General features: G+C 65.3%; 41 protein-coding genes (2 of these 41 only partly in view). 16 read left to right on the top strand and 25 right to left on the bottom strand.

What is annotated here, in order from left to right; translation table 11 throughout:
• From ABDC78_RS14890 to ABDC78_RS14865, 6 genes are all read right to left on the bottom strand, one after another.
• A protein-coding gene (locus ABDC78_RS14890) for an urease accessory UreF family protein (protein WP_178357261.1) crosses the window boundary here: on the bottom strand, positions 1-600 show its 5' portion. The gene continues 45 nt to the left of window position 1, outside the view; 600 of the gene's 645 nt are visible here — the first part of the coding sequence; it begins with the start codon at positions 598-600; the stop codon falls past the left edge of the window.
• Positions 600-2,321, bottom strand: coding sequence for an urease subunit alpha (locus ABDC78_RS14885; protein ID WP_178357262.1), 1,722 nt, complete (start codon positions 2,319-2,321; stop codon positions 600-602). Before ABDC78_RS14885 ends, ABDC78_RS14890 begins: the two co-directional genes overlap by 1 nt.
• A complete protein-coding gene (locus ABDC78_RS14880) occupies positions 2,321-2,635 on the bottom strand; it encodes an urease subunit beta (RefSeq protein ID WP_178357263.1) in 315 nt (104 codons plus the stop codon). Before ABDC78_RS14880 ends, ABDC78_RS14885 begins: the two co-directional genes overlap by 1 nt.
• A gap of 31 nt (positions 2,636-2,666) precedes the next feature.
• Positions 2,667-2,969: an urease subunit gamma gene (locus ABDC78_RS14875; protein ID WP_178357264.1), complete on the bottom strand. Its 303-nt coding sequence runs from the start codon at positions 2,967-2,969 to the stop codon at positions 2,667-2,669.
• 53 nt (positions 2,970-3,022) lie between these two features.
• Positions 3,023-3,430 (bottom strand): PaaI family thioesterase, encoded by a 408-nt coding sequence (locus ABDC78_RS14870; RefSeq protein ID WP_178357265.1) that lies wholly within the window; start codon positions 3,428-3,430, stop codon positions 3,023-3,025.
• Between the two features lie 198 nt (positions 3,431-3,628).
• Positions 3,629-4,408 (bottom strand): iron reductase, encoded by a 780-nt coding sequence (locus ABDC78_RS14865; protein ID WP_178357266.1) that lies wholly within the window; start codon positions 4,406-4,408, stop codon positions 3,629-3,631.
• 229 nt (positions 4,409-4,637) lie between these two features.
• Here ABDC78_RS14865 and ABDC78_RS14860 point away from each other — a divergent pair, with 229 nt between their 5' ends.
• The 4 genes from ABDC78_RS14860 to ABDC78_RS14845 all read left to right on the top strand — a co-directional run bounded on the left by ABDC78_RS14860 (position 4,638) and on the right by ABDC78_RS14845 (position 9,029).
• Entirely contained in the window at positions 4,638-5,054 is a 417-nt protein-coding gene (locus ABDC78_RS14860; protein WP_178357267.1) for a BlaI/MecI/CopY family transcriptional regulator, read from the top strand.
• A 14-nt stretch (positions 5,055-5,068) separates the two neighbouring features.
• Complete coding sequence (locus ABDC78_RS14855) at positions 5,069-6,034, top strand: M56 family metallopeptidase (RefSeq protein WP_178357268.1); 966 nt, start codon at positions 5,069-5,071, stop codon at positions 6,032-6,034.
• A gap of 72 nt (positions 6,035-6,106) precedes the next feature.
• Positions 6,107-7,561, top strand: coding sequence for an NADP-dependent phosphogluconate dehydrogenase (gndA, locus tag ABDC78_RS14850; RefSeq protein WP_178357269.1), 1,455 nt, complete (start codon positions 6,107-6,109; stop codon positions 7,559-7,561).
• 31 nt (positions 7,562-7,592) lie between these two features.
• Positions 7,593-9,029, top strand: coding sequence for a GuaB1 family IMP dehydrogenase-related protein (locus tag ABDC78_RS14845; protein WP_178357270.1), 1,437 nt, complete (start codon positions 7,593-7,595; stop codon positions 9,027-9,029).
• Here the strand turns inward: ABDC78_RS14845 and ABDC78_RS14840 are convergent.
• From ABDC78_RS14840 to ABDC78_RS14830, 3 genes are read right to left on the bottom strand one after another with little or no spacing between them, the layout of a single operon-like run.
• Complete coding sequence (locus ABDC78_RS14840) at positions 8,982-10,088, bottom strand: ABC transporter ATP-binding protein (protein WP_347133095.1); 1,107 nt, start codon at positions 10,086-10,088, stop codon at positions 8,982-8,984. The two genes, ABDC78_RS14845 and ABDC78_RS14840, sit on opposite strands and share 48 nt — an antisense overlap.
• Positions 10,081-11,628: an ABC transporter permease subunit gene (locus ABDC78_RS14835; RefSeq protein ID WP_178357271.1), complete on the bottom strand. Its 1,548-nt coding sequence runs from the start codon at positions 11,626-11,628 to the stop codon at positions 10,081-10,083. The genes ABDC78_RS14840 and ABDC78_RS14835 overlap by 8 nt, the downstream gene beginning before the upstream one ends.
• A gap of 7 nt (positions 11,629-11,635) precedes the next feature.
• The gene (locus ABDC78_RS14830) at positions 11,636-12,703 is read right to left on the bottom strand and encodes an iron ABC transporter substrate-binding protein (RefSeq protein WP_178357272.1); all 1,068 of its coding nucleotides are present in this window, start codon (positions 12,701-12,703) and stop codon (positions 11,636-11,638) included.
• Between the two features lie 394 nt (positions 12,704-13,097).
• On the opposite strand from ABDC78_RS14830, the gene ABDC78_RS14825 reads away from it, so the two are divergent.
• The 6 genes from ABDC78_RS14825 to ABDC78_RS14800 all read left to right on the top strand — a co-directional run bounded on the left by ABDC78_RS14825 (position 13,098) and on the right by ABDC78_RS14800 (position 22,327).
• Positions 13,098-14,459 (top strand): hemolysin family protein, encoded by a 1,362-nt coding sequence (locus ABDC78_RS14825; RefSeq protein WP_178357273.1) that lies wholly within the window; start codon positions 13,098-13,100, stop codon positions 14,457-14,459.
• Complete coding sequence (locus ABDC78_RS14820; protein ID WP_178357274.1) at positions 14,459-15,520, top strand: hemolysin family protein; 1,062 nt, start codon at positions 14,459-14,461, stop codon at positions 15,518-15,520. Before ABDC78_RS14825 ends, ABDC78_RS14820 begins: the two co-directional genes overlap by 1 nt.
• The gene (locus tag ABDC78_RS14815) at positions 15,513-16,424 is read left to right on the top strand and encodes a 3-methyladenine DNA glycosylase (protein ID WP_178357275.1); all 912 of its coding nucleotides are present in this window, start codon (positions 15,513-15,515) and stop codon (positions 16,422-16,424) included. The genes ABDC78_RS14820 and ABDC78_RS14815 overlap by 8 nt, the downstream gene beginning before the upstream one ends.
• An 86-nt stretch (positions 16,425-16,510) precedes the next feature.
• A complete protein-coding gene (locus ABDC78_RS14810) occupies positions 16,511-18,721 on the top strand; it encodes a malate synthase G (RefSeq protein WP_178357276.1) in 2,211 nt (736 codons plus the stop codon).
• Positions 18,722-18,768: 47 nt separating this feature from the next.
• On the top strand, positions 18,769-20,853 hold the full coding sequence (locus ABDC78_RS14805; protein ID WP_178357277.1) for a substrate-binding domain-containing protein: 2,085 nt from the start codon (positions 18,769-18,771) through the stop codon (positions 20,851-20,853).
• Positions 20,854-21,136: 283 nt separating this feature from the next.
• Positions 21,137-22,327: an alkane 1-monooxygenase gene (locus ABDC78_RS14800; protein ID WP_178357278.1), complete on the top strand. Its 1,191-nt coding sequence runs from the start codon at positions 21,137-21,139 to the stop codon at positions 22,325-22,327.
• Here the strand turns inward: ABDC78_RS14800 and ABDC78_RS14795 are convergent.
• Entirely contained in the window at positions 22,307-23,119 is an 813-nt protein-coding gene (locus ABDC78_RS14795) for an SDR family oxidoreductase (RefSeq protein ID WP_256735864.1), read from the bottom strand. The genes ABDC78_RS14800 and ABDC78_RS14795 overlap by 21 nt on opposite strands.
• An 840-nt stretch (positions 23,120-23,959) precedes the next feature.
• Here ABDC78_RS14795 and ABDC78_RS14790 point away from each other — a divergent pair.
• The 4 genes from ABDC78_RS14790 (at position 23,960) to ABDC78_RS14775 (ending at position 28,566) form a co-directional block, all read left to right on the top strand.
• Positions 23,960-25,312 (top strand): PE-PPE domain-containing protein, encoded by a 1,353-nt coding sequence (locus ABDC78_RS14790; protein ID WP_347133094.1) that lies wholly within the window; start codon positions 23,960-23,962, stop codon positions 25,310-25,312.
• Positions 25,313-25,473: 161 nt separating this feature from the next.
• On the top strand, positions 25,474-26,955 hold the full coding sequence (locus ABDC78_RS14785) for an NAD(P)/FAD-dependent oxidoreductase (protein WP_178357280.1): 1,482 nt from the start codon (positions 25,474-25,476) through the stop codon (positions 26,953-26,955).
• A 57-nt stretch (positions 26,956-27,012) separates the two neighbouring features.
• On the top strand, positions 27,013-27,678 hold the full coding sequence (locus tag ABDC78_RS14780) for a cutinase family protein (protein WP_178357281.1): 666 nt from the start codon (positions 27,013-27,015) through the stop codon (positions 27,676-27,678).
• 99 nt (positions 27,679-27,777) lie between these two features.
• On the top strand, positions 27,778-28,566 hold the full coding sequence (locus tag ABDC78_RS14775) for an SDR family NAD(P)-dependent oxidoreductase (RefSeq protein WP_178357282.1): 789 nt from the start codon (positions 27,778-27,780) through the stop codon (positions 28,564-28,566).
• Positions 28,567-28,683: 117 nt separating this feature from the next.
• Here ABDC78_RS14775 and ABDC78_RS14770 read toward each other — a convergent pair whose 3' ends face one another.
• From ABDC78_RS14770 to ABDC78_RS14760, 3 genes are all read right to left on the bottom strand, one after another.
• Positions 28,684-31,107 carry a PE-PPE domain-containing protein gene (locus tag ABDC78_RS14770; protein ID WP_178357283.1) on the bottom strand — a complete coding sequence of 808 codons (2,424 nt, stop codon included), beginning with the start codon at positions 31,105-31,107 and terminating at the stop codon, positions 28,684-28,686.
• 475 nt (positions 31,108-31,582) lie between these two features.
• A complete protein-coding gene (locus ABDC78_RS14765) occupies positions 31,583-32,422 on the bottom strand; it encodes an SDR family oxidoreductase (protein ID WP_178357284.1) in 840 nt (279 codons plus the stop codon).
• Between the two features lie 115 nt (positions 32,423-32,537).
• Positions 32,538-33,911 carry a PE-PPE domain-containing protein gene (locus ABDC78_RS14760; protein ID WP_178357285.1) on the bottom strand — a complete coding sequence of 458 codons (1,374 nt, stop codon included), beginning with the start codon at positions 33,909-33,911 and terminating at the stop codon, positions 32,538-32,540.
• A gap of 1,170 nt (positions 33,912-35,081) precedes the next feature.
• On the opposite strand from ABDC78_RS14760, the gene ABDC78_RS14755 reads away from it, so the two are divergent.
• Positions 35,082-36,320 carry a PE-PPE domain-containing protein gene (locus ABDC78_RS14755; protein ID WP_178357286.1) on the top strand — a complete coding sequence of 413 codons (1,239 nt, stop codon included), beginning with the start codon at positions 35,082-35,084 and terminating at the stop codon, positions 36,318-36,320.
• Between the two features lie 97 nt (positions 36,321-36,417).
• On the opposite strand, the gene ABDC78_RS14750 is transcribed toward ABDC78_RS14755, so the two are convergent.
• The 5 genes from ABDC78_RS14750 to ABDC78_RS14730 all read right to left on the bottom strand — a co-directional run bounded on the left by ABDC78_RS14750 (position 36,418) and on the right by ABDC78_RS14730 (position 41,581).
• Entirely contained in the window at positions 36,418-37,788 is a 1,371-nt protein-coding gene (locus ABDC78_RS14750) for a cytochrome P450 (RefSeq protein ID WP_178357287.1), read from the bottom strand.
• A 56-nt stretch (positions 37,789-37,844) separates the two neighbouring features.
• Positions 37,845-39,329, bottom strand: a complete 1,485-nt coding sequence (locus ABDC78_RS14745; RefSeq protein ID WP_178357288.1) for an NAD(P)/FAD-dependent oxidoreductase — start codon at positions 39,327-39,329, stop codon at positions 37,845-37,847.
• A 346-nt stretch (positions 39,330-39,675) separates the two neighbouring features.
• A complete protein-coding gene (locus ABDC78_RS14740) occupies positions 39,676-40,386 on the bottom strand; it encodes a nitroreductase family protein (RefSeq protein ID WP_178357289.1) in 711 nt (236 codons plus the stop codon).
• A 2-nt stretch (positions 40,387-40,388) separates the two neighbouring features.
• The gene (locus ABDC78_RS14735) at positions 40,389-40,880 is read right to left on the bottom strand and encodes a DUF2505 domain-containing protein (RefSeq protein ID WP_347133471.1); all 492 of its coding nucleotides are present in this window, start codon (positions 40,878-40,880) and stop codon (positions 40,389-40,391) included.
• Positions 40,881-40,900: 20 nt separating this feature from the next.
• The gene (locus ABDC78_RS14730) at positions 40,901-41,581 is read right to left on the bottom strand and encodes a flavodoxin family protein (protein WP_178357291.1); all 681 of its coding nucleotides are present in this window, start codon (positions 41,579-41,581) and stop codon (positions 40,901-40,903) included.
• A 104-nt stretch (positions 41,582-41,685) separates the two neighbouring features.
• Between ABDC78_RS14730 and ABDC78_RS14725 the strand changes: the two genes are divergently transcribed.
• Positions 41,686-42,513 (top strand): class I SAM-dependent methyltransferase, encoded by an 828-nt coding sequence (locus tag ABDC78_RS14725; protein ID WP_178357292.1) that lies wholly within the window; start codon positions 41,686-41,688, stop codon positions 42,511-42,513.
• Between the two features lie 4 nt (positions 42,514-42,517).
• Here ABDC78_RS14725 and ABDC78_RS14720 read toward each other — a convergent pair whose 3' ends face one another.
• The 7 genes from ABDC78_RS14720 to ABDC78_RS14690 all read right to left on the bottom strand — a co-directional run.
• Positions 42,518-43,774 carry a phthiocerol/phthiodiolone dimycocerosyl transferase gene (locus tag ABDC78_RS14720; RefSeq protein WP_178357293.1) on the bottom strand — a complete coding sequence of 419 codons (1,257 nt, stop codon included), beginning with the start codon at positions 43,772-43,774 and terminating at the stop codon, positions 42,518-42,520.
• Positions 43,775-43,803: 29 nt separating this feature from the next.
• Positions 43,804-44,493: an ABC transporter permease gene (locus tag ABDC78_RS14715; RefSeq protein ID WP_347133470.1), complete on the bottom strand. Its 690-nt coding sequence runs from the start codon at positions 44,491-44,493 to the stop codon at positions 43,804-43,806.
• A 155-nt stretch (positions 44,494-44,648) separates the two neighbouring features.
• Complete coding sequence (locus ABDC78_RS14710; protein ID WP_178357294.1) at positions 44,649-45,467, bottom strand: ABC transporter permease; 819 nt, start codon at positions 45,465-45,467, stop codon at positions 44,649-44,651.
• Positions 45,467-46,462, bottom strand: coding sequence for an ATP-binding cassette domain-containing protein (locus ABDC78_RS14705; protein ID WP_178357295.1), 996 nt, complete (start codon positions 46,460-46,462; stop codon positions 45,467-45,469). Before ABDC78_RS14705 ends, ABDC78_RS14710 begins: the two co-directional genes overlap by 1 nt.
• Before the next feature lie 33 nt (positions 46,463-46,495).
• Positions 46,496-50,854 (bottom strand): type I polyketide synthase, encoded by a 4,359-nt coding sequence (locus ABDC78_RS14700; RefSeq protein WP_178357387.1) that lies wholly within the window; start codon positions 50,852-50,854, stop codon positions 46,496-46,498.
• A 47-nt stretch (positions 50,855-50,901) separates the two neighbouring features.
• The gene (locus ABDC78_RS14695; RefSeq protein ID WP_178357296.1) at positions 50,902-56,328 is read right to left on the bottom strand and encodes a type I polyketide synthase; all 5,427 of its coding nucleotides are present in this window, start codon (positions 56,326-56,328) and stop codon (positions 50,902-50,904) included.
• Positions 56,328-57,671 carry the 3' portion of a type I polyketide synthase gene (locus tag ABDC78_RS14690; RefSeq protein ID WP_178357297.1) on the bottom strand. 4,128 nt of this gene lie beyond the right edge of the window, so 1,344 of the gene's 5,472 nt are visible here — the last part of the coding sequence; the start codon falls outside the window, past its right edge; the stop codon is at positions 56,328-56,330. The genes ABDC78_RS14695 and ABDC78_RS14690 overlap by 1 nt, the downstream gene beginning before the upstream one ends.

The raw sequence follows: 57,671 nt of genomic DNA, 5'->3' as shown, positions 1-57,671 counted from the left end.
GAGAACATCCAGCAGCGGGTCGGACAGGTCGGCGAGTTCCTTGGACGCTTCGGCGGCGGTCTCTTCGCACAGCTGTGACAGTCCGAAGGTCACCGCCGCGACATCGCCGGGGTCCAGTGCGAGCAACCGCTGCGCGGCAGTCGCCGAACCGGTCATCGTCGTATAGACCACGGACAACGCGGTGTGTTCGGGGGCCAGGCCGCTCGCAGCACCCACAGCCCCCGCGGCCACCGCGAGATGCGGCGTGCGGCCGAGCGCATCCCAGCCGGTGTCCGGCCAGACCCGACGGGCCAGCCGAACCAGTCCCCGGCCCTGTGCGCGGGAGGCTTGGCGGGCCGCGGGAGCCGGTGTGCGCGCGTCGGTTTCGCGGTCGCCGCTCCCGCCCTCGTCAGCACTCAACACCCCGGTGTGCACCGCGGCCGCCACCGATGCGGTGACCAGGGCGTGGGTCCTGATCCGGCGGCGCAGGAATGCGAGCAAGGTCCCCAGATCAACAACCAGACCGCTGGTGACCGCCTCCTCGACCCCTCCGGAGTGCACGTGCCCCCCGGTTGGAAGCCGGGAGTCGGCCAATGTCAGCAGCGTGGTCAGGTTCGACATCAGAAAAGGAAGTACCTCTGCGCCATGGGCAGTTCGGCAGCAGGTTGTTCCTGCCAGACCTCGCCGTCGATGCGCACCGTGAACGTGTCCGGATCCACCTCGATGTCCGGTGTCGCATCGTTGAGCGGCATCTGGGCCTTACCCACCGACCGCACATTGCCGACCGCGACGAGTCTGCGGTTGACCGCGATCCGATCGGCCAGCCCGTCCTCGACCGCCTGCGGCGAGACGAAATGCACCGAGGTGGCGGCTGCCGCCGCGGGGGCGGCGCCGAACATCGGCCGGGGTAGCACCGGCTGTGGCGTCGGGATGGAGGCGTTCGCGTCCCCCATCGCCGCCCACGCGATCATGCCGCCTTTGATCACGGCGTGCGGTCGCACTCCGAAGAAGGCGGGCTCCCAGAGCACCAGATCGGCCAACTTGCCGACCTCGACCGAACCGACCTCGTGATCGAGTCCGTGTGCGACGGCCGGACAGATCGTGTACTTGGCGACGTAGCGTTGCGCGCGGTTGTTGTCGGCGGCGGTATCGCCGGCCAGGAAGCCGCGCCGCCGCTTCATCACGTGCGCCGTCTGCCAGGTCCGCATCACCACCTCGCCGATGCGTCCCATCGCCTGGGCGTCACTGCCGATCATCGAGATCGCCCCGATGTCGTGTAGCAGGTCTTCGGCAGCGATCGTCGACGGCCTGATCCGGCTCTCCGCGAACGAGAGATCCTCCGGGACACTGGGATTGAGGTGATGGCAGACCATCAGCATGTCGAGGTGTTCATCGAGGGTGTTGACGGTGTGCGGCCGGGTCGGGTTGGTCGAACTCGGCAGAACGTTCGGCCGGCCCGCCACGGTGATGATGTCGGGTGCGTGTCCGCCTCCGGCGCCCTCGGTGTGGTAGGCGTGGATCGAACGACCCTTGATCGCGGCCAGAGTGTCCTCGACGAAGCCGGCCTCGTTGAGGGTGTCGGTGTGGATGTTGGCCTGCACCCCCGCGGCCTCGCTCACGGTGAGGCAGGCGTCGATCGCGGCGGGAGTGGTACCCCAGTCCTCGTGCAGCTTGAAACCCGCAGCACCGCCGCGTAATTGCTCCCACATCGCCTCGGAGCTGACGGTGTTGCCCTTGCCGAGCAGTGCGATGTTCATCGGCCACGAGTCGAGCGCCTCGAGCATCCGCGCCAGGTGCCACGATCCAGGGGTGACGGTGGTGGCCTTGCTGCCCTCGGCCGGTCCGGTTCCCCCCGCGACGATGGTGGTGATGCCTCCGCCGAGGGCCTCCTCCATGATCTGCGGACAGATCAGGTGCACGTGACAGTCGATGGCGCCGGCGGTGAGAATCCGGCCGTTGCCGGCGATGATCTCGGTCGACGGGCCTACGACCAGGTCAGGGTGCACGCCCGACATGATCTCGGGGTTGCCGGCTTTGCCGATCGCGGTGATGCGGCCGTCGCGAATACCGATGTCGGCCTTGATGATTCCCCAGTAGTCGAGGATCACCGCACCGGTGATGACGGTGTCCGGGGCGCCGTCGGCGCGTGTCGCACGCGACTGTCCCATCGACTCGCGCAGCACCTTCCCGCCGCCGAACACCGCCTCGTCGCCGGCCAGGCCGGGTCCGCCGCTGCGGTCCTCGGTGATCTCGACGAACAGGTCGGTGTCGGCGAGGCGGATTCGGTCACCGGTGGTCGGACCGAAGAGTGCTCCGTAGCGGGATCGGGACAGCGCAGTCATCAGTTCTGGTCCAATCTTCCCGGGGGGTTCAGGCTCAGGCCGTGCACCTCGCGGGTGCCGGCGAGCGGAACAAGTCGGACGCGCTGTGCCACCCCGGGCTCGAATCTGATCGCGGTACCGGCCGGGATGTCGAACCGGTGGCCGTGCGCAGCCGACCGGTCGAACTCCAGGGCGCCATTGGCCTGCGGCACATGTACGTGGCTGCCGACCTGAACGGGCCGGTCACCGGTGTTGACGACGTCCAACTCCAGTCGGGCCGCGCCTTCGTTGATCTCGATGTCGCCTTCGCCGTAGACGATCTCACCAGGAATCACCGTGCCAACCTCCTGCTCTTAGGGCGATCGCTCACGTGATCGGGTGGTGGACTGTGACGAGCTTGGTGCCGTCCGGGAACGTCGCCTCCACCTGGACGTCGTCGAGCATCTCGGGCACACCGTCCATCACGTCGTCGCGACCGAGCACCGACTGGCCGCTGACCATCAGCTCCGCCACGGTGCGGCCGTCGCGAGCGCCTTCGAGGACGTGGTCGGTGATGATTGCGATCGCTTCGGGGTGGTTGAGCTTCAGGCCGCGTGCCTGGCGTCGACGGGCGAGTTCCGCTGCATAGGAGAGCAGCAGCCGTTCTTGTTCATGCGGGGTCAAACGCATAGTTGGCGATACTGCCACGGAGCGGGGCAGTCAGCAGCGCAGCTGCGCCGGCGCTACTCGGGGGGCAGGTTCTGTAGCCGCACCTGCCCGCGTGCCACGAGGCGGTCCTGGGCGTCGGTGATGGTGATCAGCCACAGCTGCTGGCGCCTTCCCCGGTGGATCGGTGTCGACACCGCGGTCACCACTGAGCCGGAACCGATGGCGCGCAGGAAGTCGGTGTTGTTGTTGACGCCGACGACGTTGCCGCCGCCGTTGGCCGAAAGCCAGACGGCACCCGAGACACTGGCCAGGCTTTCGACGATCGAGCAGTACACGCCACCGTGCACGATCCCGTACGGCTGGAGAAGTTTGTCGGTGATCTCGAGCTGCGCTCGACCCCCCTCTGGGGTGACCTCGAGATAGCTCACTCCGAGCTCGCGGTCGAATCCGTTGCCCAGGCCTTCGGGAAGCTCAGTCGTCACGGCTCGTGTCTACACCCCGCCGAGTCGCTGTCACCGGTGGGGGTCGAGGGCGACATCGGCACAAGCGGACGGGCCCCACGCAGAGCGTGGGGCCCGTCCTTCGTGTGGACCGGGGGTCTCTGCAGCCCTCAGGACTCCGGCGCGGTCCGGTGGTTTCCGACAACTCTTCCCACCGCCTAGAGAATAGGCAAGGCTGCCCTAATTAAGCAAGACCTTCCCGGACAGCATGCGCGACGTGCCGCGTACCGGGAGCCCGAATCCCACGAAGGCGTCCAGCACGGCTTGTCCGCGGCGCATGCTGACGACCTCACTCGACCCGGCGAGCAGCGGGATCTGCGTCGACGCGCCCACAACGGATCCGCCGACGATGTGCCACATCGACGCCACTGTCATCGCGCCTCCGCTGACCGTTGCGAGCTTTGAGAACAACGGGCTCAGGGCGCGGTGACTGCGATGGGCGATCCATGTCGTCAACGCCGCCTCGCTGGGCAGCGCAACGATTCCGTCCTGTGCCGACCTGGCTACGCCCGTCGAGGATCGGTTGTAGAAGAACGGGTCATCAGGTAGGCCGCGAACCGTCGGATCGACCACGCCGACCCAGTCGATCGCGCCTTCGGAGTCGACGTGCACCCAGAGGTTCTCCAGACCGGTATCCCAGGCGCGTCCCTCGAGCACCAGGAGCGGTATCACGCGACCGACGACGACGTGGGCGAAGGTGGCGGCGAGTTGTTGAGCCACGGCAGCGTGACTTTCGGTTTCGGCGACGCCCGCGTCGAACATCGTCTGAAGCCGGTCGGTGGTCATGATCTCTGCCAGTGGCCACCAACGCCGGCGGGACAGATCGCCCATCACTGCCACGCCGTAGACGCGGGGGCATTCGCGATACAACTCCCGGAGTCGCCGGCTGGACTCGTGTATCGGCAGCGTGCGCCGGACCGCCATGCCCGCGATGAGCGGATCCTCGATGGCGACAGTCATGACACCTCCAATCTGAGTTAGGTTAGCCTTACTATAGTGCGACGCGTCGAAGGAGCTACCCGCTGTGACTGGACTCACAAGCCTCGATGAGACGGCCGGTGAACGCGGATGCGTTGGCATCGGTTGTCCCGGTGACGGGTATGAAACGGGTAGCCACGGAAGTGATACGACACGCGGTAGTAGCCGCGTAGTACGCTTTGAGCTACAGCCGGTAGGAGATGGACGAAAGATGGCCAAGGTGACACGGCTCGGGGAGCTTGAGCGATCTGTGATGGACCACTTGTGGTCCTCGAACGAGCCGCAAACTGTGCGCCAGGTGCACGAAGCGCTCGCAGCGCATCGCGACCTCGCCTACACGACGATCATGACCGTGCTCCAGCGGCTGGCCAAGAAAAATCTTGTCGTTCAACACCGCGACGATCGGGCACACCGCTACGCGCCGACGCATGGTCGCGACGAGTTGGTAGCCGGGCTGATGGTCGACGCACTCGACCAGGCCGCCGACTCGGGCAGCCGGGAGGCCGCCCTGGTGCATTTTGTCGAGCGCGTCGGGGCCGACGAGGCCGCCGCACTACGCCGTGCGCTGGCCGAACTCGAAGACAAAGAACGTCACAACCCACCCGCTGGCGGTGCGGGTACCGCCTGAGAGAGACTTACAGCGTGTCCGCGCTGGCCTTCACCATCGTTGCTCTGCTCCTGTCGGGGCCGGTGCCCGCGATGCTGGCGCGAGCGAGCTGGCCACTGCGCGCACCGCGGGCGGCCATCGTGCTGTGGCAGTCCATCGCGTTGGCCGCGGTCCTGTCGGCATTCTCCGCCGGAATCGCCATCGCCAGTCGGCTGTTCGTGCCGGGCGAGGACGGACGCCCCACCGCGACATTCACCAGTGAGATCGCCGTTCTCGGGTGGCCGCTGTGGGCGGCCTACGTGTTCGTCTTCGCCCTCACGCTGATGATCGGTGCCCGGCTGATCGCCTCGGTGGTCAACGTCGCGATCGCCACCCGCCGCCGCCGCGCCCGCCACCGGATGGTGGTTGATCTCGTCGGCTCATCACACGTCACCACGTCGCAGCTGTGTGGCCATCACCCGCGTCCGCTCAACGGAGGCGAACTGCGGATCCTCGACGTCGCCGAGCCGCTTGCGTACTGCCTGCCCGGGGTCCGCAGCCGCGTCGTCGTCAGCGAGGGCGTGCTGAACACGCTGTCGGGCAGCGAGATCACCGCGATCCTTGCGCACGAGCACGCCCACCTGCGCGCCCGTCACGACCTCGTTCTGGAGATGTTCACAGCGGTGCACGCCGCGTTTCCCCGATTCGTCCGCAGCGCCAATGCGCTCGACGCCGTGCGTCTGCTGATCGAACTGCTGGCCGACGACTCCGCGGTGCGCACCGCAGGACCCACCCCGCTGGCGCGCGCGCTGGTCGCCTGCGCCTCCGGGCGTACGCCCCGTGGGGCCCTGGCCGCAGGTGGGCCGACGACGGTGGTGCGGGTGCGCCGGCTCGCGGGCAGGCCCAACAGTCTGAGCCTCGCGGTCGGTGCCTACGTCGCCGCGGCAGCTGTGCTCGTCATCCCGACCGTCGCGTTGGCGGTTCCGTGGTTGACCGAGCTCCATCGGCTGTTCCTTGCCTGAGCGCCCGGAACACACTGGGTGTTTGATGACTGAGAAGCTGTGCCGCCACAAGACATCGAAAGGGTTTCGTCTATGAGCTCGTCGCAGTCCCCCGCCACCGCGCAGATCGGTGTCACCGGTCTTGCCGTCATGGGATCGAACATCGCCCGTAACTTCGCCAAACACGGGTACACGGTGGCGCTGCACAACCGCTCGATCGCCAAGACCGACGCGCTGCTGGCCGAGCACGGCTCCGACGGTGACTTCGTCCGCAGCGAGACGATCCCGGAATTCCTTGCCGCGCTTGAGAAGCCGCGACGTGTCTTGATCATGGTGAAGGCCGGCGACCCGACCGACGCCGTGATCGACGAGCTCGCCGACGCGATGGAGGAAGGCGACATCATCATCGACGGCGGCAACGCCCTCTACACCGACACCATCCGTCGCGAGAAGGCGATTCGTGCCCGCGGCCTGCACTTCGTGGGCGCGGGCATCTCCGGCGGCGAGGAGGGCGCGCTCAACGGGCCGTCGATCATGCCGGGCGGGCCCGCCGAGTCCTACGAGAGCCTGGGTCCGCTGCTCGAGGAGATCTCGGCGCATGTCGACGGTGTGCCCTGCTGCACCCACATCGGACCCGACGGCGCAGGCCATTTCGTCAAGATGGTGCACAACGGCATCGAATACTCCGACATGCAGTTGATCGGCGAGGCCTACCAGCTGCTGCGCGATGGCCTGGGTAAGTCCGCGCCCGAGATCGCCGACGTCTTCGAGGAGTGGAACTCCGGTGACCTCGACAGCTTCCTGGTGGAGATCACCGCGGAGGTCCTGCGCCAGACCGACGCCAAGACCGGCAAGCCGCTGGTCGACCTGATCCTCGATGAAGCCGAGCAGAAGGGCACCGGCCGGTGGACGGTGAAGTCCGCTCTCGACCTGGGAGTGCCCGTCACCGGGATTGCCGAGGCGGTATTCGCCCGCGCGCTGTCGGGTTCGGTGGCCCAGCGCAAGGCGACCACCGGACTCGCTTCAGGTGATCTCGGCCAGAAGCCCTCCGACGCCGCGCAATTCACCGAGGACATCCGCCAGGCCCTGTACGCATCGAAGATCATCGCCTATGCCCAGGGGTTCAACCAGATCCAGGCAGGCTCGGCCGAGTACGACTGGGGCATCACCCCCGGCGACATGGCGACCATCTGGCGCGGCGGCTGCATCATCCGCGCCAAGTTCCTCAACAGGATCAAGGACGCGTTCGACAACGACCCAGACCTGCCGAGCCTGATCGTCGATCCGTACTTCCGTGCCGCGATCGAGAACGCCATCGACAGCTGGCGTCGCGTGGTCGTCAAGGCCACCGAGTTGGGCATCCCGATCCCCGGGTTCAGTTCGGCGCTGTCGTACTACGACGGGCTGCGCACCGAGCGGCTGCCGGCGGCCCTGACCCAGGGGCTGCGCGATTTCTTCGGCGCACACACCTACGGTCGGATCGACACCGATCCGGCCAAGAGGTTCCACACGCTGTGGAGCGGGGATCGCAGCGAGGTCGAGGCCTGACCGCGGTCGGCCTGAGAGGCGCAGTGCCACGATGAGGTTTCTGGACGGCCACGAGCCGCCGTACGAGCTGACCTACAACGACGTCTTCGTCGTGCCCAATCGCAGCGACGTCGCATCACGGTTCGACGTCGACCTGTCGACGTCGGACGGGACCGGCACCACCATCCCGGTGGTCGTCGCGAACATGACGGCGGTGGCCGGTCGCCGGATGGCCGAGACCGTCGCGCGCCGCGGTGGCATCGTCGTGCTCCCGCAGGATCTTCCGATGCAAGCGGTCAAGGACACCGTCGACTTCGTCAAGAGTCGCGACCTGGTGGCCGATACGCCCGTGACGTTGTCGCCGGAGGCCTCGGTCTCCGACGCCTGCGCCCTGATCCACAAACGTGCGCACGGTGCGGCGGTGGTGGTGTTCGAGAACCGCCCCGTCGGGCTGGTCACCGAGTCGGCGTGTTCCGGCATCGACCGCTTCACCAGGGTGCGCGATATCGCCGCCACAGACATCGTCACCGCACCGTTGGGAACGGACCCGCGCAAGGTCTTCGACCTTCTCGAGCACGCGCCCTCAGGGGTCGCTCTGATGACCGAACCCGACGGCACGCTCGCGGGAATCCTGACCCGCACCGGCGCGATTCGGGCCGGCATCTACAACCCTGCTGTCGATGCGGCCGGTCGCCTGCGGATCGCCGCGGCGGTAGGGATCAACGGCGATGTCGCGGCGAAGGCCACCGCACTCGCCGAGGCCGGTGTCGACGTGCTCGTCGTCGACACCGCACACGGCCACCAGGCCAAGATGATCGACGCGGTCAAAGCGGTGTCCTCGCTCGGCCTGGGCCTGCCGCTGGCGGCCGGCAACGTGGTGTCGGCCGAGGGCACCCGCGATCTGCTGAATGCCGGCGCCTCGATCGTCAAGGTCGGTGTCGGCCCCGGAGCGATGTGCACCACTCGGATGATGACCGGCGTCGGCCGGCCCCAGTTCTCTGCAGTGGTCGAATGTGCAACGGCGGCAAAGCAACTCGGCGGCCACGTATGGGCCGACGGTGGTGTGCGGCATCCGCGTGATGTGGCGCTCGCGCTGGCCGCGGGTGCATCCAACGTGATGATCGGATCGTGGTTCGCCGGAACCTACGAGTCGCCCGGGGATCTGCTGCGCGATCGCGACGGGCAGCCGTACAAGGAGAGCTACGGCATGGCCTCCAAGCGCGCCGTCGCGGCACGCACCAGCGCCGACAGTGCGTTCGACCGCGCCCGCAAGGCGCTTTTCGAGGAGGGCATCTCGACCTCCAAGATGAACCTCGATCCGTCTCGGGGCGGAGTCGAGGATCTGCTGGACCACATCACCTCGGGCGTGCGCAGCACCTGCACCTACGTGGGTGCGGCGACGCTGGCCGAACTGCACGAGAAAGTGGTGCTCGGGGTGCAGTCAGCCGCCGGCTTCGCCGAGGGCCACCCGCTGCCCACCGGTTGGTGACGGATACGCCAGCAGGGTGTCGTCGACGGTGACCCGGACCCGCTCCCCCGCGCTGAGGAACATCTCGCCCGGGCTGCGCAGCACCAGCGGTGTGCCGTCATCGAGTTCGATGTGCACTGCGGTCTCCGACCCGTAGAAGCGATATGAGGTGACGGTCGCTTCGCAGGAGTCGCCGTCGGACCGGCCGTCGGCGATCCGGACATGCTCCGGGCGCAGCACCACCACGGCAGGCCCGTCGGGCACCGGGAGCTTGGCGAGGTGTGCGCCGAGTGCGGTGTGCACCATGCCGTTCCGGGCCTCGCCGGTGAGTTCGACTGTCGCACCGACGAACCGTGCTGCTGCCAGAGTGGTTGGGCGGGAATACAACTCGGCGGGTGTGCCGTGCTGGGTGACGTTGCCGTCCATCAGCAGCGCCACTGAGTCGGCCAGTGAGAGCGCCTCGGACTGGTCGTGGGTGACCAGCAACGCGGTGGTGCCGGCCGACCGCAGGATGGTGGCGATGTCTTCCCGGACCCGCTCGCGCAACCCCGCATCGAGCGCGGCGAACGGTTCGTCGAGCAGCAGCACCCGTGGCTCGGCGGCCAGCGCCCGCGCCAGCGCGACCCGTTGCTGCTGACCGCCGGAGAGTTCGTGGGGGCGGGCGTCGGCCAGGCCCTCGAGCCCGACCACCTCCAACCAGTGGCCCACCAGGGCGGCCGACTCGGCGCGACGGCTCCGATCGAGCCCGAAGGTGATGTTGCCGCCGACGCTCAGATGCGGGAACAGGGCGCCTTCCTGCGGCATCAGGCCGACCCGGCGCCGGTGTGCGGGGATCACGATCCCGGGTTCGTCCGGGGTCTTGCGCACGACGACCTCCCCGCCGATGCGCACGGTGCCGGCTTCGGGCTCCTCGAATCCGGCAAGGATCCGAAGCAGCGTCGTCTTGCCGCAACCCGATGGCCCCAGGACTGCGGTGATGGTGCTCGACGGCATCTCGAGGTCCAACCCTCGCAGCACCGTGTGCTCACCAAAAGCCTTGCGCACGCCGATGATGTCGACGTCGGCGGTTCGGTCAGTCACTGCGGACCTGGCTGACGAGGTTGGCGCTCCACAGACCGAGGATCGCGGTCGGAACGGCGGCGAACACCACCAGGGCTGCGGCGTACGGCGCGGCCGCGGAGTAGTCGCTGACAAAGCTGTTCGCCCACAGTCGGGTGGCCAACGTGTCCGTGCCGGTCGGACGAAGTAGCAGCGTCACCGGCAACTCCTTCATGCACGTCAACAACACCAGGGCGGCACCCGCCGCGATGCCGGGAGCGGCGCCCCGGGCGGTCACGGTGAGGAAAGCCCGCAACGGTCCCCGTCCGAGGGAGCGAGCCACTTCTTCGAGACGTATCGGTGCCGACTCCACCGCTGATCGGATCGACCCCACCGCGAGCGGAATGAACAGTACCGCGTACGCCAGGATCAACAGGGGCTCGCGCTGGTAGATGGGGCGCAGCAACAACACGCCCACCGAAACCATGGCGATGGCGACAACGATCGACGGCAGACCGTGCGAGATGTAGCCGGCGCCTTCGAGCATGCGGGTGGCTCGGGTGCGGTAGCGGGCGGCCAGCACCCCGAGCGGCATGGCGGCCAGGGTGCAGACCACCGCAGCACCCACTGACAGCCAGATCGTCGACGTCAGAGCATCGAACCAGCGTTCCCGGTCCCAGCGGACTCCGCCCGCGATCAACCAGCCGGTCAACTCCACGAACGGGACGACGAGGGCCGCGAACAGGACGACGACCGCGGGTAGCAGTGCCACCGCACGCCACCGGCCGAGCTTGTTCACCGGGGCCGGTCGTGGCGCACCGGACCCGATCCGCGACGCCGCGGCCCGACCGCGGGCGCGGTGCTCAGCGAGGACGAGCGCGACGGCGAAGACCAGGAGCACCAACGACAGCACGGCGGCGCGCGCGGGGTTGAACCCGGATCGGTACGCCCCGAAGATCACCCACGTGAAGGCCTCGTACCGCATGGCGGCGACGGCGCCGAAGTCGCTGAGCACGTACAACGCCACCAGCAGAGCACCCGCCGCGATGGCGGCGCGGGCCTGGCGCAACGTCACCCGGAACAGCACGGCGAAGCCGTTGTGGCCAAGCGACCTGGCCACCTCTTCCTGGGCCGGGTCGACCCTCGACACCGCGGCCATCGTGGTCATCATCACCAACGGATAACTGACCAGGGTGAGCACCAGGCAGGCGCCCCAGAAGCCGACCACCTGAGGGGCCGCAGAGACCCACAGGTAGCCGAGCAGGTAGCTCGGCATCGCCAGGGGCAGCGTCAACAGCACGGTCAACACCCGGCGTCCCGGCAGATCGGTGCGGTTGATCAGCGTCGCGAACCCGACACCGAGCACCACACACGCCACGGTCACCACGATGACCAGCAGCATCGAGCGCCACACCAACGCCGCGGTGCGCGGTTGGATCAGCTCATGGACGATGAAATCCAGGCCGCGTTCATTGGCGCGTTGTGCCAGGTAGAGCAGTGGCAGCAGGGTCGCAGCCACCACGACGGCGGCCGCGAGCACCAGCAGCGCCGGTGCCCGCGGCCGCCCGGAAAGACGCGGCATCAAGCGGTCAGTTGGTCAACAGACCGGTCTCGACGAGCATCTCCTGGGTGGCTTCCAGGTCGTCGAGCTGAGAAAGGTCGACAGCCGGCGGCTGCAGTTCGCTCAGCGGGGGCATGTCACCGTTCGGGGCGATGCCCGCGACGAGCGGGTACTCGGTCGTTTCCGTGGCGAAATACTCCTGACCGGCGGCGCTGACGAGGTAGGCGGCGAGTTCCTGGGCCTGCTCGGGGTGGGGGGCGGTGTTGAGGACACCCACTCCGGCGACATTGACCAGGCCACCGGGGTCACCGGGGGCCATGAACTGGTTGCGCGCCACGACCTCGTCGGCGGACGTGCTGTTGATGAGCTCATACAGGTAGTAGTGGTTGGTCAGCCCCAGCGGAATTTCGCCGGCATTGATCGCGTCGCGCATCGGCCCGTTGCCCTCGAACGGGCGGGGTTCCTGAGCGGCGAAGGCTTCCAGCCACTGGCGGGCGCCGTCGTCGCCGCGCACCACCCGGAGGCCCGTGACAAATGACTGCCACGAGGCATTGCTCGGGGCGTATCCGATCTGGCCGCGCCATTCGGGGGCAAGCAGGCCGTCGATGGTGTCGGGCACCGTCGGGGCAAGCTCGGGGTTGTAGGTGATGACCCGGGCACGTCCGGAGACGCCGAGCCAGGTGCCGTCGGCCGCGGAGTAGGCGGCGGGCACGGCTGCCAGCGTCTCGGGGTTGATCGGGGCGAACAATCCGGCGTTGGACACCGCGCCCAGGGCGCCGGCGTCCTGGGACAGGAAGATGTCGGCCGGTGAACTCTCACCCTCGGTGATCAGCTGGGCGGCCAGTTCGCCCGATCCCGCGTAGCGCGCTTCGACCTCGATACCGGTGTCACTGGTGAACTGCTCGAGCAGGGGCGCGACGAGGTCCTCGCTACGGCCCGAATAGACGACGACCCGATCCGCGGAACCCTCGGCCGCGGTGGTGCCGCTGTCTGCGCTGTCCGATCCGGACCCGCATGCGGTGAGTGAAAGTGCCAGGGCTGTGGCCGAGACCGCCGCCGCGATGAACCTGAACCGCCGGGCGCTGGGTAGCGACATGAGGAGGATGACCTGCCTTCTTCTCGACGGCTCGGATCGGCCGTGCTGGGACTCGGAGCTGTGCATCACCTGTGAGGTGATGCAAACCTACCATTGCCAAAGGTTAGGCTAACTATATTTGCGTGGGCAGCGGTGGAGCGGCCGAACCCGCGGGTCCGCTAGCATGTGTGGGCAATCAGGCGGACGTCCCACCCCCGAAAGAGCGTGGCGAATTCCCCTGGCACGAAGACGAAAGGGAACAGGTGCCGCAGGCACTGGATGGAGACCCATCCGAGCCGGCCGGACACGCCGAGCGGCCTGCCGGGGAACCCACCGAGGCCGAACCGTCCTCTAGCCGGCCGGGTCCCCTGCCCGGCTTCCCCGGCGATGCGCTCCGCACAGGGCGAGGGCCTTCATGAGCACCGCCATGTCGCTGCTGGCGCTCCTCGGTTTCATCATGCTCACCGCGGGCACGGCGGTTTTTGTCGCCGCGGAGTTCTCACTGACTGCGCTGGAGCGCAGCACAGTCGAGGCCAACGTCCGCACCGGCGACCGCCGCGACCGACTCGTGCAGAAGGCGCACCGCACCCTGTCCACCCAGCTGTCAGGCGCACAGGTGGGCATCTCGATCACCACGCTGGCCACCGGCTTCCTCGCCGAACCGGTCGTCGCGCGATTGATCGAACCGGGTCTGACTGCCCTGCGTGTGCCGCCCGCCTTCACCACTGGACTGGCGCTGATCCTGGCGATCCTGATCGCCACCTCCATTTCGATGATCTTCGGTGAGCTGGTGCCCAAGAACCTCGCGGTGGCCCGTCCCGTGCCGACGGCGCGATGGTCGGCGGGACCGCAACTGTTCTTCTCCTTCACCTTCACGCCGTTGATTCGACTGACCAACGGCACCGCGAACTGGATCCTCCGGCGTCTCGGCATCGAGCCGGCCGAAGAACTCCGGTCCGCACGCTCACCGCAGGAGCTGGTGTCGCTGGTGCGCACGTCCGCACGAAGCGGGTCGCTGGATCCGGTCACGGCACAGCTGGTGGATCGATCGTTGAAGTTCGGCGAACGCACCGCCGAGGAACTCATGACACCGCGGTCCACCATCGACACCCTCGACGCCGATGGCACCGTGGCTGATCTCAGCGAGGCGGCCGTCAGGACCGGGCACTCCCGGTTTCCCGTCATCGACGGCGACCTCGACGAGACCATCGGCGTGGTGCACGTCAAACAGGTCTTCGCGGTGCCGTACGCCGCGCGGTCGTCGAAACGGCTGGCCGAGATCGTGCAGCCGGTCGCGAGAGTGCCGTCGACCCTGGACGGCGACGCGGTGATGTCCGAGGTGCGGGCCAACGGCCTGCAGACCGCGCTGGTGGTCGACGAGTACGGAGGCACCGCGGGCATGGTGACGGTGGAGGACCTGATCGAGGAGATCGTCGGAGACGTGCGCGACGAGCACGACGACGAACCGCCCGACGTGGTGCACGCCGGGCGTGGCTGGCAGGTGTCGGGGCTGCTGCGCATCGACGAGGTGGCGCAGAACACCGAATTCCGGGCTCCCGAAGGTGATTACGAAACCATCGGCGGCCTCGTGCTGGAGAAACTCGGACACATCCCCGACGAAGGAGAATCCACCGAGCTGATCGCCTTCAACCCGGACGGGCCGATCGAGGATCCGGTGCTCTGGCTGGCGACCGTGCTGCGCATGGACGGTCGCCGGATCGACCTGCTCGACCTCACCGAGCTGGGCCGCCGCAGCGATGACGACGGGCCGAGTTGATGGGAGACATCTTCGGAGTCCTGCTGACGGTGTTGCTGTTGGCGGCCAACGCGTTTTTTGTCGGTTCCGAGTTCGCGTTGATCTCAGCGCGCCGGGACCGGCTGGAGGCGCTGGCCGAGCAGGGTAAGAGAAGCGCGGTCACCGTGATCCGGGCCGGCGAGAACCTGTCGCTGATGCTGGCCGGCGCGCAGCTCGGCATCACGGTGTGCTCGATCCTTCTGGGTCGGGTGGCCGAGCCCGCCGTCGCCCATCTGCTGGAGGTGCCGTTCGGTCTCCTCGGCATCCCGGATGCTCTGCTGCACACGGTGTCATTCCTGGTGGCGCTGTCCATCGTGGTCACCCTGCACGTGCTGCTCGGCGAGATGGTGCCGAAGAACATCGCGATCGCCGGCCCGGAGTCGACGGCCATGCTGCTCATACCGCCCTATCTGATCTACATCCGCGCCGCCCGACCGTTCATCGCGTTCTACAACTGGTGTGCCAACGTCACCCTGCGGGCGTTCGGGGTGGAGCCGAAGGACGAGCTCGACGTCACCGTGTCGACCGTCGAACTCTCCGAGATGATCGCCGAGTCGTTGTCCGAAGGGCTGCTCGACCCCGAAGAACACACCAGGCTGACCAGGGCATTACAGATCCGCAACCGGGTCGTCGACGACGTGGCGATACCCCTGGACCGGATCCGGGCGGTGCCGGTCGCACGCGAGGGCGCGGGTCCGACGGTCGGTGCCCTCGAGGAAGCGCTGACGGAGACCGGCTACTCCCGATTCCCTGTAGCCGATCCGCGCGGGGCGTTCATCGGATACCTCCACATCAAGGACGTCCTACCGATGGTGGCTGAGCCGCATGACGAGGCGATGATCGTGGATTCGTCGATGGTGCGACCGTTTCCGCAGGTGCCCGCGTCGTTACCGCTCCCCGACGCGCTCTCGCGACTGCGGCGCAGCAACAGCCACCTCGCACTCGTCACCGCGGCCGACGGACAGGTCACCGCGGTGGTAGCGCTCGAGGATCTCGTCGAGGATCTTGTCGGCACTGTCAGGGACGGCACGCACCGTGTCTGATTCGCGGCCCGCCGCGGTGTCTGATGCCCGGCCCGCCGCGGTTCTCCCCCCGACGCGCTGGCAGCTCCTCCAATCCGCCCACCACAAGCGCGTCGACGACTTCCTCGAACCGCACCTCGCGCGCCGGCGAACCGGTCAGACCCACCCGGTGTTCGACTTCCTCTTCACCTACTACAGCCTCCGGCCGCGTCAGCTGCGGGTGTGGCATCCCGGTTACGGCATCGTGCTCGCAGGCGAGTCGGGTCATCACCATCTGGACCGAGCCGGGTACACGCGACACCCCGAGGGCGTGACCGTCAGTCGTGAGCATCTTCATGCCCGCGTCGAGACTGTGACTTTCATCGCCGACCTGCTGGGCGCCACGGCATCCCGGCCGGCGCGGTTCAACTGCTTCGGTCTGCACGAATGGGCGATGGTCTATCAGGCGTCATCGGTCCGCCACGGTGGTGTGCCGCTGCGCCTCGGTGCCGCGGCAACCGATGCGGTGGTTGAGTCAATGCCGTTGCGCTGCAGTCACTTCGACGCCTATCGATTCTTCACCGAACCGGCGGCCCGGCGGAATTCCCAGCCCCTGACCAGGAAGTCGCAGATCGCCGCCGAACAGCCGGGGTGCGTCCACGCTGGGATGGACCTGTACAAGTGGGCGTTCAAACTGGCGCCGTTGGTCGACTCGGGGCTGGTGATGGACTGCCTCGAACTGGCAGCCGACGCCCGGGTGCTGGACATGCGGGCCAGTCCGTACGATCTACGTGCGCTCGGATTCGAGCCGATCGCCGTCGAAAACCCGGGTGGACGACGGGAATACGCGAAGGCGCAGGAGGCGATCAGCGAACGTGCCCGCCCGCTGCGCGCGAGGCTGATGGACAGGTGCGCAGCGTTGCTGAGCACCGCCGCTTGCGATTAGGCCTGTTAACGCTGGGTAAGCTGGATCGACGACATTGCACACGGCGCGTATGCCTCGAAAGGCGTGCGCGCAGCGAGGGAGGAATCATGACCGAACGCGTGACCGTGGGCAACCTGCGCGTCGACCCGGTGCTGTACGAGTTCATCACCAGCGAGGCGCTGGTGGGTACCGACCTCGACCCCGACACGTTCTGGTCCGGCGTCGACAAAGTCGTCGCCGACCTGACCCCGAAGAACCAGGACCTGCTCGCCCGCCGTGACGAGTTGCAGGCGCAGATCGACAAGTGGCACCGGGCGCGGGTGATCGGGCCCTTCGACGCCGACGAGTACAAGCAGTTCCTCGTCGACATCGGGTACCTGCAGCCCGAACCGGCCGACTTCACGATCACCACCTCCGGCGTGGACGATGAGATCACCACGACCGCCGGCCCCCAGCTCGTCGTCCCCATCCTCAACGCGCGCTTCGCGCTCAACGCCGCCAACGCGCGGTGGGGCTCGCTGTACGACGCGCTGTACGGCACCGACGTCATCTCCGAGGAGGACGGCGCCGAGAAGGGCAGCAGCTACAACCGAGTGCGAGGCGACAAGGTCATCGCCTACGCGCGACGGTTCCTCGACGGCGCCGTCCCGCTGGCGTCCGGTTCGTGGGCCGACATCACCGGCCTCAAGATCGACGACGGCCAGGTGCTGGCCACGCTGGGCGACGACCTGACGGGTCTGGCTGAGCCAGATCAGTTCGCCGGCTACACAGGTAACGCCGAGAGCCCCGAGGCGGTGCTCCTGGTCAACAACGGCCTGCACATCGAGATCCTGGTCGACGCCGACTCCCCCATCGGTTCCACCGATGCAGCGGGCATCAAGGACGTGGTGCTGGAGTCTGCGATCACCACGATCATGGACTTCGAGGATTCCGTCGCCGCCGTCGATGCCGAGGACAAAGTGCTCGGCTACCGCAACTGGCTCGGACTCAACCGCGGCGACCTCAGCGAGGAAGTCGCCAAGGGGGACAAGACATTCACGCGAGTCCTCAACGAAGACCGCACCTACACCTCCCCTGACGGCGGCGACCTCACGCTGCCGGGCCGCAGCCTGATGTTCGTGCGCAACGTCGGCCACCTGATGACCAACGACGCGATCGTCTTCGACGCTGACGGCGAGGATGGCGCAGAGATCCCGGAGGGCATCCAGGACGCGTTGTTCACCAGCCTGATCGCCACTCACGGGTTACGCGGAGGGGCCGACAACGACGGAGCCAACGGACCGCTCGCCAACAGTCGCACCGGATCGATCTACATCGTCAAACCCAAGATGCACGGTCCGGAAGAAGTGGCATTCACCTGTGAGTTGTTCAGCCGCGTCGAGGATGTGCTCGGACTGCCGCAGAACACCATCAAGGTCGGAATCATGGACGAGGAGCGCCGCACCACGGTGAATCTCAAGGCCTGCATCAAGGCCGCCGCCGACCGTGTGGTGTTCATCAACACCGGGTTCCTGGACCGCACCGGCGACGAGATCCACACCGCGATGCAGGCGGGCCCGATGATCCGTAAGGGATCGATGAAGTCCCAGCCGTGGATCCAGGCCTATGAAAACCAGAATGTCGACATCGGGCTGGAGACGGGTTTCTCAGGTCGAGCGCAGATCGGCAAGGGTATGTGGGCGATGACCGACCTGATGGGCGACATGGTCGAGCAGAAGATCGGTCAGCCCAAGGCCGGCGCCACCACTGCCTGGGTGCCATCGCCGACGGCGGCGACCCTGCACGCGATGCACTATCACGAGGTCGACGTCTACGCCGTGCACCAGGAGCTCGCAGGCAACCGGCGCTCCACTCTGGAGGAGCTGCTGACCATTCCGCTGGCCAAGGAGCTCGCGTGGGCGCCGGAGGAGATCCGCGAGGAGGTCGACAACAACTGTCAGTCGATCCTCGGCTACGTGGTGCGCTGGATCGATGCCGGGGTCGGGTGCTCGAAGGTGCCCGACATCCACGATGTCGCGTTGATGGAGGATCGTGCCACCCTGCGGATCTCCAGCCAGCTGCTGGCCAACTGGTTGCGCCACGGAGTGATCACCGAAGAAGACGTCAGGGCCAGCCTGCGCCGGATGGCGGCGGTAGTCGACGAACAGAACGCCGGCGACCCGGAATTCCGTCCGATGGCGGTCGACCCGGACAACAGCATCGCGTTCCAGGCGGCCCAGGAATTGATCCTCGCCGGCGGTGAGCAGCCCAACGGGTACACCGAGCCGATCCTGCATCGGCGGCGCCGAGAGTTCAAGGCAGCTAGTAACGTTGGCTGACGCGATGACCAGTCGACTGAGCGCAGACCACGGTCGGACGGCCGGGCATGGGTAGGCACAGCCTCCCCGATCCCGAGGACGCCGGACGGCCGGGCCCTTCCGAGGAGCCGGACGAACAGCAGACCGAGCGCTTCGGGTTCGATGCGGGTGCGCAATCGGACGAGGCCGGGTTCGACGACGAATTAGGGCCGTCGGACCGGCGGGACGCCGACTCCGACACTTACGACTCCGACACCTACGACTCCGACACCTACGACTCCGACACCTACGAAGAAGACTTCGGGTACTCCGACCGCGCTGATGAGTTCGGCTACCCCGATCGCGAGCCCGCGGTGGCACCCTTCTCCGGCCCATCGCCGACAGGTCCGCAACACGGCGGCGACTGGGAGGGCGGCGAGTGGACCGGTAGCCACCGCGCGATCACGCCGGGTCGGCGCGGAATCAGCATCGGTGTCATCGTCGCCCTGGTCACCGTGGTTGTTGTCGTCGGAGCCGTGATCCTGTGGCGGTTCTTCGGCGATGTGCTCTCGAACCGATCCGACGTCGCTGCCGCACGGTGTGTGGACGGCGAGGTCAAGGTTGCCGTCATTGCCGATCCGGCGATCACCGAACCTGTTGCCGCACTTGCGGAGCGCTACAACCAGACCGCCGCCCCGGTCGGTGACCGCTGTGTCAACGTGGCGGTCCAGTCCGCCGATTCAGACCAGGTCGTCAACGGATTCGCCGGCGAATGGCCGGCCGATCTGGGTGACCGGCCGGCACTGTGGATCCCCGGAAGTTCGGTGTCGGAGGCCCGTCTGGAAGCCGTGGCAGGCGCCGAAACCGTCAGCGACAGCCGCTCGCTGGTGACCTCGCCCGTGCTGCTCGCGGTGACGCCCGAACTGCAGGGCGCCCTCGGCGAGCAGAACTGGGGGACCCTCCCCGGTTTGCAGACGAATCCCGCTGCGCTCGACGGACTGGGTCTCCCGGGGTGGGGCGGGCTCCGCCTGGCACTCCCCCTGTCTCAGGACAGCGACGCCGCCTACCTGGCGGCCGAGGCCGTGGCCGCCGCTGCTGCGCCGTCCGGTCAGCCGGTCAGCGCGGGTCTGGGCGCTGTGAGCACTCTGATCGGCGGCGCTCCCGAACTCGCCGATGGCAACGCCGCCACGGCCCTCGATGCCCTCACCGATTCATCCGATGCGGCCGGCGCCCCGGTGCACGCCGTGGTGACCACCGAACAGCGGCTCTTCCAGCGTGCGGCGGAGCTTCCCGACGCGGCATCACAACTGGCAGGGTGGTTGCCGCCGGGTCCGACCGCGATGGCCGACTTCCCCACCGTATTGCTGGCGGGCGACTGGCTGGCCCAGGAGCAGATCACCGCCGCCAGCGAGTTCGCCCGGTTCCTGCGGAAGCCGGAGCAACTCGGCGAGCTCGCGCAGGCGGGATTCCGGGTCGAGGGTGGCACACCGCCGGCCAGCGAGGTCGTCGACTTCGCGCCGGTGGCCGCCCCGCTGAACGTCGGAGACAAAGCGGTGCGCGCGACCGTGGCTGACACGTTGACCGCACCGGTGCTGAGCCCGACCGTCACCATCATGCTGGACCAGTCGATGCCCACCGACGAGGGCGGCAATGCCCGACTGGCCAATGTCGTCGACGCGCTCAAGGCGCGACTTCAAGTACTCCCCGCCGATTCCGGGGTGGGGTTGTGGACCTTCGACGGCGTGCAGGGACGCTCCGAAGTGAGCATGGGTGCGCTGTCCGATCCGCTCGACGGACAGCCCCGATCCGAGGCGCTCACGGCTGCGCTCGACGGCCAGACACCGTCGGGTGGTGGTGCGGTCTCGTTCACCACGCTGCGGTTGGTCTACACCGACGCGTCCGCCCGGTACCGCGAGGGTCAGGAGAATTCGGTGCTGGTCATCACCGCGGGACCGCACACCGACCAGTCACTGGGTGCTGCCGGACTCGAGCAGTACGTCAGGGGTGCCTTCAACCCCGATCGTCCGGTGGCCATCGACGTCATCGACTTCGGCGACGATTCGGACCGGCCCGCCTGGGAAGCGGTCGCGGAGGCGACCGGCGGCAGTTACCAGAACCTGACGAGTTCGGCCTCGCCCGAACTGGCAGCGGCTATTGCGAGCCTCCTGTCGTGACGTGCTGCTCGGTCCCGCGGGCCTGAGCTGAGCCGATTTGCTGAGCGGGGGCATTCTCCCGACGGCTGACCTCGCCTATCCCGGGCGGAGATCTCTGACCGCGGAAGACTTGAGCGGATGCCCAGCAAGCTGGGTTCCCATAAGGTGTTTCGTCACAATCGTGTCAGCCTTCGCTGGGTGTATTGCCCGTCACGTGCACTGATGGTATGACCACCTGACAGCTTTGTCGCGTCGGGGCGCGATGATCGTAGATCCGTAGCTAAGAGGGGTAACACAGAAGACGATGCGGATTCAGCATCAGGCACAGACACCGACCGCCGGGGGGCGCAGGGTTGCCCGGGGTTGGCGTGACCGCAAGCGCTACGTGTGGTTGCTCGGTCTGGTGATCCCGACGCTCGTCCCGATGTCCTGGGCGGCGGCGGCGCTCACCGGGTGGGGGGCGTTCTGGTGGTCCGGGCCGGTGCTGATGTTCGTCTTCATCCCCCTGCTGGACTATGCCGTCGGCCCGGACTCGGAGAACCCACCCGACAGCGTGCTCGACCGGTTGGAGCACGACCGCTTCTATCGGTGGGCGATCTATCTGTATCTGCCGGCCCAGTATGGGTCGTTGGTGCTGGCCTGCTGGTTCTGGAGCGGCGGCGGTGGAGTCACGCTGTCGGCGTTCGACGAGGTCGGCCTGATGCTCACAGTCGGCGGCATCGCCGGGGTGGGGATCAACGCCGCGCATGAGATGGGACACCAGCGGGCACAGTCGGAGCGTTGGCTGAGCAAGGTGGCCCTCGCGCAGACCGGCTACGGACAGTTCTACGTCGAACACAACAGGGGCCACCACGCGCGGGTCGCCACCCCGGAGGATCCCGCCAGCTCACGGGTGGGCGAGAACATCTACTTCTTCCACTACAGGTCCATCCTGGGCAGCCTGCGTTCGGCGTGGACGATCGAGCGCAGGCGCCTGGCCCGCCGCGGAAAGTCAGTGTGGACGTTGCGAAACGACGTCCTCAATGCCTGGCTGATGACCCTCGTGCTGTTCACCGGCCTGGCCGTCGGGTTCGGTGTGGAGGTGCTGCCCTGGTTGATCGGTCAGGCCGTGATCGGGATCTTCCTGCTGGAAACCATCAACTACCTCGAGCACTACGGGCTCCGTCGTCAGCAGCGTCCTGACGGCAGCTACGAGAAGGTCCGTCCGTCCCACAGCTGGAACAGCAATTCGGTCATCTCCAACGTGTTCCTGTTTCATCTGCAGCGGCATTCCGACCATCACGCGAACCCGCAACGCCGGTACCAGGCGCTGTGTCACGCCGACGAAGCCCCCCAGCTGCCCGCGGGTTACGCGACCATGGTGGTGGTGGCGTTGATACCGCCGTTGTGGCGGCGGCTGATGGATCCGCGGGTGCTGGCGCACTACGGCGGCGACATCAGTCTGGCTGCGACGCATCCACGCAAGACGCGGCGACTATTGCAGCGGTACGGCTGACTGCACCTGGCGGGTGCGACGCAGAGCGGTGGCGGCCGTGCGCATCGACAGGGCCGGAGAGAGTCGCTCCAGGTACCACAGCGCCTTCCACCATCTGGGCACCACGATGATCGCCTGATTGCGGAGCACGGCGCGCAACGCCTGTTCGGCGAACGCATCCGGGTCCATCGGACGCAACGTCTCACCGAGCTTGAGCAGATTCTCTTTGCTCACACTCCTGTTCCGGCCGTACTGCCCTCCGGTCAGGATCGGGGTGCGCACCACCCCGGGGCACAGCACCGACACCCGGACGCCATGGGTCGCGGCTTCCACCCGCATGGTCTTGGACAGGGCGACCACCGCGTGTTTGGTGGCCGAATAACCCGCCTGCGCGGACGTGGTGACCAGACCGGCCACGGACGCCGTGTTGACGATGTGTCCACTGCCCTGCCTGATCATCACCGGGTAGACAGCCTGCAGGCCGTGGACCACGCCCCGCAGGTTGACGTCGATGATATCGTTCCAGTCCTCGAGTGTCAGGGCGTCGACCTCGCCGCCGATACCGATTCCGGCGTTGTTGAACAGGTAGTCGATCCGGCCGGACGTCTCCACGGTCTCGGCGATGGCCGTTTGGAAGGCTTCGTGATCGCGCACGTCCAGTTCCACGGCGTGCACCGTGGCGCCGATGTCACGAAGTCGGCCGGCAAGCTGATCGGCGACCTCGAACTGGCGATCGGCGATCCAGACGTCCGCGCCTGCGCCGGCCATCTTCGACGTCAACGCAGCGCCGATCCCCCACGCTCCGCCTGTCATGAAGGCGAGATTCCCCGCTAGATCGGCCGAGTCATCGTTTGCCAGCCGGGAACAATAGCCGACGACATGTCGGACCGAGTAGCGCACTCGCGTGGGGTCGCGGAGATCCCCGATCGCTTTCTGCGGCATCATTTTGGGCCACCGTCGCATCTGGCGTGTGGTGGTGCCGATCTGGGCGCCCGCAGAAATCACTCGAGGCCAGGCCTGTGGGAGGCGCAGGCCGGGGTCGGGCATCGCCGTTCATCGATCGCTTCGGCCCGACTCCGACGCTGACGGTGTTCTCGGAGCCTGGCCCGCCGCGTGAACATCGGTTCCGTTGCTGTTGATGACCATCGCTCGGGCGCGTTTGCTCAGCCGCAATCTTTTCTTACCGGAGAGTAAGTTACGGCTCTAGTTCATCCGATCACTTTTTGAACAAGTGTTCTTCTCAAGAACCCTAGATTCACAGCCTGGGCGTCAGGCTGTAAAGATGTGCTGCCCCGGGTGGTATGGACCATAAAATTTTTCTTGCGACGAACTACGTAGCAACACTTTGCTAACGCAGGTGTGCGGCTGGACGGGCCGATAGTTACACGAATGTGATTATCGCAGTTTCTGGGGTGTCATTTGTCAGATATAGTGCTTTGAAATGCATTTACTCGGGGACGTTACGGAGATTTGGACTTTTCTGGGCTCAGCTGGGACACCTCCCTCTACCATTGTAGAGTTGCTATAAAGAATGGATTCCAGCAATATAACCCCCCTTTGCTATAATTTCATTCAGTTTCCATCTCGTTGTTTTGCTGCCCGAGTGATCGAAGGACGCAATATGCTTCAGCCAGGCCGATCACGGCTAACCACTTGATTTGCGTCTATCGGGGAGTACTTATGCGCACTACATTTCGAAAAGCAGGCGTTGCCTGCGGCACCCTCGTTGCCTCCGTTGCCTTGGCCTTCTCTACAGCGACTGGGGCGCTGGGCGCGAATACTGCACTGGTGATCGGTGGCATCTCTGCAGGGACGATGAGTGACCTTCTGATGAAGCCGCTGCTCGACTACAAGTTCCGCGACCAGCAACGCGTCAACGTGCAATGGCCGGCCGAGGCAGCACCTTTCAGCGGCGACATCACCCTTGGAGAATCGATTAGCCAAGGCATCACGAATCTGAATGCGGGGATCAGCACACAACTCGCCCAACTCGAAGCCGGAGAGAAGGTCACCGTCGTCGGGCTGTCAGCGGGGTCGCTTGTGGTCAACGAAGTGCTCCGCGGGTTGGCCACCAACGCCAACGCACCCGACAAATCGCAACTCACATTCGTCTTGGTCGCCGACTCAAGTCGCCAGAAGCTGATTGACAAGGCGCGGTACAGCTCCCGAGATGACTACACGTATCAACCACCCCCGGAGGTCAAATACGACATCATCGTGGTGACCGGAGAGTACGACGGGTTGGCCGATCGACCGGACCGGTGGTGGAACCTCCTCGCTCTCGCCAATTCGATCGCTGGTTCAGTGCTCGTCCATGTACCGATGATGTACACCACCGACCCTCAGGTCCTCATCGATGAAGCCGAGGCGAGTGGGGGAAGCAAATGGGTGTGGAAAGAGACCAACAGCTTGGGAGGTACCACAACGCATGTCCTGATCCCCACCGCGAAGCTGCCGCTGGTCCAGATGTTCCCGTTCCTTGCACCGAGAGAGGCTGAGCTCAAGGCCAAGATCGATCAGGGGTATAGCCGGAACGACGAGGACACGACCGCGATGCGGACGCTCGCCTCGACGCCCGACGCCCTCGAGGACTCTATGGAAGCTGTCCCCGCGGCTGGCGAGTCGACCGAGGAAGAAGTTTCGGGACAACTTTCCACAACGACCAGTGATGCTTCCCCGCAGAAGCGCGACGCCGACGAGACAACGGTCGAACCCGAGCAGGAAGCAGCCGAGCAGGAAGCCGCCGAGCAGGAAGCCGCCGAGCAGGAAGCAGCCGAGCAGGAAGCCGCCGAGCAGGAAGCCGCCGAGCAGGAAGCAGCCGAGCAGGAAGCCGCCGAGCAGGAAGCAGCCGAGCAGGAAGCCGCCGAGCAGGAAGCAGCCGAGCAGGAAGCCGCCGAGCAGGAAGCCGCCGAGCAGGAAGCAGCCGAGCAGGAAGCAGCCGAGCAGGAAGCAGCAGTGTCGGATCAGAATGAGCCCTCTGACACATCTACTACACCCTCGGAGTAGTGCTGGCGCACTCGTCACTGTTCTGTGACGATCTGCAAAGCCCCGGCAACTCGCCGGGGCTTTGTGGTGTCAGGTGCTTCGTCCCGACGGACGGCCTACGTGCGGCTGGCATAGGATCCAACTAATGGCAACTGATTTGCTGTGAGGTAGCGTTGGTCTCCATGAATGAGCCGCAGTTCGACGCAATCATCGTGGGCGCCGGTTTCGGCGGAATGGGCGCGGCGATCCAGCTCAAGAAGATGGGGTTTGAAGACATCCTCATCCTGGATCGCGAAAGTGATCTAGGCGGAACTTGGCACGTCAACCACTATCCGGGATTAGCAGTCGACATCCCGTCCCCCACCTACTCTTATTGGTTTGAACCCAACCCCAACTGGTCGCGGCTCTACGCGCCCGGGGCTGAGCTCAAGGCGTACGCCGACCACGTGGCGGACAAGTACGACGTGCGTCGTCACATGCGTTTCGAGAGCCCGGTCGACGGCGCACACTGGGACGAGGACGCCAAGTCCTGGAAAGTGCTTCTCTTGGCAGGTGACACTTTGACTGCGCGATTCTTGATCACTGCCACGGGCTATCTGTCTCAACCCCGCAAACCTGATATCCCCGGGATAGACGATTTCACAGGCCGGATCGTCCACAGCATGGATTGGGACGACAGCTACTCACCCGACGGAGAGCGGATCGGATTGATCGGTACCGGCGCGACAGCAGTGCAGTTGATTCCGCAGCTCACCAAGACAGCCGCGGACCTCACCGTGTATCAACGCACTCCAATCCACGTCGTGCCGAAGCTCGACTTTCCTATCCCGATGTTTCTTCGTCGGCTATTCGCCACCCTTCCACTGACACATCGCGCATTCCGGTGGAGTACTGACGTGAATCTCGAGGCCATGATGATCCTGTCGGTACTGAATTTCAAGTACTTCCGGCAGTTGAATGCCGGGGCCGCCTACCTGTCTCAGGCGTTGCGGTTCGTTTCAATTCGAGACAAAAAGCTCCGTGCCCAGTTGACGCCGGACTACGACTTTGGGTGTAAGCGGCCCACGTATTCGAACTCGTACTACCGGACGCTCGCGAAGCCGCACGTGCATCTTCAGAGTTCCGGGATCGAACGCATCGAGGCCGATGGAATTGTCGCCTGCGACGGCACAAAAGTTGAGATCGACACCCTCGTTCTCTGCACCGGGTTCGACTTGTGGGAAGCGAACATACCGGCGATTGAGATTATCGGTCGGGACGCGCGGAACCTGGGAAAATGGTGGCGGGACAATGGCTTTCAAGCCTATCAGGGTGTGACGATTCCGGCATTTCCGAACTTTCTGAGCTTGGCGGGACCGTACGCGTCAAGTGGCCTCTCCTACTTCAACACGATGGAGTACCAGATGCGTCATATGGACCGCCTCTTCGGCGAGGTTCGACGACGTAACGCCACGACTTTTGAGGTTACCGAAGATGCCAACGCCCGATTCCGTGATCGGATGTCCAAGATGTTGGATAAGACGGTGTTTGCTCGCGGCGATTGTGTCCGATCGAGGTCTTACTACTTCAGCCCGAGTGGCGAGACACTGGTACGACCAGCTTCGACAAGTCAGACCAACCGCGAGAACGATACGTTCCCATTGAGCGACTACGCGATCGTATAAGTCCTGCTCAGATCCATTCGCTCAAGCGTACGGCCGACGATGTGTCAGCATGGACACATGTTGAAGACGCGGGTTCTTGGTTTTGTATGCGCAGCAGTGTCCATGCCGTTTTCGATGCTGCCCACCGGCTTCGCAGTGCCGATGGCTTCCGCGGAGCCATGTCCCGACATCGAAGTCATCTTCGCTCGCGGCACGGGTGCTCCCCCAGGACTGGGATGGTTGGGCCAGGCATTCGTCGACTCCTTGCGAGGCAAGGTCGGCGATCGTTCGGTTGGAGCCTACGGCGTTAATTACCCCGCAAGCTTTAACTTCAGCGCTTCGGCGCCAGAGGGCGCCGCGGATGCGTCCGGGAGGGTGCGTTGGATGGCAGATAACTGCCCTGACACTCGGCTCGTGCTCGGCGGCAATTCCCAAGGCGCCGGCGCTATCGACCTGATCACCGTGGACCCCAAGCCATTGGGTCGGTACATACCGACCCCGATGCCTCCTGATGTCGCAGACAACATAGCTGCGGTTGCCGTTTTCGGCAACCCTTTGCGTAATGTGCGGGGCGGCGGCCCGCTACCACAGATGAGTGGTGTTTATGGGCCCAAGACTATCGACCTCTGCGCTCTCGATGACCCGTTCTGTTCGTCTGGACTCAACTTTCCCGCGCACCTCTCCTATGTTCAGAATGGAATGGTCGAGACGGCAACAGATTTCGTTGCGGACAGGCTGCGCTAGCCTGCGGTTTTCGGCAGATGATAAGCGCATCGGCGTCGCGGTTTGATGGGAACCGAACTTGCCGGGAGGGCCGAGCGCAGGACCCCGTAACCTTTACGCATGGATCTGCACGGTGCACATGTCCTTCTCACGGGCGCCTCAGGCGGCATCGGTTGCGCGCTCGCGGAGGCCTTTGCCGAACGCGGGGCGCAGTTGACGCTCACCGGTCGGAATGCCGAAGTTCTGGATGAACTCGGCGCACGGGTCGGAGGCAGATCGATCGTGGCCGATCTGAGCGAACAGTGCGGGCTTGACCAATTGCTCGCCCAGGTCGGTCCGTTGGACGTACTCATTGCCAACGCGGGAGTTCCCGCGTCTGGCCAGTTGTCGGATTACTCGGTGGACCAGATCGACCGTGCGCTGGCAGTCAACCTTCGCGCTCCAATCGTCTTGGCTAAGCTCGTTGGCCAACAGATGGCTTCCCGAAGGTGTGGCCATATGGTGTTCATGTCCTCGCTGTCAGGTAAGTCGGCGTCGGGGCACATGGCGCTTTACAACGCTACGAAGTTTGGCCTCCGGGGATTCTCGACTGCGTTGCGTGATGACCTGCGCCCGTACGGCGTCGGCGTTTCGACGATCTTCCCGGGGCCGATAAGGGACGCGGGAATGATCGCCGAGACTGATGTGCACATCCCACGACTTGGCACTCGCACAACAGAGGCGGTCGCGAAAGCGACTATTCACGCAGTCGAAGAGAACATCGCTGAGGTGACTGTTGCGCCGTGGTCTCTGAGAGCCGCAACCCTCTTGGGTAGCTTGGCCCCCGAGTTGACGTCACGACTGCAGCGCAAGACCGGTGGCCATACGATGATGGCGGCGATCAGCCGGGCGCAGCAACACAAGCGGTGATTGGTGACCGCCCGCTTTTTATATTGGCTCGCAGAGTGGACATTGCGGCTTTCCTGCACCCGAACGCGACATTGCGCCGACCGCCCGGAGCGGTCGGCGCAATGTCGCGTCGGTTACTTAAGCCGCGTCTCTCTTGGAGTCCCGCTCTGAGGATTTGCTGTCCGAGTTGGAGTCCTTCTTGGAGTCCCGCTCTGAGGATTTGCTGTCCGAGTTGGAACCCTTCGGGTCGTTGCTCGGTGACTTCGAGGTGTCGGCGTTGTTTTTGGTGGTCTCGCCTCCGACAGACTCCCCCTTCGTCGACTCCGTAGAGTCGAGGACTCGTTGCTTAGAAGAACCGAACGGCTTGAACGGGTCTGCAAAGCGCTTGCGGGGGGTCTCGGCGGTCTCCGACTCTTCCGATCCGTCCGTCGAATCGCCTTCGGTCCCGGTTTCGGTCGTGGGCTCCTCGGGCGACTGTTCCCCTCCTGGCTCTCCCTCGTCGTAATCTCCGAGGGTTCCGTCGACCTCGGAGGATGTCGAGACTTCGTCCGACTCGTTCTCCAAATCCTTCGGCAAATCAAGGGAGAACAGGGAATTGGTTTTCCGCTCAGCCGTTTCCGTCACCTTCTTGGTGTCGTCAGAACTATCGGCGCTGGCATCCTCGTTGTTTGCCACGAGGGTGAGGGTATCTGCGGTGGCCTCTTCCGGCGGTAGGCCGGCTTTGGCCCTGTCAACCGCTTCTTGAGCAGCATCCGGATCAGCGATGACACCAGGATAATCGCGATCGTATGCCCTATCGATGATTGGCTTCAGATAACTCTGGAGCTCGTCAGCAAAGTCATTCAGCCCGATCGCTCGCAGACTTTGCAGCATGGGCAGGTTCTCGGTCCGCACCAGGACGTAAGTGGTGTTGCCTTCCTGGAACACCGTCTTCTCGTCGTTCTCCAGATCTACTTCATCGTAGTAAGGGTGCACGACGAAGTATCCGGAGATGGCGTTCGCAACGGCGAGGAGATTGAACGGATCGTCCGGCCAATCGGCAGCACCGTCATACTCCCTGGCCACGTCCAGAACTGTGTATTTGGTGTCGCTAGGCGTGGCCCGCTCGATGTACCACGCGGGGCGCGTTCCGCCGTACTTCCGGTTCGGGTTGCCGGTCAGAATGAAGTGAAGGTCGTCACGGTCCGGGCTGCCTTCGACATCAGCGGTCGGACCGCCCTCAGCCTGTGCTTTCGCGAGTGCCTTCGAGTAGTTACTCAGCCACCGCGACGCGATAACCGATCCCTCCGAGTAACCGAAGACCGTCGCAGGCCCCGACCCTGGATCGGCGAGAGCGGCGGTGAGCTGCTGCAGACCATTTCTGATGCTGAATTCTTGAAGGAACCGGATGTACTCCAGATTTTCGCAATCGCCCAGACTGCCGTCGCAGACCGATCCATTCAGAGCATCATCGATTGGCCATAGCTCGGTCCCCTTCACAGAGATCACTTTTGGCGGCAAGTCTGCCGCCAGCCCCTGCGGAATGGGTGGGGTGTTATCCGGAACCTCCGGATAAACACTGGGCTCCTCCAACTCGGTTTGCGGCATCGGCCCGCCCTTGAAGACCCAGTTGAAATAAACCTCCGCGTCCCGACCGATACGCTCCCACGCCTCCGGTGTCCACAGCGAGAGCGTCTTGACGGTGGGGGGCTTCGGGACCTCAGGATGGGGTCCTACCCAATCTTGGTCGGTGAACTCCTGCCCGAAGTCGAGGTAGGTGTAGAAGTTGCCGAAGATGCTCGCGACCGGAAGCGAACTCGGCGCACCCTTCACGCCGAGGAGTTGGCAGGGCAGGCAGTAGGTGCCTTCAACGAAGGGGTTGAACGAGTTGTAGACCGCCTTCCAGAATCTCTCGCTGGCTTCCATCTGATCCAGCAGATAGGTCCGCTCTGGCGCCCATCCCTCTACGGGATCCTTGGTCAGCGCCTCCCACAGAGCCTTCCCCGGGCCGAAGGGATCGTACGTGACAGTCTGATTGGACCAGGGCATCTCGATCGACGGGTCGAGGGTGTTGAACACATCCCCAAACGTGTACTCGTAGCCGAAGAGGGCTTCCCACGGGGGCGTGGTGAAGTAGGCGGTGAAGTAGAAAGGATCCGCGCACGGGCCCGGAGTGCCCGTACAATTCTGTGTCATCGGAAAATTGCGCGACATGATTGCGTTCAGCTGGTCGGCCTGTGCTTGCGCGACCTCGGGTATCGGCGTGAACAGCTTGGTGAAACCAATCGCCTTTGCGTAGTCCATGTGGTCCCACCCCAGGACGTTTGTGGGGGTGTAGATCCACCAGTTTCCGGAGCCCTCCAGCGATTCCGAAGCCGCGTTGAGTCCATCCAGCTGGTTCTTTTGGGAGTCCATCAGAATGCGGTAGAGGTTTGTCGGGATGTTGGCGATCGAGTTAGCGGCAAGCCGTACCGCCACATCGCTGAACTGTGCCTTGGCTTCCTCTGGAAGGGGCGGGGTCAACGCCGGCGTCGCTGGTGCGGCGACGATCAAACTCGCGCCCACAAGTGCTGCGCTGCCCATTGCCAGCGGCTTAAGAACTGGACGCATTACTCGGCCCCTCTCAACTGATCTGCATGTTTACTGATGAGTAAATTTGTGTCGAACAAAAGTTGCTAGAGACCTTCGTGACGTCCGAGTGTGTCTAGTTCCCGACACTGTATATCACAACGACGACGTGCTGTGAGCTGAGTAATCCATGCAATCGTTACATTCGGTACACTTCCGGCACGCCGATCGCAGGGATTTTCTCGGGTTTGCGCGTAGCGCAGCAATATCAGGCGCGGTGAATGGCTTGCCCGACAACTTGAGGATCGTCCGTGTGCGATGCCGATTCTTCGCCGAACGGGCCGTTCCTTCTCGAAATGCCGATGAGGTGACCGGCGGGCACGTGACCGGCAACGATACCTCGTAGACGACACCCGCCGTAGCCGTGAGAGCATCGCCATGAACGCGAAAGATCAAGCGATGGTGAGTAAGCCGGCTGATTCTGTTACGATCAGCCGTTTCCGGGTGCCAAGGCACGAGTGCGCTTTAGGGACTCCTTGGCAAGGAGCATCGAAAGTCTGGGTGACAGCCGTTCCAGGTACCAAAGAGCCTTCCAGAATCGCGGCACGACGATGATCCAGCGGCCGCGCGTCACTTCAGGCAGCGCGCGCTCTGCGAACTGATCCGGTGATGCCGGCCGCAGCCTCTCACCTAGCTTGAGCATGTTCTCAGGGCTGACCGTCGTGTTGTACCCGTAGCGGCCTCCGGTCAGGATGGGGGTGCGAACCACTCCTGGGCACAGCACAGATACCTGAATTCCATAGCGCTCGGCCTCCAGTCGCAGTGTGTTGGACAGCGCGATCACAGCGTGTTTAGTCGCCGAGTAGCCCGCTTGGGCAGTCATGGTGATCAGGCCAGCCATGGACGCGGTGTTGACGATATGTCCGGACCCCTGTCTGATCATGATTGGATATGCCGCCTGAATCCCGTTGATGACGCCGCGCAGATTCACGTCGATGATGTTGTTCCAATCATCGACAGTGAATGTGTCGATCTCACCGCCGATGCCGATGCCGGCGTTGTTGAACAGATAGTCGATGCGCCCATAAGTCTCGACTACTTTGGCAACAGCCTCCTCAAATGCCGCAGAGTCCCGGACGTCGAGTTCAAGCGCGTGCGCTGCCGCTCCGGACGAAGTCAATCGTGCTGCTAGCTCTTCGCCCATGGCGGCCTGGCGATCCGCGATCCATACGACGGCACGCTGCTCGGCCAGCTTTGTTGCCAACGCCGCACCTATGCCCGAGGCACCGCCAGTGATCAGCACTACTTTTCCCGAAACACTCGAAGACATTGCCGAAGGATACCGGGATCGCGCACGCGTGCTTCAGGCACGCGTCGAACCACGATCGCCGGGAAGCCCTACGAATCAACGATTCCGACGATTGTCCTTCCTCGAACCTGTCGAGTCAGTCGGTCGACTGAGACGCGTCGGCATTTGACTGCGACGACCCAGGGCCATCTGCGGATCTGCCAGCGCTTCGCGCACTGTCGATCTTGCTCCCATTTAAAGGCGCGCGGTGCTTGGGATGCAACGTCCTAGGGGGCGCCGATCCCGCACCACTGTCGGAATCTTTCGGCGGAGAGTAACTGTCGGACGGCGCCGCCTGCGGTGTGTCAGACCCCGCTTCTGCCTGCGGCTTCTCCGAGGTCTCCGAACCATCGCTATAGCTGTCCTCCGGGGGCGCGAAGTCTTCTCCTTCCTCGTCCTTCACCTCGGGGAGTTCCTGGGTGAGTGCGGGACCTGTTACAGGTTCGACGTTGAGATCAGTCTTGCTGGGATCTGCTGCAGGTTCGCCCTCGGCCGCTGAATCGGACTCGGAGACGGCGTTCGAGAGTTCACGAACTGTGTTGTCGGAAGCTCCACCGGAGGGCGGCAGATGGGCGGCGGTATCGCTGGCGGTCGTGTCGTCTGGGGCGGGCGTAGCGACCGTCTCGCCCTCGGGGATCTCGCTGATTACGGTCGAGGACGAAAACACCGTCGTCGCTTGCACGCTGAGCGGAGCGGAGGCGTCGGGGATGGTCACAGGCCGTCGATAAGCGGCTTCGATAAGTGGTCGAAGTAGTGCATCGAGCTGTGCCATCGTTTCGTCGGTGGTCAGCCAGTCGATCGGGGCAAGGATCGGTAGGACGTCCGTACGGAAGTAGAGGGTGCTGGCCCCCGTCACCGGATCGACAAACACCGCATCCGGGTTGTCCAGGTCCAACTCGTCATAGCCACTGAGGTGAGTGCTGAATGACGCGTTCAACAACGCCAGCAGATTGAACTTGTCCCATGGGGCATCGGCAACACCGTCGTACTGGCGCACCACAAAGGTGACGTTGTCGTAATCTCCTGTCTCCGGGAGTCCCGAACCGCCTTTGTGGCCTTCGTAGGGATAGTTGTTTCCCGGCGTTTCCGGTGATCCCAACAGTAGGAAACGAACGGAATGCGCGTCCCTGTCGTCCGCGTTCTCACGAATCCACCCCAGCACCGAGTGCGTGCCCTTCGAAAAAGCCACCACCGACTTATAGCCCCAAGTGGTGTCAATCCAATGATCCAGCGCGGACACGCCGTCGGCGATGCCGGCCTGACCCGGCCAGAAGTCGTAGGCAATGTTTCGGCACGGGCATACCGAAGAACCGGAGTTGTTGACCGAACTGAACTTCGGCGCAGAGCCAAACAGTCCGACCAACGTTCCGGTAGCGGCCTCGGCGATCGTTGGCGGCCCGGCAAGGAGCGGACCCGCCAACACCATGGGAAGTGCGGCTACTGTAACGGCACCCTTCTTCAGCCTGTTCACTCCGACTCCTTCGCTGTCGCACATGCGCTTACCGGGGAGGGCGTCGGGCCGTTAGCGCCCGTACGCATTAAAATCACGCCTCTTACGGCTGCCGTCGCCGGCTGGCCGCCATGGATCTGAGACCTACTGAGGAGCTTTTGCGTAGCGACGAAGGGCGGATATGAGCTCCAAACTCGCACACTGGAATCCCCGATCTGTGACTGCGCTCAGCTAACAGAGTTGCCAGCTCGTTGGTGGGGATGAGAATACAGCCCGGCGTTGAACATACAACGTGTATTCGCATATTGCGCAGCGAGGACTCATCGCCACAAACCGATTGACAGTTTCCGACACGCGCCGACTCGGCCTGGCAAACTCGACGGTCCGAAGATTCAAGAACCAAAGCGCAGACGTGGAGCGCACTCGATCTGGGAGACGGCGGCGATCAGCCACGACATTGAAGGGAATATTCGTCTTAGTTGCTTCCGTAAGTGGGGATTTTGCAGCACGAGGGCGTCAGATGTCGGTCAACCGGTGGTCGCATCTGGTGGGTCCAACTAGTGATGGAGATGGTCGTACCAATCCGGAGAGTCCCTGCATCTCGGATTTAGGCGGCTGCGAGCGACAATGTATGGTCACGAGCCCGTTCCCTTGCACAGGCACTTGTGCTGCGGGAGGGTTGGAAGTCTCTGTGAGAGAACCGATACCACGCCAAACTCAAACGCACTGCGCAAATTTCCTACGTGCCACAGCGAATCGCAGCCCGTGAATTCGGGGGTGCGCTCGTCATTCTCTGGCGCGCCATCGTGTCCGTCACAGTGGCCCTTGCGAGTCTCGGCCGATGGCTGTCGATGTTTGCGGTATCAGCACCGCTGCGCATTTGCTGCTGTCGGTATGCCTGCCGGAGGTATTCGGCTGTGTTGCGCAAAAGTGAAACTGTCGCGGCAACCGCAGCAACTGCCGCGGCCCGGTCGGCAGAGGTTGAGTCTGTAGTTCGCTGAAGCTGCACCGTCGTCAAAAATGACAAAGCTGTTACCTGCGAAGTCCCGCCCTCTAAACCGCTGTTTCGATCGATCAATCGAGTACGCTGTGGATCGGTCCACGAGGCCACCGACGGTCACATACCAGGGGGTATAGCAAATGAAATCTCGAAGCGGAACGAAGCCGCGGGCTCAGGCAGGGGCTGTCGCCGTGGCGGCGTCGCTCTGCTTGCTCGCCACCCCGGGTGCTTCTGCTGCAGCAGAGGTGGTTGCCTTGCCTGGACCGGCCACCGTCTTGACCCTGGGAATCGTTCCCGGCAGCAACCACGACGACCTGCAAGGCGTCGTGTGTCAGAGTCCCAACACATGTGAGGCTGTTAGGTATCCCTCGGTGTTCTATCCATCGGGCGCCGACCCGCTCAACCAGAAGTTGCAGGAGACGTCTGGCCTAAAGATTGTCTACGGTTACAGCCAAGGCGGCCAGGTGATCTCGGCTTGGATGCGCAAGTACGCCGCGGCAGAAGACGCACCCCCCGCGGACGAGTTGCTCTTTGTGATCATTGCCAACGGCGACAGGCGCTACGGTGGTTCGAACGCGAGGTCAGGGTACGTGATGCCCGAGACGCAGTATCGGGTCATCGATATCTCCCGCCAGTACGACTTCGGTTCCGACTACCCGAACGGCGAATTCAACCTACTCGCAATGGCGAACGCAATCGCAGGCTTCGGTTCGATTCACACTGACTATGAAAGTGTCGACATCAACGACCCCGCGAATATCGTTTGGACAGAAGGTAAAACGACGTACGTGTTTGTACCCACCGAGCAACTGCCGTTACTCCGTCCACTGCGGATGCTCGGATTCGGCAAACTGGCCGATGAGCTCAATGGCCCCTTGAAAGAGATCATCGAACGTGGTTACAACCGCGACTATCTGCCGAAACCAGTCGGTCCGAGCGACCCGGCCGAGCCGAACCCCCCCGCCGAGCCGACTGAGCCCGCGGAGCCGGGAGAACCGACTGGACCCGCGGAGCCGACTGAACCCGCGGAGCCGGCAGAACCGACTGAACCCGCCGGGCCGACTGAACCCGTGGGGCCAGCCGCACCTGCGGAACCGGCCGAACCGACTGAATCAGCCGAACCGACTAAACCGGCCGAACTGGCCAACTCCGTCGAGTCCAGTGAGCTGGCTGGGCAGACCAGGGAGATGACAGGATTGTCCGACGAGGAGGGCGGCGAACCGGTCGTCGGTCGGCAGTCGGTGACTTCCTTTCACAAGCGCGATGCCGACGCCGAAAGTTCGGAATCCGACGATTCCTCCCGCAGAGCTCTGACGCGACGGTCAGAAAAGCAACGTGACGCGTCGAGTGACGTGTCAGTGAGTTCGACCGGGTCGCTGGACACCGACCGCGAATCCGGTGACGACTCCGTTCAGGACAACGGCTCTTGATCGCTTTCGGCAGCGGTGTCGCGGTTGATCGGCCCGCCGCATATGAACATCCCGGAAAGCCGTAACCGCCTAAGCAGAAATGGATCTGGCGTGCGACCTAGGTAGCAGTGTGCCTATGACTCGGCGCCGCGCTGGCATCGCCCGCAGTCTCGGCGCCACGTCGGTGTACAACCAGTCGGCCGCCGCGGCCAGGGGCGACAGTGACACCGCGTGTGTGGATCCGCTCGTCGGGAGCATCAGTCGGTTCGAGTCGGAATTCGCGCAAGATTGTTCGCAGGGTGACATCCATCTCCATGGTGGCGAACGATGCTCCGATGCAGCGCATCATCCCCCCGCCGAATGGAATCCAGGCGAACGGATTGGGTGCCTGGTCAACAAACCGTTCAGGCTTGAACGTCGCCGCGTCCGGGAAGCTCTGTTCCGCTGCCATCGCGAGTTGAGTGCTAGCCATAACGATAGTGTCCTCTGGAATCACCCACTCCCCCAACTTGATTCGCTTTCTTGTCCTACGCAGCGCTGCCGTCAGCACTGGTCGAGTGCGTTGCACCTCAGCGAGCACGGCCATCATGTAATCTGACCCGCCGGAATCGACCTCGTCGGCCAAGCGTTTCAACACCGCCGGGTGCCGACGAATACGTTCGAGGGCCCACGCCAGCTGAGTCGATGTCGTCTCGTGTCCGGCCACGAGTTCGGTCAGCAGCTCGTCGGCGATATGCCGATCGGACAGCGGTTCGCCGTTCTCGTAGCGGGCCTGCAAGAGCAGCGACAAGACATCTGCGCGTTCCTCGAAGTGCGGATCTGACCGCGCGTCGTTCATCAGCGTGAAGATGACATCATCTACCTCACGCTTGAAATGGGCGAAGCGGCCACCCGGGCTCCAAGGGCCGAAGTCACGTTTTACCACGGCTGGGGCCAACGCCAGGCGAGATCCGAAGTTGACCGCCGCGGGGATCAGCACACGCAGCTTGTCCAGCGCGGGCCCTTCGGCGCCGAAGATTGCACGCAGAATCGTGTTCAGGGTGATCCGGGTCATCGGTTCCAGTGTGCTGAACTCGACCCCCTCCTGCCATGTCGCGATTTCGCGGGCCACTTCTTCTTCGGTGATGCGCTCGTAAGTACGCATACTCTTGCCGTGAAACGGCGGAAGCAGGATCTTCCGGCGGGCCTGCAGTGCGTCGCCTTCGAGATTGAAAATCGAGCCCTCACCGAGAACTTCCTTTCCCAAGTTCTGCTTGGGGCGCCCGATTAGATCCCGGCTGGTGCTGAATAGGTCCTTGACGAGAACGGGATCGCTCACTACGACCGCGTGTCCGAGGGCTGGCAAGCTGAGGGTGAACGACGACCCGTACTTGCGCCCAAGCGCCGCGACTGACTGATACCGCAGAGCCAAAACCACGCCACCCTGAATGAGCTTCGGCCAGCGTGGCCCCGGTGGCAGATGAACCGGTTCGGTCGTCTCGGTTGCCATGTAGTTCCCTTCAGCTGGTGGTTCGATTCTGCTGCCACGCCGCCGTGGTGGGCTGCCTAGGCGATGGCATAGTCACTGAGTGGGAAGCGATCCTGCTCTTTCACGGCGCTGCGAATCGACGTCGGTCTGAAGAGGGGGGCTTCACCGGATTTGTTGAACCAGTATGACCGCGATGTTGCACAGTTACCGAGTCGGAAGACTGAGTCGTCGAGCAGGTCAAGCATCCGCTGCAGGAATCTGGCATTCGCTTCTTCGGTCACTTCGAAGGTGCTGCCGCCTCTATTCTGCAATTCACCGAAGAGTCGATGCATGTGACGCATTTGATATTCGACTGTGTCAAACCAGGACATACCCACCCACGCATACGGACTGGCTTGAGTGAGCATGTTGGGGAACCGAGGTACCGTTAGGCCTTCGTAAGCCTGGAATTTGTTCTCTCGCCACCACTTGCCAAGATTGCGGCCGTCCCGGCCGATCACCTCGATCGCGGGCAGATTGGACTCCCACACATCGAAGCCAGTGGCCAGGATCAGGGTATCAATCGTGCGTATGGTCCCGTCTGTCGAGACGATGCAATCCCGCTCGATTCGTTCGATACCGGCCGTCTCGAGATGCACGTGCGCTTTATTGAACGTCGGGTAGTACTTGTTCGACAGTGTGGGCCGCTTGCACCCGAAGTCGTAATCGGGGGTGAGTTTAGAACGCAACTCGCGGTCCCGGACAGACAGAAACCGATGCAGCGCACCGATCTTTGCCGCGGCCGTGTTCACGGGCCGGAACTGTCGAAATTTCCACATCGCCACGGTCACCATGAGATCCATGAACAAGTCACTGGACAGCCGCAGAAGACGTTGTGCTGCAGGTACTCTGGCTAGAAAGCGTTGCATTGTCGGGGAGAAGCCGAAGTCGAACTTCGGCATGACCCAGATGGGTGTCCGCTGGTATACCGTCAGTTCAGCCAGGTCGTCTGCCAGCGCGGGAATCAGTTGCACACCCGTTGAGCCGGTACCGATGATCGCTGCGCGGCGGCCTTTCATCGAGTAATCCTCGTCCCACTTCGCTGCGTGGATAACGTGCCCCTCGAACGATTCGATACCGGGAATGTCCGGCACCTTTGGTTGGCAGAGATATCCCGTGGCCAACACGAGGAACTGCGCATGAAGCGTCTCGCCACGGGCCAGGGAGATGATCCAGGTGTCGGTATCTTCGTCCCAGCGCGCCCCCTCGACTGTGGTGTTGAACCGCATGTACCTGCGCACGTCGTACTTATCGGCGACGTGGTCTGCATACTGCTTCAATTCCGCACCCGGTGCGTACAGTCGCGACCAATTGGGATTGGGCTCGAACCAGTACGAATAGGTCGTCGACGGGACGTCGACGGTCAAACCTGGATACCGATTTACATGCCAGGTGCCGCCGAGACCATCTTCTCGGTCGAGGATGGCGATATTGTCGTAGCCCAGGCGGTTGAGTTGGATCGCTGCGCCCATCCCGCCAAATCCTGCCCCGACAACTACGGCGTCCAACCGATCTCTGCTCACGCGGGGATTCTACTGGCCGTATTGTCTATTCGAACTACCACTACTGCCTCCACCTATCGGGTTCCGTCCCCTCGTCAGCTTCGCTGCCGCCTCCCGAATAGTACTTAAGGTCCTGCGACCCATGTTGCTGACGAATGTGGATGCTCTGATCACCTCGACCCGAAGTCGCGACAGATGTGTTGAATGATCATCTGTGGACTCGCGTGCCCACCTGCGGGGATGCGTCGGTGCACGCGGTGTCCGGTTCGATCGCATCCCCGAGAATGCTTTCGCCTGACCCGTTCGAACAGATTCCACGGCGCCGATCCGTCCGTTTGCGTGGCCAAATGGAAGCGGCATAGCCGTGTCACCGGCGGCTCGTCGCGAACCATGCCCGGTTGCCATAGCCGTCCAGATGCACCACTTCGTCGACCGGTCTGCGGGTCGTCGGGCCGTACCGGCCGCGCGGCCAACCCAGGGGTATCACGGCGCACGGGGTGACCGACGTCGGCAGCTTGAGGACCCGCCTCGCCGACGTCAGGTTCCACAGCGGCAACGTGATCAGCGAGGCACCCAGGCCCATGGACCGCGCTGCCAGCAACAGATTCTGCACGCTCGGATAGATCGATCCGAAGAACGCCGACGCCGCCGCATGTGGCATGGGCGCGTACGGCACGCGACCCTCCCTGGCGGTCAGTTTCAAGCACGCCACGATCAGCACCGGAATCTCGGTGAAGTGGTCGACCTGCCACTGGATGGCGCGCACGCTCTTGGCCATCTCCTCGTCGTAGGACGCGATGTCCCGGATCGACGTGCGGTGGAAGACCTTCCAGGCCAGCCGGTAGCGGCGAGCAAGTTTCTTCTTGACGCGGGGGTCTTTGACGACGATGAACTCCCAGTTCTGCCCGTTGGCGCCGGTCGGAGCGCGCAGCGCCAACTCCAGGCATTTGAGCACGATCTCGTCGTCGACCGGGTCGGGAAGGACGCGACGAATCGCGCGCTGGGTCATCATCGCCTCGACCAGCGGCATATCCAGCCGCGCAAGGGCTTCCGCGGTCGTCGGGATGGGTTCGGGCATGGTCAGGCCTTCCCTGAGATCCAATCGGCGGTGAACCGCTGCATCTGCGGCACCTCCTTGGCTATCAGGTCCGCAACGAAGCGCTCGATCCGCCCGCCGACCAACGGGATCCGGACCTCCAGAGTTCCGCGTACCCGAAGCGATGAGCCGGCCCCGATGGGTTCGAGGATCATGGTGCCCGCACCGGAACTCGGCACTCCGTGGGCGGAGATGGTGAACTCGCCGTGCACCTCGCCGCCGCCGTCGGCAGGCCGCCACGATTCGGTCCGCATGATCTTCGTGTCACCCGGGAGCATCCTGGCGATCCCGCCGGGCAGCATGTCCTGACGGATGTCCTGGGTGGTGCGCACGACGACGGTGCCGTCGGATCCGGATTCCAGTGCGTTTAGGGTCATCGAGTCGCCGCCGTACGCGGCGAGCCTGGCCAGCCAATAGTCCCGCTGGCCGAAGGCGGAGAACACATGGGCAACGGGCGCCGACGTCTCGATGGTCACGTCAAACGATCGCGGCACGGCTAGCGGCCCCGCTTGCCGAACACCTTGTCCGCGACGCGAGCGGCGAACCGCCGGGATTCCTCGAGTTGTTCGGCGCTGATGTTGGTGGGCGGCAGTTTGACGCCCAGGGAGCGTTCCTTGTACTCCCCCGATCCCAGATAGCTGGTCAGCGACAGCATCGATGCCAGCTCACTACCGGGATAGGTGAAGTGGATGCCGTCGACGTACCGCCCGCCCTTCTTCTCGGCGAGCTTGCGTACTCCGGAGAGGTTGCCGCGCCACTTGCGGCGGCAGACCACGAACACCGCGAAGCGCTTGCCGTCCAGCACGTTCCGCGCCTCGTGGGACTTGAGGAACGATCGCAGCGGCATCGACACCGTGCTCCACCACGTGGGTGATCCGATGCAGATCAGGTCGTAGTCGCCGGTGCGTACCGCATCGGGGGTCCGGATGTCGCCGGTGCGCTGGAACGTCTGGGCCGGCAGCATTCCGAGGAACTCGGGCCACACCTTGCGCATCGGGAAGCGGGAGAACCGTTCGGCGTACCGCGGATCGGTGAATTCGATCGGCGCGGTCGTCACGTCGTACCCGCGCTCTTCGAATACCTCCCCGGCAGCCTCGAGGACCTTCTGCGACTGCCCTGTGTAGCTGTAGTACAGCAGCAGAACCCGCGGAGGCCTGTCGTCGGGGGCTTCCGTCATGGTGCGAACTCCTCTTCCCTGTCGAATCTGAGATGAACGTCGAATCTGAGATGAACTCTGCCCCGGCGTGCCGAGCCGAGACCTTTGCCCTTAGCCTCACATACGTGGCCAACAAAGTTTCCGTCAATCTCAGCGGTCCGGCGAAGACGATGCTGTCGACCCTCTACCTGAAGGCTCTCGACGCCGACTTCGACCGACCCATCCTCGGCGACCGGTTCGCCAAGGAAGCGATCGCCAAGCTCGACTTCGATTGGCGCGAGCTCGAGATCACGCCGAAGTGGGCGCCGCTGTTCACCGTACGCACCGCCCAGTACGACATCTGGGTGCGCGAGTTCCTCGCGGCGAACAAGGAGTGCACCGTCGTGCACCTGGGATGCGGGCTGGACTGCCGGGTGTTCCGGATTGATCCCGGCGCCGACGTGCGGTGGTATGACGTCGATTTCCCGCAAGTGATCGCGCTGCGGGAGCAGATCTATCCGACCCGGCCCAACTACCAGCTCATCGCCACGCCCGCGACCGAGCCGAACTGGCTCGATCAGATCCCCGCCGACCGGCCGACGTTGCTGATCGCCGAGGGCATCAGCATGTATCTGACCGAAGACGAGGGCATCGCACTGCTGCGGAAGTTCATCGATCGGTTCGGCGCCGGAGAGCTGCAGATCGACTTTTTCAACTGGCTGGCGATCAAGTCGCAGAAGTCCCAATCCCTGGTCCGCACATCGGGTTCGACTCTGTACTGGGCTGTGAACAGCCCCCAGGAGATCCTCGCCAAGCTTCCTGACATCCGATTGCTGGCTGCCGCAACATTTTTCAGTGCCAGCACGTACAGCAGGGCGCCCAAGGGGCTGCAGGCGGCGAAGCGCGCGGTGCGTCTGATCCCACCGCTGAACAGGGCGCTGCAGTACCACCGTTTCGCGTTCGGACCCCGCTGAGCGCCTAACCGACACCGGCGGCGGCATGGTTGTCGGCGATGCTGCGCAACTGGGCTTCGATTGCGGCGACTGACTTCTCGGGTTCGGGGCCGTGTGAGTGGTATTCGATCATCAGCTGTCCGTTGAAGATCTTGCTGGTGTAGATCTCGATTCCGGCGCCCACTGCGAAGTAGAACTCGCCGTGACTGGCGGTGAGTTTCATCTCGGGCGGGGTTCGCAGTGGCGGCACGATGCCGTTGTCGGTGAACATCACCACGTCGGGAAGACCGGGCGGGTTGCCCACATACTGCGGACTGAAATGCAGGAAGCTCTGCTGGATCACGCCCTCGGCAATGTCCTTCTTGAAGGTGTCGTTGATGTCGCGGGCGAGAGCGACGACGTCACTGCCGTCGGTGATCTCCGCGAGGTAGGTGGCGATACCAACCGGGTTGGTCGCCTCGGTGGCCGACACCGGCGGTGACAGCAGGTAGCGGAGGTCGACCGGGTAGACGTAGGGCACCGGGATGTTGGGCGTCTTGCGCAGGTTCCACTCGGCCATCAGTACGGCGGCCGACAGAAGGCTGTTCAAGCCGAGTTTGTGGGCCTGGCAGAACCCGATGATGTTCTCGGTGTCCTGTTCGGTGAGCGTGCAGAACTCCATCGGGACACGCTGCGGCAGAACGGGGTTGTCCTCCGACGGCGCACGTCGGGACGGGGGCAGGTCGTAGACGAACATCGCCGCCAGCAGGCGCTCCAGTCCGGATCGTGTCTTCTTCTCCACACCCCGGTTGGCCAGGATGACCTCGAGTGGTTCCGGTGCCGAATGGACGGTGACCGGCCGGGAGGAGCCGGTGGTGACCAGATCGGTGTAGGTCGAGAACAACTCCTCGATCAGGCTGAACTGGTGGTGACCGTCGGCCAGGCTGTGGTGGATGTACAAGGTCGGCTGCGCTTGGCCGTCCCGGATCGTCAGGCGGAAGTGCACCAGCGAGGCGGTCTGGTCGAAGATCAGCGGCGGGGCCGCGGCATCACCGTCGAGTTCCACCACCTCGATGCCGGCGTGCATCAGATCGTCCAGCACGATCTCCCATTTACCGTCCGGCAACTGCTCGAGATGGCCGCCGAGCACCGGATGCGCCTGCAGTAGCAGGTCGAACGCATCGGACATCGCGTCGGCGTCGATGAGTCCGTCGGCGTGCGCGGCCAGCCCGACGAAGTTGTGCGTCTCGGCGAACATCTCCTCGCTTCGCGCCAGCTTCCGAATGCCCGACGAAGGAAACATAAACTTAGACTCCCTGAACGTTGATGTTTTCAGCCACGCTTGCTGGCCTTGCGATATCCGAAGACCAGCGGCAGCGCGCACGCGGCCGCGATGCCGATCGACCACAACACGGTGAACATGACGGGTTCGGCTATAGGGCCATCGATCGACAAACCCTGCATCGCTTTGATGGTATAGCTCACAGGCTGATGCTCGACGAAGGGTTGCAGCCAGTCCGGATACTGGTCCAGCGGGACGAATCCGATGCAGAAAAACATCAGTATCGCGATCAAAATGTCCGTCGCCTGCGGCACAAGCGTGCTTGACGAATGCAAGGCTAGCGTGAGTACAGCTGCCGAAAGCGTGACCCCGAACAAAGCCGGCATGAACACCCACAGGATGGCCGCCGGTATGCCCTGCTCGAAGCGAAAGCCCAAGGCCATACCGACCAACATGACGGCCAGAGTGATCACCACGATGCGGATCGCGTCGGCTGACAACCTGGCGATGAGGCCTGCTCCACGGTGGACCGGCACCACCCAGAATCTTGATAGCAACCCCGCATCCCGCTCCCGCATGGTGCCGATCGCGCCGATGATGGCGCCCGTCATCCCGCCGACCAAGGCCACCAGCGGCACCTGACCGTACAAACCGCTGCGCCCGGTGACCTGCTCGATGCCCTCGCCCAGCACGATGTCGAGGGCCACCAGGAATCCGGCGGGCATGACCAGCGACTGCACCAGCGTGGCGGGGTCTCTACTCCAACGGCGCAGGATCCGTGCGGTGAGAACCCATGTCTGCGGTACCAGTCGGCGGGGTGAGTTCTCCCAGATCCTCGCCATCCGGTGACGGCCACCGGGCCGATGGGGGGCCTGGGTCGAGGCCGGCGGGGCGGTCACTGGCGGCGCCTCCTGCTCACCACGGCGTGCAGCGTCATCGCCACCACGATCGATCCGACAGCCCAGGCCAGCCCCGGAGCCAGGACCGACCACGACACCTCGGGTGCGGCGTCGGTGCTGTCCCCAGCCAGTGCTTGCAGTCCGTACACCCATTGAGACAGCGGCTGATTGCGGACGAATCCCTGGATCCAGTCCGGGAACCGCTCGACGGGCTGGAGTCCGACGCACGCCAAACCCAATGTCAGCTGGGGCAGCAGCATCAGCGGCGCGGTGGCCTCGGGGTTCTGGGTGGCGATCCCGATCAGATCACCGATGACCGCTAGCGCGGCACCGATGAGCAGGGCCAGCCCCATGAACCCGATGGCGTACAGGATGCCGTTGTGGAAGCGGAAGCCGATGACGTGGCCACAGATCACCGACACCGTCAACGCCACGCAGCAGCGGTACATGCTTGCGGTCATACGCGAGACGAACGGGGTCTGCGTCGCGATCGGCATCGCGCGGAATCGCCGGTTGATGCCCTGCACCGAATCGGTGGCCGACCGGAACGCCGCCGATATCGCGGCGAACCAGACCGCCTGGAGCACGATCAGCGGAGTCAGGTACTGGGCGTAGCTGCTCAGCGGCTGAACCGAGCCCATCAACTCCTTCAGCGGCAGGTAGTAGCCGACGGTGAAGACGATCGAACCGATGATCTGCGTCGGCAGTTCGCCGTTGCGCAGGGTCGGGATGATCATCCGGATCGTCAGCACCCACCACTGCTGAACGGTCGACACGCCCGGCCTGGCGGCGTGCGGGATGGCGGTCTGGTCCATCACGCGTACGCGTCCGCGGCCTCGGCCGTGCTCGGAGCTCCGTCGGAATCCGCACCGGTCAGCGCCAGGAACACCTCGTCGAGCGACGGCCTGCGCAACGCGATGTCCATCAGCTCGATGTCCGCCTCGCCGAGTCGGTGCAGTGCCTCCATCAGCGTCTTGGGGCCGTCGGGCGCCGGCATCGAGATGCGGTCCGAGGTCTCGGTGAGCGTGGCCCGGAAGGTGTCGGGCAGCATGTCGCCCAACACCGCGGCCATCGCGGGGATGTCGTGCAGATGACGCGGCACGATCTCGCAGTAGGTACCGCCGGTGCGCTCCTTGAGCTGGTCGGCGGTGCCCTCGGCGATCACGGTGCCCTTGTCGATCACGATGATGCGGTCGCTGAGCAGATCGGCTTCCTCGAGGTACTGCGTCGTGAGCAGCGTCGCGATACCGGCCTCCTTGAAGTCGGTGACCAGCTCCCAGATGGCCTGTCGGCTGCGCGGATCCAGACCGGTGGTCGGTTCGTCGAGGAACACCACCTCGGGGCGGACGACCAACCCGCACGCGATGTCGATGCGGCGCTTCATCCCGCCGGAGTAGTTGCCCACCGCGCGGTCGCCGGCGTCGACCAGGTCGAACTGCTCGAGTAGCTCCTGCGCCCGCTCTTTGGCCACCTTCTTCTTCAGGCCCTGCAGGCGGCCGAACATCAGCAGGTTCTCCCGACCCGTCAGCAGGTCGTCGAGAGCGACGTGCTGACCGGTCAGCATCAGCGAGCGTCGCACCCCTGCGGGATCACCGACCACGTCGTGCCCGGCGATCAACGCCCGTCCGCTGTCGGGCGTGATCAGCGTCGACAGTATGTTCACCGTCGTCGTCTTCCCTGCGCCGTTGGGGCCCAGCAGACCGAGTACCTCGCCGCGTTCCACCTCGAAACTGACGTCGCGTAGAGCCGCGACGTCACCGAAGGACTTCTTGATGCCGGCGACGATCACCGCCTTGTCAGAGCTGACCATGCGCTCCTCCTGCCTGATCACGCCCGGTCTCCGTCATGACAAGTCGACCAGAGCCAGCTCGCCGTCTGCGGAATCGACGTCCTCCTCGGCCAACGCGTCCCTGACGATGTCCAGGAGCGCAGCCGAGTACTGCCGGGCAAAGGATTCCACATCGGTCGGACCCAGTCGGCGACTGTCGTACCACCAATCCAGGTGCAGCACACCTGCAGTCCGGAACACCCGCAGCTCCAGAGCGTGACCGAGGCCGGGCAGGACATCGCGGATCGGCATCGCCGTGTCCGAGTCGAACCGCACCGGCGCCTCAGCGGGCTGATCGACGGGCGCGTCGGGAATGGTCCCGATGTGGGAGAACAGGATGTCGGCGGGACGGGTCGCGCCGAGCACCCTCGCGGTCGGTGCGTACATGTAGCGCAGCAGACCGTAGCCGATCCCGTAGTGCGGCACGGCCTTGAGAGTGTCCCGCACGTCGTCGAGCAACTGCTTGGCGCTGGTCTGGGCAGCCGAGGCGGCGGCCAGCGCGACAGGATGGATCGTGGTGAACCAGCCCGCGGTGCGCTGCAGATCGACCTCCGGCTTGAGCACCGAGCGGCCGCGACCGCCCAGGTCGACAGCCACGGTGCCCTCGCCGACGGCGGCCGCGACGGTGCGTCCCAGCGCGGCCAACAGGATCTCCTCGACCGGCAGGCGCAGCCGCCGGCGTGCGTCGTCGACCTCTCCGGTGTCGGCGGACGACAGCGTGGTGGACAACCGCACCAGGTCGTCGGCCCCCGGCGGTTGCGCCGCCTCCGGTCCCGCCACGCTGAGCGTGGACTTCTTCGCCGTCTCCAACCAGTAGTCACGGCTGTCGAGGACCGCGGGATGGCTGGCCAGACCCGCACAGCGCTGGGACCACTCACGCCAGGACGTGGCGACCGGAGCGAGCACGATGTCCTCGCCCGCCATCCGCTGGTTGAACGCGGTGAAGATGTCGGTGAGCAACACGTCCCTGGACACGTCGTCACCGGCGATCCCGTGCACACCGAGCGCCAGGTAACCGGACCCGCCCCCGGTACCTCGGACGAACGTCGCCGTCAGCGGAGAGCTCAACAGCTGATGTTCACGGATCTGCTCGTCGAGGATCGCCTGGACCGCCTCGCGTTCCTGTGGACTCCCCGGCTCGACACCGTCGGGCACGGCCCGGGTGACCAGTTCGGTGAACTCCCCCGCCTCGGCGATGTGCTGGTCCCAGGTACCGCCGCGTTCTGTGATGTGCACCCGCAACGCGTCGTGGACGCCGGTGACGGCGGTGAGCACCGCCCGCACGTCCTCTTCTGCGACGTCGGATCGCAGGTGCAGGATCACCGGGGTACGCCAGCGACCGACGTCGCGCAGTCCGTGCTCGAGGAAGTACGCCACGTTCGGAGGCAACGGCGGATTGGTGGCATCGTCGAGCGACGGACGGCCCAGTCCGCCCTCGGCGTAGCGGGCGGTCAGCACCTTGGCCAGAGCCGCCACCGTCTGGTTCTCGTAGAGATCCTGCGGGGTCAGGTCGAGTCCTTCGTGGCCCGCGGTCATCGCCACGCTGATCGCGATGAGCGAGTCTCCACCGAGTTCGAAGAAGTTGGCGGTGCGGTCGATGTCGGACAGACCCAGGCACTGTGACCAGATGCGCAGCAGCGCGGTCTCGACCCCCGACTTGCCGCCGGCGGTCGCCGGAGCTGTGGTGGCTCCGGTGCCTGCGACCGGCACCCCGGGAGCGCCCCCGCCGGCCAGCCAGGCGGCGCTGGCGTTGTGCTCTACCCAGTGCCGCTGGCGCTGGAACGGGTAACCGGGCAGCGACACCAACGCCGGGGCTTCGGTCGCACCCTGGTGCCAGTCGACGTCCACACCCGCCGCCCACAGCTGACCGAGTGCGAGCAGGAACGTGTCGTGATCGCTGCGGTTCTGGGCCTGATGGCGCATCAGTCGCACGGCGCGGTGCCGTGGCCCACTCCGTGGGTGACGGCCCGCCGAGGACGTGAGCGTGCCGCCGGGGCCGACCTCCACGAGCACCCGGTCCGGGTGGGCCAGCAGCATGTCGAGTTCGTCGGCGAAGCGGACGGTGGCCCGGATCTGGCGCGCCCAGGTCCCCGGGTTGGTCGCTTCTGCGGCCGACATCGTGGTGCCGGTGATGTTGGACAGCAACGGGATCTGCGGCTCCCGCAACGTCATCCCGGACAGGAACGTCGTGAACTCCGCGACCACCGGATCCATCAGACGCGAGTGGAACGCATGCGACGTCCGGACCCGGCGGGCCACGATGCCCTTCTCGGCGAGACCGGCCTGGAACGCCCGGATGGCCTCTTCGCTGCCCGCCACCACACTGCTGCCCGGGTCGTTGATCGTCGCGAGATCGACGTCAGGGGTGAGGTGTTCGGCGACCGCCTGTGGGCTCAGGGGCACAGCCACCATGACGCCGCGTGGCGCGGCGTGCATCAACCGCGCACGCATCGAGACCACCTTGACGGCGGTGTCGAGGTCGAACACGCCCGCGAGGGTGGCCGCCGGGTACTCACCGATGCTGTGCCCCGCCATGATCGAGGGCTCGACACCGTAGGACTGGATCAGCTTGGCCAGCGCGTACTCGACGGTGAAGAGTGCGGGTTGGGCGCGGTCGGTGTGCTCGAGGTTGCGCCCGACCCCGTCGAAGATCTCGGCACGGAGGTCGTAGCCCATCTCGTCGCTGAACGCGGCCGCGCATTCGTCGAAGTGCCGGGCGAAGACGGGTTCGCTGTCATGCAGCCCACGCGCCATCCCGATGTGCTGGGATCCCTGACCGGGGAACAGGAACGCCACTCGATCGCCGGATGTCTCGGCATCGGAGACGGCTTCAGCGATGAAGACGCTGTCGGTTTCGGCGGCGCCGAGCACCGCCGCCGCGTCCTGTCGATCGTGCACGACGGCGGCGAGGCGGATCGGGTCCTTGCGTCGCCGGGTGAGGGTGTAGGCCGCGTCCGACAGGGTGATGTCGTCGTTGACGGCCAGTTCGTCGGCCAGGGTCTGACGCGACTGGGCCAGCGCCTCTTGGGTTTTCGCCGAGAGCACCAGCACCTGCGGTCCGGTGCCGGCCTGCGCTGCGGAACGCGCGGCCGGTGCCTCCTCGAGGACGATGTGGGCGTTGGTGCCGCCCACGCCGAACGAGCTGACGCCGGCGCGCCGGATGCCGTCAGTCTCCCACGGCCCGTCGGCACTGCGTACCCGGAATGGCCCGCGGTCGATGTGCAGCTCGGGGTTCGGGCTGGTGTAGTGCAGCGTGGCCGGGATCGCCTTGTGCTCGAGACACAGGATGGCCTTGATCAGACCCGCGATGCCCGCGGCGGTCTCCAGATGGCCGATGTTGGACTTGACCGACCCGATGTAGCACGGGTCGCTGCGGGTTTCCTCGGCAAGGTCGAACGCCTGCCGCAGGCCCTCGATCTCGATCGGGTCGCCCAGCGGGGTACCGGTGCCGTGGCTCTCGACGTAGCCGATCGTCGATGCGTCGACCTCGGCCACCGCATGTGCCTCGGCGATGACCTCGGCCTGGCCCATCGCGTTGGGCGCGGCGTACGTCATCTTCGTCGCACCGTCGTTGTTGAGCGCCGACCCGCGGATCACCGCGTGGATGTGGTCGCCGTCGTCGATCGCGTCCTGCAGTGCCTTGAGCACCACGACACCGACGCCGCTTCCGAAGATGGTGCCGTCGGAGCGGACGTCGAAGGGCCTGCAGTGTCCGGTCGGCGAGACCATGGCGCCCTGCTCGTACCAGTACCCGACGTTGTGCGGGACCCGCAGCGACGAGCCTCCGGCCAGGGCGATGTCGCACTCCCCGTTGAGGATCGACTGGCATGCCAGGTGCACGGCGACCAGCGACGACGAGCATGCCGTTGCCACCGACAGGGCGGGGCCGCGGAAGTCGAACTGATGGGCCACCCGGGTGGCCAGATGGTCCTTGTCGTTCTGCAACGACAGGTTCACCATCTCGTAGCTCGCACCCTGGCCGATGACCATCATCGGGTCGTAGTTGGACATCAGGTTGTGCAGCAGATAGCCACTGGCAGAACTGGTTCCGAAGACGCCGACGGTCGCCTCGAGGTCGGCCGGGTCGTAGCCGGCGTCCTCGAGAGCGTGGAACGTGGTCTGCAGGAACAGTCGGTGCTGCGGGTCGAGCATCCGTGCCGCGTACGGCGTGAAACCGAAGAACTCCGCGTCGAACTCCTCGATGCCCGACATCAGCGCCGCGCGCCGCACGTAGGACCGGTTGGCCAGCGCGCGCTCGCTCACTCCGGCGGCGAGCAGATCATCTTCGGAGATGTCGACGATCGACTCCACGCCGCCGCGCAGATTGCGCCAGAAGGCCGACACCGAGTTCGCTCCCGGGAACCGCCCTGCCATGCCGATGACGGCAATCGCGTTGGGCGGGAACGAATCCCCTGTACTCGTCACGATCGTGGTCCCACTTTCCGCCGCGATGCGGCACGTTGACGGGCTGCGGCACGTTGCTGCGCCCGGTCACGCAATGCGTTGGGGCGCTCGGAGGTGTCCTCTTCGGCCAGACCGAGTTGCCGGATGAGATCCAGCGCAAGATCGGCCAGCGAGGCGCCCTGGAGCAGCAGTGCCACCGGCGGCTCGACGCCGAAGTCGCCGCGGATGGTGTTGCGCATCCGCACCGCCATCAACGAATCCAGCCCCAGCTCGGTCAGCGGCTGAGCGGTGTCCACCGCACCGTCGTCGGAGTAGCCCATGATGGCCGAGATCCGACGGCGCAACCGGGCCACGACGACGCGGTTGATCTCTGCGGCGTCCATCTCCTTGAGCGCTTCGGGACCACCCCAGTCCTCGTCGACCTCATCGGTCTCCAACTCCCCCACCAGATCTGTGAAGAAGCCGATCTGATGGATCTCCGGGAACGCCGCGGCAGCGCGGTCCAGGCGCAGCCGGGCGATGCCGACCCGGGAGAAGCCGGCCGCCAGCACACCGCCCAGCGCGTCCACGCCCTCGGCCGGGGTGATCGGGTCCAGCACCGAGAAGCGCAGCGAGCTGGCCAGGCCGACGTCGGCCCACTGCCCCCAGTTGATCGCGATCGCGGGCAGGCCCGCCGCGCGGCGCCAGGCGACCAGTCCGTCCAGCCAGGCGTTGGCGCAGGCATAGGCCGCCTGGCCCGGTGAACCGAGCAGCGACACGATCGAGGAGAAGCCCACCCACCAGTCGAGCTCGAGCCCGGCGGTGACCTCGTGCAGGCGTAACGCACCGGCAGCCTTGGGCGCCCAGATCTTGTCCAGGCTCTCTCGGGTGAGGCCGACGAAGATCTCGTCCTCCAGCACTGCGGCCGAGTGGATCACGCCGCGCACCGGCTTGCCGGTCTCCGCCGCGGCGGAGACGAGCCGCTCGGCGACACCGGGCACCGCGACATCGCCGAGGACGGCGACGATCTCGGCGCGGTCGGACAGTCGGTCCAGCTCCGCCTGCACCTCTTCGGAGGGAGCGCCGCGGCCGTTGACGATCACGCGGCCGGCGCCGTGGTCGACCAGCCAGCGGACCACCGCCATGCCGACCCCGCCGAGTGCGCCCGTGACGACGTAGGAGCCGTCCTTGCGCACCACCAGTTCGCCCTTCGTGGAAGGGAGTTGGGCGCGCGAGAGCCGCTCGACGAACCGGGTGGACCTCCGCCACGCGATGACGTCGTCGTCACCCGCAGCTTCGATCTCGGTCGCCAGGATCGAGGACGACACCCCGGCTTCGTTCCCCGAGCCGACGTCGAGCAGCGTTGTCTTGAGGTCAGGATGTTCGTAGGCCAGCACCCGCGCCAGGCCCTTGAGGCTGTTGGTGCCCGGGTTGCCGGGACCGTCCTGAGCGTCGACGACGAGGCCGCCGTTGCTGACCAGCCAGAGCCGCGGCGCCTTGCCGTGCCAGCTGCCGACGATGGCGCGGACCGTGCCCGCGACACCCCAGATCACGTCGCGTGCGTGCGCCAGCCCGGATGCGGCGTCGGAGCCGTCGAGGACGAGTTGGTCGGGGAAGTCACCGAACACGATCACCCCCGCCGGTGGCAGGTCGGGGTCGGCGGTGGCGGTGGCGAACGCCTCCCGTACCGCGGATTCGTCACCGAGATCGGCGGTGACCACCCGGCGATCGGGTGCACTGAAGCTGTTCGCGAAGTCCTGAGCGCTCGCCAGACCTGCCGCCCCGTCGGCCAGCGCCAGCCAGCTGCCGCGCACCGCGCCGCCCGCGGGAGCCGCAGATTCGACCCACACGGAATCAAAGATTTTCTGTGACAACGGAAGTGGCACAGTGCGACGCTGGATTCGCTTGAGGTGGACGTCATCGACCTGGGCCAGGACCGTTCCGCTGTCGTCGGCGAGAGTGACCCGACCGACCGCGTCACCACTGTCCTCGACGACGCTGACCAACTCGGCGCGGCACCGCGCCCGCCGCCCGATCTCGCCGAACACCCGGATCGACCCGAAACCGACCGGCAGGTAGGTGACATCGGTGGAGTCCGACAGCGTCTCGTCGCTCATCGCGGCCGCCAGACCCTGAAGTGCGGCGTCCAGCATCACCGGGTGCAGCACGATGCCGCGGTGCGGTGTCGCCTCGTCGGGCAGCACGATCTCGGTGTCCGCGGCGCCGTTGCTCCGCACGATGCGTGTCAGCGCGGCGAAGGCGTGGGCGTGATGGGCGCCGGTGCGACGCAGCGCGGTGTAGAAGTCCGACGGTGACACGGGGGTGCCATCAGGGGACGCCGTCAGCCTGCCGGCGGAAGTACCGGTCTCTGCGGCCCGGACCTTGCCCGCGGCGTGGCGGGTCCAGCTGCCCGCATCGGAGCGGGAGTGGATCTCCACCCGGTTCTCGCCGGTGCTCTCGTCGGTGACCAGCTGGGTGGTCAGCATGGTGTGTGGATCGAGCGGCAGCATCTGCTCGACCTCGACCTCGACCTCCACACCCGTCGCGGGCAGGCCCAGGGCCTCACATCCCGCCGCGAGCGCGATCTCGGCGAAACCGGCACCCGGCATGACCGGCAGACCGTGCACGATGTGATCGGCGAGCCACGGGTGAGCCTCCAGGCCCACATCGGACTGCCAGACGTGGCCGGTGCCGGACGGCAGCTCGACGTGCAGGCCGAGCAGCGGGTGCGCACCGGAGAACTTCTGTCCGGAGGAGCGGTCGGACTGCCAGAACGGCACATGCTGCCAGGACGTCGGCGGCACATCCACGACACGCGCCGTGTCGCCGTCAGGTGCCGTGACCGCGGGTGGCCGGACAGCCGCCAGCTGCGCGTGGAAGGCCAACGATTCGGGATGGTCCCGGTTGATGGTCGCGCCCACGTGATACTTGCGGCTGGTTCCCTGCGCGTCAACGGTGTCCGAGATCGCGTGCGCCAGCAGCGGATGCGGGCTGATCTCGATGAAGTTCCCGTTGTCCGCGCTGGCTTCGTGAACCGCCTGGCTGAACCGCACCGGGTTACGCAGGTTGGCGGCCCAGTAGTCCGCCGAGTACATCGGCGAGGACCCGCTGTAGGCGACGGTCGAGACCAGGGGGATCTTCGGCGCGGCAGGCGTCAGGTACGCCAACGCCTCCCGCAGTTCGGAGAGCACCGGGTCGATCGTGGGATGGTGCGACGCCACGTCCACCTCGATGCGGCGGGCCAGTCTGCCCTGCCCGTCCACGAGTGCGACGACATCGTCGACCTGGTCGGGCGGGCCCGCGATGACCGACTGCTTCGGCGAGGCGTACACCGCGATCGTCAGGTCGGGACGGTCGGCGATCAGCTTCTCGGTGGCCTGCGCGTCGAGCTCCAGCAGCGCCATGGCGCCCTGGCCGGACAACCGTTTCATCAGCCGGGTCCTGGTGGCGATGATGTCGAATCCCTCGGCGGGGGTGAGCACTCCGGCGACCACCGCGGCCGTGGCCTCGCCCATCGAATGGCCGATCACCGCATCGGGTTCGACACCGTAGGAGCGCCAGAGCGCGGTCAGAGCCAGCTGCATACCGACGAGCACCGGCTGGATCCGGTCGATGCCGACGATCGGCTCACCGGCCTCCAGGGCCTGACGCAGCGAGAAACCGACCTTGTCGACGAAAGCGGGTTCCAGTTCGTCGATCGCGGCTGCGAATGCAGGCTCCTCGACGAGCAGGGCCCTACCCATGCCCGCCCACTGGGCACCCTGACCTGAGTACAGGAACACCGTGCCGTTTCCCGCGCCCGTGCCGTTCCTCGCATCGTGTGCCGGCACCACGCCGGGCGCCAGTTGACCGGCCGCGAGAGCGCGCAGCCCGGTGATCGCTTCGGCGTGGTCGCGGGCACACACCGTGGCGATGGTGCTGTAGCGGCTGCGGTGGTGGTTGACGGTGTGCGCGACGTCGGCCAGCGACACCGCGGCGCCGTCGCCCTCGAGCCAGTCGGCCAGCGACTTCGCCGACGCCGCCAGTCGTGGGGCGGTCTTGCCCGACACCACGAGCGTGACCACCGACGGGGTCGGGCCGGCTGCGGCCGCGGGCTCCGGGCCCTGCTCGAGCACGATGTGGGCGTTGGTGCCGCTGAAGCCGAACGACGAGACGCCTGCGCGGCGCGGATGTTCGCTCTCGGGCCACGCCCCGGCTTCCGTCGGCACGAAGAGCCGCGTCGGCTTCGGATCGATCTGCGGGTTCCACTTCTCGAAGTTCAGGTTCGGCGCGATGGTGCCGTGCTGCAGCGTGAGCACGGTCTTGATGAAGCCCGCGATGCCTGCGGCGGCCTCGAGGTGGCCCATGTTGGTCTTGACCGTGCCCAGTGCGCAGGGCACCTCGCCCTTGCCGTACACGGCGGCCAGCGCATCGAATTCGATCGGATCACCCAGACCTGTTCCGGTGCCGTGGGTCTCGATGTAGTGCACGGTTCCCGCGGCGACGTCGGCCGAGCGCAGCGCCCGGGTGAGGACGTCGCGCTGCGACGGTGCGTTCGGAGCCGTCAGGCCGTTGGAGCGGCCGTCCTGGTTCACGGCCGAACCGCGTACCACGCCGAGCACCCGGTCGCCGTCGCGCACCGCGTCGGTGAGGCGTTTGAGAACCACGACGCCGGCGCCTTCGCCACGGACGAACCCGTCGGCGCGCGAGTCGAATGCGTGGCACTTGCCGTGCGGAGAGAGCATGCCCCATTTCGCAAGGGCCAGTTGAGTTTCCGGGCGCAGATTCAGGCTGACGCCGCCGGCGAGCGCAAGATCGCTCTCGCGCATGCGCAGGCTGTGACAGGCCAGATGGATGGACACCAGCGACGACGAGCAGGCGGTGTCGACCGCGACCGCGGGGCCCTTGAGGCCGAGCAGGTAGGAGATCCGGCCGACGGTGACGCTGTGCGCGTTGCCGGTCGCGGAGTACGCATCGATGGAGTCCGCGTTGTCGGCCGAGGCGTTCTGGTACTCCGAGTAGTAGACACCCAGCATCACGGCGGTGCGGGATTCGCCGAGTTGATCGGGGGCGTAGCCGGCGTTCTCCAGCGCCTCCCACGCGACCTCGAGGGCCACCCGCTGCTGCGGATCCATCGAGGTCGCTTCGCGCGGGCTGATGCCGAAGAAGTCCGCGTCGAAACCGGAGACGTCGTCGAGATAGGCGCCCCACTTGGTGGGCATCCGGCCCGGAGCCGTCAGGTCGGGGTCGTAGAACGCCTCGGCGTCCCAGCGGTCGGCGGGCACCTCGGTGACCGCGTCGGTGCCGCTCTCCAGAAGTTTCCAGAAGCTGTCGGGGCCGGTCACGCCACCGGGGAACCGGCAGCCGATGCCGACGACGGCGATCGGCTCGGCGCCGGCCACCCGGGATGCCTTCTCGAACTGCTCGGCGAGCTTGTCGCGCTGCTCGGCGGACATGCCCGAGATCCTGTCGAAGGTCGTCTTCATCAGTGTGAGCCCTCACTACCGGCCGTGGCCGTATCGACTTCGGATTCAATACTGTCGAACAACTCGTCGAGCACGCTGAACGAGTCGGAGTTGTCCTCGGGTTCGGTCTCTTCGGGTTCCTGCGCGTTCTGTGTCGGCGCCAACAGGTCGGCCACGAACTCCGACATCTGGGAGATCGACGGGTGGTTCCACAACATCGTCGCGGACAACTCGACGCGGACCAGCGCCTTGGCGTCGCGCAGCAGATTCATCGCCATCATCGAGTCGAGACCCAACTCGGGGAACGGCATGTCGAAATCGACTGCGCCCTCGGGCATGCCCAGCTCGCGGGCCAGGATGGCGCGCAGGCGTACCCGAAGTTCGTCGATGGTCTCCCGGGAGGTCATCGACGACCAGTCGATGAACTCCGCTGTGCTCGAGGCCTTTTCGTCGGACGTCGCCACGGGGGCGGATTCGACCGGGGTGTAGGCGAGGCCGCGGATGTCCACGTAGGTGGTGCCGTCAGGACCCTTGACCAGAACATCGACGACGAGTCCGTCGGCGATTCCGTCACGCATGTAGACCTCGACGACGCCGTGGGTGGCACCCGATTCGACCGCCACGCCGATGCTCTCGACCCCCGCCGGGAGCAGCATCTGCTCATTGGCGGCGTCGGCGAGGCGGGCGACGTAGACCGCGGCGTCGACCAGTGCCGCCGAGGGCGACTCCGCCCCCTGCGGCAGTTCCACCGCGGCGCGTACACCCGCGGGGGTCGCGGCGCAGTCGGCGACCGTCCACGCGAAGGGCTGACCCTCCACTCCCCATGCCTGCTGCAGCGCAGCGATCGTCGCACCGTCGAACTTCTCGGCGCCGGCGCTCTGATCACCCTGCGGGCTGTCGACCGGCGCCTCGGCCAGTTGTGCGCTCGCATGCCTGGTCCAGCGCTGCTCCGGAGTGTCGGGTCCCGAACTCGACCACACCGTCAGCGCGCCGCCGTCGGCCGTCACATGGATGGCCTTGGGCTGATCGGCGACGATCGGATACTCGAAGCGGACGGCGCCGACCGTGGCGCCGTCGGTCTCAGCCGCCGCGGTCGAAAGAGTCTGCAGCAGCACCGAAACCGGTACCACCTCGACACCTCGGACCCGGTGTGCCACGGGATAGGGCCGAGCCTCGGGATGGAGGCGGGCCCGCCACAGCCGGTCGTGCGAGGTCCCGGTGACGGGATCTCCGAGCACCGTGCCCCAGGCGGGAGCGGACAGCGAAGCCAGGTCGCCTGCGTCGGCTGTGTCGTCACCGGGGCCTGCCACCAGGCGGTCGAGAACCTTGACGGGCGCGCGCATCCGGTAGGCGTCGGCCAGCCG

Origin of the sequence: Mycobacterium sp. DL (assembly GCF_039729195.1) — a bacterium.
Lineage (GTDB): Bacteria > Actinomycetota > Actinomycetes > Mycobacteriales > Mycobacteriaceae > Mycobacterium > Mycobacterium hippocampi_A.
The sequence above is the reverse complement of the archived record's forward strand: the minus strand, read 5'-3'. Positions and strand labels throughout refer to the sequence as shown.

Excerpts from the sequence above, each read along its gene's own strand:
- ABDC78_RS14770 (WP_178357283.1), bottom strand. The coding sequence starts at position 31,107 with ATGGGCAGCGCAGCACTTGTGGGCGCGAGTTTGATCGTCGCCGCACCA.
- ABDC78_RS14835 (WP_178357271.1), bottom strand. The coding sequence starts at position 11,628 with ATGCCGCGTCTTTCCGGGCGGCCGCGGGCACCGGCGCTGCTGGTGCTC.
- ABDC78_RS14865 (WP_178357266.1), bottom strand. The coding sequence starts at position 4,408 with ATGACTGTCGCCATCGAGGATCCGCTCATCGCGGGCATGGCGGTCCGG.
- ABDC78_RS14710 (WP_178357294.1), bottom strand. The coding sequence starts at position 45,467 with ATGGACCAGACCGCCATCCCGCACGCCGCCAGGCCGGGCGTGTCGACC.
- ABDC78_RS14825 (WP_178357273.1), top strand. The coding sequence starts at position 13,098 with ATGAGCACCGCCATGTCGCTGCTGGCGCTCCTCGGTTTCATCATGCTC.
- ABDC78_RS14860 (WP_178357267.1), top strand. The coding sequence starts at position 4,638 with ATGGCCAAGGTGACACGGCTCGGGGAGCTTGAGCGATCTGTGATGGAC.
- ABDC78_RS14785 (WP_178357280.1), top strand. The coding sequence starts at position 25,474 with ATGAATGAGCCGCAGTTCGACGCAATCATCGTGGGCGCCGGTTTCGGC.
- gndA (WP_178357269.1), top strand. The coding sequence starts at position 6,107 with ATGAGCTCGTCGCAGTCCCCCGCCACCGCGCAGATCGGTGTCACCGGT.
- ABDC78_RS14750 (WP_178357287.1), bottom strand. The coding sequence starts at position 37,788 with ATGGCAACCGAGACGACCGAACCGGTTCATCTGCCACCGGGGCCACGC.
- ABDC78_RS14730 (WP_178357291.1), bottom strand. The coding sequence starts at position 41,581 with ATGACGGAAGCCCCCGACGACAGGCCTCCGCGGGTTCTGCTGCTGTAC.
- ABDC78_RS14705 (WP_178357295.1), bottom strand. The coding sequence starts at position 46,462 with ATGGTCAGCTCTGACAAGGCGGTGATCGTCGCCGGCATCAAGAAGTCC.
- ABDC78_RS14780 (WP_178357281.1), top strand. The coding sequence starts at position 27,013 with ATGTTGAAGACGCGGGTTCTTGGTTTTGTATGCGCAGCAGTGTCCATG.
- ABDC78_RS14765 (WP_178357284.1), bottom strand. The coding sequence starts at position 32,422 with ATGTCTTCGAGTGTTTCGGGAAAAGTAGTGCTGATCACTGGCGGTGCC.
- ABDC78_RS14700 (WP_178357387.1), bottom strand. The coding sequence starts at position 50,854 with ATGGCAGGGCGGTTCCCGGGAGCGAACTCGGTGTCGGCCTTCTGGCGC.
- ABDC78_RS14810 (WP_178357276.1), top strand. The coding sequence starts at position 16,511 with ATGACCGAACGCGTGACCGTGGGCAACCTGCGCGTCGACCCGGTGCTG.
- ABDC78_RS14830 (WP_178357272.1), bottom strand. The coding sequence starts at position 12,703 with ATGTCGCTACCCAGCGCCCGGCGGTTCAGGTTCATCGCGGCGGCGGTC.
- ABDC78_RS14875 (WP_178357264.1), bottom strand. The coding sequence starts at position 2,969 with ATGCGTTTGACCCCGCATGAACAAGAACGGCTGCTGCTCTCCTATGCA.
- ABDC78_RS14775 (WP_178357282.1), top strand. The coding sequence starts at position 27,778 with ATGGATCTGCACGGTGCACATGTCCTTCTCACGGGCGCCTCAGGCGGC.
- ABDC78_RS14820 (WP_178357274.1), top strand. The coding sequence starts at position 14,459 with ATGGGAGACATCTTCGGAGTCCTGCTGACGGTGTTGCTGTTGGCGGCC.
- ABDC78_RS14885 (WP_178357262.1), bottom strand. The coding sequence starts at position 2,321 with ATGACTGCGCTGTCCCGATCCCGCTACGGAGCACTCTTCGGTCCGACC.
- ABDC78_RS14800 (WP_178357278.1), top strand. The coding sequence starts at position 21,137 with ATGCGGATTCAGCATCAGGCACAGACACCGACCGCCGGGGGGCGCAGG.
- ABDC78_RS14805 (WP_178357277.1), top strand. The coding sequence starts at position 18,769 with ATGGGTAGGCACAGCCTCCCCGATCCCGAGGACGCCGGACGGCCGGGC.
- ABDC78_RS14720 (WP_178357293.1), bottom strand. The coding sequence starts at position 43,774 with ATGTTTCCTTCGTCGGGCATTCGGAAGCTGGCGCGAAGCGAGGAGATG.
- ABDC78_RS14845 (WP_178357270.1), top strand. The coding sequence starts at position 7,593 with ATGAGGTTTCTGGACGGCCACGAGCCGCCGTACGAGCTGACCTACAAC.
- ABDC78_RS14740 (WP_178357289.1), bottom strand. The coding sequence starts at position 40,386 with ATGCCCGAACCCATCCCGACGACCGCGGAAGCCCTTGCGCGGCTGGAT.
- ABDC78_RS14795 (WP_256735864.1), bottom strand. The coding sequence starts at position 23,119 with ATGACAGGCGGAGCGTGGGGGATCGGCGCTGCGTTGACGTCGAAGATG.
- ABDC78_RS14695 (WP_178357296.1), bottom strand. The coding sequence starts at position 56,328 with ATGAAGACGACCTTCGACAGGATCTCGGGCATGTCCGCCGAGCAGCGC.